This is a genomic window from Aquidulcibacter paucihalophilus (assembly GCF_002105465.1).
Taxonomy (GTDB): domain Bacteria; phylum Pseudomonadota; class Alphaproteobacteria; order Caulobacterales; family Aquidulcibacteraceae; genus Aquidulcibacter; species Aquidulcibacter paucihalophilus.
This window is the reverse complement of record NZ_NCSQ01000160.1, coordinates 1-47,951: the sequence shown is the minus strand read 5'-3', so window position 1 is coordinate 47,951 and position 47,951 is coordinate 1. Positions and strand designations below refer to the sequence as shown.

Below are 47,951 nucleotides of genomic sequence, written 5' to 3'. Positions count from 1 at the left end.
ACACTGGATGAAGCGGTTGGGTGACCAGAATGGGCACCAAAACGCTTCTAGATGAAAAACATTCCAAGCAATGCCATCCTACCTTGGCGTGCGCCACCCAGCGGGGACCCTACGGGACCTTGTGGTACTTTGCGGCACACGGTCTGGGACGGGGCTGACGCCTTCTGGGAGAGCAACCTCAAGGAACTTGGGCTTTTGCCCATTAATCCTTCAAGAAATAGGTGATGGTCGTTACCACGCGGACCTTTTTGTCGATTTGGCGGTCAGGGGGGCTATCGGGGATTTCGACGGCTGGATTGACTTCAATCACGCCCTGATTGGCGTTTTGAATGGCCCCGACTTTGGCACCAGATTCCTTCGCAAATTTGTCGGCGGCTTCCCGGGCGCGTTGGGTCGCCTCGGTCAGCAGTGCCCCCTTCAGTTCATTCAAGCCGGTGAATTGAAAGGAAGGACCCGAGGAGGAGCCATCATTGGCAAAAACCACGCCCTCTTTCAGCAAATCACCACTATTGCGCGAGGCCTCGGCCAATTTGTCGACCTCCGTAGTTTTGACCATCAGGTTTTCAGTGAGAATATAGCGTGGTCCATTTAAGCCACCATTGGAATAGGCATTGGCCAGCTTGTCTTCAACGCGAATATTTTGCACCTGATAGGCGGTGGCAGGAAAGCCGCGGGCGGTCAAAAACGCTTTCACCGCAGTCTCTGACGAAGTCAGCGCCTGACGCGCTTCTTCCAAAGAATCACCCGTCGCGACAAAACTGATCGACCAAAAACCGAGGTCTGCCTTGACGGGGCGCTCTGAAAGACCTTTGACTGTGACCGTTCGAAAGCCCAAACGGGAGTGCACGAGGGATTGGCCGGCCGAGAAGCCGGCAAAGGCGATCCCGCCTGCCACGATCGCCGCTGCAGCCAAAAGATGAGTCCGTTCTGTCATGATAAAGCCCTCCACACCCCTCACTAGGCCACTTAAGTGCCTTGGGTGCAACATCACGTCCCTCAGATCCGCTGTGGGCTTGGTTTATGGCACGTTTAGGGCGGAACCACGGAGGAAACGGGCCAATACCGCCGTTTATGATGGCCCTAATCGTTCTTCTGGCACGGCTTGTTAAATGAACGGGATGTGGGTGCCTTTGGCCTTGGTCGCGGGCCTGTTACAAATTTTGCGCAATGCCGCCCAGCGCGGGCTTTCGGACCAAGCGGGGCCGTGGGGCGCCACTTTGGTGCGCTTTCTGTATGGTCTGCCCTTTGCCGGTTTGTTTTTAGGCCTTGTGTGGTGGCTCGCCCCACCAGCCCATTTCACCATTGGGTCTGAATTTTGGGTCGTCGCCCCGCTCGGGGCAACGGCGCAAGTGTGCGCAACGGCGGCCCTGATCCAAGCTATGCGTGCCTCAAGTTTTGGACTGGGCTCGACGTTTCAACATATGAGCCTACCCTTGGCCGCTTTGGTGGGTGCGCTCTTTCTCGGCGATCACTTGGGTGTTTGGGGCTGGTTGGGTATTTGGGGGGCGACAGCGGGTCTCTTGCTTGCCTCTTGGCCCAGCAAGGGTATTGCCGGGGGAATTGCTGGGTTTAAGGCCGGTTTTTTTGGGCTGGCGTCTGGGGCGTGTTTTGCCGTCTCGGCCAATTGCTACCGGCTGTGTGGACTGGCGATTGATCCGGCCGCGCCCATCTTTTCAGCGACCTTCACGCTCGTCTGTGTGCAAGCCATGCAAAGTGTTGTTTTGGGCGGTATCCTTTTGGTGGTGGATCGGCGGGCTTTGGCGGCCTTAGCGGCAGATGGGAGGGCGTCTTGGTCAGCGGGCTTTACCGGGGCAGCCGCCTCTGCCTGTTGGTTTGCCGCTTTGACATTGGCCCCTGCAGCTTTGGTGCGCGCGCTGAATGCCTTGGTCGAAGCACCCACCGCGACGCTCTTGGGCTGGCTTCGGTTTAAGGAGACAATCGATGTGCGCCGTGGCCTCGGCTCTGCCCTGATTGTGGCGGGTGTCGTCGTCTCAGTCTTGGGTCAATTGCGCGTGGTCTAAGCCGACCGGCGCGCGGCCTCTAAGAAAGCCGAAGCCGCCAGCACCATGCCATTGCGAACAGAGCTAACAAGCTCTTCTGGTGTAAAGGGTTTGGCGAGCGCCACATCCGCACCAGCCTCCAAGGTTTTCAACCAAGCCCGCTTGGCAATTTCACTCTCGCCCTTGTCTGAGACCGCCACAATGGCGACGCCGGGACATGCTTCGCGCATTAAGCGCACAAGTTCTGCTCCATCGTCAGAGGTGACATCGACCTGGGTGACTACCGCATCAAGGTCGAGAACATCAATCTGGTCGAGGGCTTCATCCAAGGTCGCGCCACAGGTCACGCGGAAATCATGTTCCTTAAGCCCCGTCTCACAAATCTTGCGCAAGGTCCGGCTCGGTTCGATCACCAGCACATGCGGGCGGCGGGTGCCCGATTCTAAGCGCTCGGCGACTTCGCTTAGCAGGCTTTGCAGGCGTTCTTGCGAGAAAGGCTTTTGCAACAGAAATTCTGCGCCATCGGCCTTTGCCCGCTCTAACAGGGCAGAGGCTGAATTTCGGCCCCCACCCGCGCTGATAGCCGCAATGGTTACAGTGGGTGCGGCTTCGCGGATTTTGGCGATCGTGCTGCCATCGGTTGAATCTGGCAGCATAAGGTCAGAGATAACAAGCTCAAGCGGTTCTTCTTCCATGATGGCAAGACCAGAGCGAAGATCCAAAGCCACAAGCGCAACCCACCCAGTTCGCAGGATCATTTGTGAGATCACGCGCGCCTGTATCATGCTGTCTTCGATTAACAGGCAGGTGTAGTTCGACAAAAGCCACCCCTTAGCTTGATTGATTTATGTCTAGGCGCGATCCGTTAACGTAGTGCAAATGGTGATATTTACCTGAGAAGTCGCAAATTTGTATGGTTGATTACTTTGAAAGCTTAGAATCTGGCTGTTTGGTTTGATCTGCTGGTGGTGCGACAACCGGTCTATAAGAGGCGGCCATCTGTTTGGCGAGACCAAAACCATCTTTTGCCAAGCGGGCTTCCTGCGTGCTGCGATCGGCCGGGCAGGTGGCAGTACCTTGGCCATAGGCTTGAAAGCCGGCATTGAATGCATCCACCAGCGGGTCGCGCAAGGCACTGGTATCTGGGGCTTCGAGGTCGAGGAGGGTGGCCATGCGTGACCGATAGGTCTGGTCTTCCCGACCTGAACAAGAGACTCGTAGGGCGTGGAGAGAGCCTAAGATGCGCGCCAAGCGGGTCAAATTCGTCTGTTTGATAGGATCAATCGCGCGCGCGCGCCGTTGATTTGCCGCAACTGCGCCTTGGGCCTCTGCGGCGGGATCGCCATAGGCGCTATACTCTGCATTTAGGCCTTCAACATCGCGCAGGACTTTTCGAGCCTTTTGCCGGGCCGGGCGATAGGGCACTTCTGCGGCTGTTTCTGGACTGGCTTCTGGGGTCCATTCCATTGGCGCGTCTTGGGGAATATCGACTGGGCCATCCTCAATCGGCGCGTCTGGACTACGCCGATCCGCCTCCACGGGGGCACCTGAAACCACATAGGTCTCCAGCGTGGGGGTTGGCCCACGATTTTGCGGGTCTTGGCTGATGGGTTGGGCGACACTCAACGCAGCCCCAGAGGCTGTGATGAGCACGACCGCACTGACCATCCATACAGTTGATTTCATACCCCTAAACGCCCCTGTTTCGGGCGCTAGGTCAAGCTGGCGAACTTGCTTGCAAGCGGGCAATCCGGCCAATCGCTTCATGGGCTTCGGCCATGATCGACTCGATGATTTCTTTGCACGACAGGATTTCATGAACCCCGCCAGCGGACTGGCCCATCGCAAAGCAGGATTTGTCGGCTTCCAAGCCTTCAATCTGGCCGCCAATGCCGCCCATAGCACCTGCCTGTAGGCTGATCATGGCTTGCTGGGGGAAGGGCTTGATGTCGGCGGGGCGGCTTTCCCAATCCTGCACCCAAGCATTATCTTTCACGCGCATGGGCTTGCCGGAATAGGACCGCGTGCGGACCGTATCGGTATCCTTGGCTGCGACAACAGCCTCCTTATACATTTGCCCGGCGTGGGCCTCTTTTGAGGCGATAAAGCGCGTGCCCATCCAAACCGCTTGCGCGCCAAGAGCCAGTGCGGCGGCCAGCCCGCGCCCGTCATAGAGCCCACCTGCTGCAACGACGGGAATCGTCACCCGTTCAACCGCTTGGGCAACCAAAGGCAGGGTGCCGACAAGGCCCGTGTGGCCGCCGCCTTCTGAACCTTGGCAGATCACAGCATCACAGCCAGCCGCTTGGGCCTTTTCGGCGTGACTCACGGCCCCACCCACCACCATGGCTTTGAGTCCTGAGGCATGGAGCTTTTCGATAATGGCGGAGGGCACACCAAGGCCCGCGATAAAGGCGGTCGCACCTTCGGCTATGATGATATCGACGGAGGCCTCGAGGCTACCGGGCACAGCGGCCAGAAGGTCAACGCCAAAGGGCCGATCTGTCAAAGCGCGGACCTTGCGCATTTCATCGCGGATTTCAGCGGGTGTGCGCCCGGCCATGCCAAGACAGCCATAGCCGCCCGCTTCCGAAACGGCAGCACAGACTTCGGCATAAGATACCCCACCCATGCCCGCCAGCATGATGGGATGTTCAATCCCCAAAAGATCGCAAATTGGTGTTCTTAAGCTCATGGCGCACTCCCTTGTTTTTGCGCCACGTTAAAGCCTTTGACCTGATGCGCAATCCCTCTGTCTGCCCGTCAATCCAGGCGCGGCCGATAGCGGTGGCAGGAGGTTTCATGATCGATCACAAGGCCTGCTGCCTGCAAATAAGCGTAACAAATGACTGGCCCGCAGAATTTGAAACCACGGGCTTTAAGTTTGCGCGCCAGCTCTTCTGATTCTGCCGACTTTGTCGGTGCATCGCGATAGGAAATGGGGTGGTTTTGGATGGATTGACCGCCCACGACCGACCAGATAAAATCATGAAAGCCGCCCGGCTCTTGTTGAATGGACTGAAAAAGCCGCGCAGACTCAATGGTGGCAATAATTTTGGCGCGCGCCCGAACGATGCCGGGATTGGCCATCAAGCGCTCAATATCATCTGGTCCGAAGGCGGCTACGCGGTCAGGGTCAAAGCCACAAAAGGCTTCTCGAAAAGCGGCCCGTTTGCGCAAAATCGTGATCCACGACAGGCCGACTTGAAAGCCCTCCAGGCATAATAACTCCCACAGCTCACGGGCATCATGGACCGGAACCCCCCATTCTTCGTCATGGTAGGCGACATAGAGCGGGTCTGATTCGAGTACCCAGCCGCATCGTTGCATGGTCAATTCTGCCCTTCGCGCATCATGCAGGGCACTTGCCCCTTGAGGCGTACCATAGTGCCGCGCCACGATAGCGGGTCAAGTCGGGTGAGGGCCTTTGGTTTGGGGCCTGCACAGGATTTCACACCTGTCCTTAAATTGACGCAAACTGTGCCCACATGAAGCAGAACCTGCTCAACCGCCTTTAGCGGCTTCCCGTGCGCGCGGAAGCTGGTTAAAGATGGGTCGGGGAAGGGCATACGGCCCGGAGTTTACATCGTGAAGCACTCGCCATTTCGAATTCTGCTTGTTGTGCCAACCTTGCTTGTAGCCGTCGCTGCTTGCCAATCTATGCCCGGCAGCAACACCAAAAAGGCACCGGCCTATGTCGAGCGTCCGGTGGACCTGTTATACAACAATGCGCGCGATGAGCTTAGCAAGAAGAATTATGCCGAAGCGGTAACAGGCTTTGAAGAAGTGGACCGCCAGCACCCCTATTCGGAATGGGCGCGGCGTGCTTTGCTGATGACGGCCTATGCCAATTATCAACAGAACAAATATGAAGAAGCAATCGCGGGCGCGCAGCGTTTTACCTCGCTCTATCCCGGCAATGAGAGCGCGGTGTATGCTTATTATCTGATCGCTATCTGCTATTTTGAGCAGATTGTAGATGTGGGTCGTGACCAGCGCATGACCGAATTGGCCTTGGCCGCCCTCAATGATGTGGTGCAGCGCTATCCCCAAAGCGAATATGCCCGCGATGCGCGCCTGAAGATTGATATGACCCAAGACCAGTTGGCGGGTAAGGAAATGGAAATCGGGCGCTATTATCTGCGGGATGGCCAACATTTGGCAGCCCTTGGCCGCTTCCGCCGGGTGGTAGACCTTTATCAGACGACGACCCACGTCCCCGAAGCGCTGCACCGCTTGGTTGAGACCAATTTGTCGATGGGCCTCGTTGATGAAGCCACCAAGGTCGGCGCTGTTTTGGGCTATAATTATCCGGGCTCTGAATGGTATGAGGCCAGCTATAAATTGTTGACCGCCCGCGGCTTTACGCCCGAAGGTAAGCCAGAGCGGCGTGGTCTGTTCCAACGGATTGTGCGGCCCAAGCGCGGGTTAGAGCGCGCGCCAGAGCCGCCTGAAGCTTCGGCCACCCAAGCGAGCAAATGAGCGCCATTTTCCCTCGTTCAACGTCCGCCTCGCGTGGGGGGAGGCATGTCCGACGGGGTGGCCGATGCTAATTGGCTTGTCGATCCGCGACGTGGTCCTAATTGAAACCTTGGACTTAGAGATTGAGCCTGGCTTTACTGCGCTGACGGGGGAGACGGGGGCTGGGAAGTCTATCCTACTGGATGCTTTGGGCCTTGCTTTGGGCGAGCGTGCAGATCGCAGTTTGGTTCGCCACGGAGCAGAACGGGCTCAAGCAAGCGCTATTTTTGAGATCGGCACAGGCCATCCCGCTATCGCCCTATTGGAGGAATTAGACCTGCCTGAGGCCGAAGATGGGCGTCTTGTCTTGCGTCGCTCTATCAGTCTGGATGGGAAAAGTCGGGCTTATGTCAATGATGCGCCCGCTTCGGTCAGCGCGCTGCGTCGTCTGGGGGCGTGTTTGCTGGAAATTCATGGCCAGCATGCATCAGTTGGTTTGATGGACCCTTCCACACACCGTGACTTGTTGGATGTGTTTGCCAAGGCAGGCCCTCTCAAAGCCCAAGTGGGAGAGGCTTGGCGAACGCTGGAAACGGCCCGTTCGGACTTAGAAGAAGCCGAAATGCGGGCGCGTCGGGCTTCCACCGATCGCGATTATCTGGCCCATGTGCTGGCCGAACTTAAAAAACTTGGCCCCAAGGCCGGCGAAGAAGCTGCCCTTGATGCCGAGCGGCGCGCCTTAATGGGGTCTGAAAAAGCGGCAACCGCCCTCAAAGATGCCACCGACGCTTTGGCAGACGGCAAGGCCGAGCAGCGCATGGCCGCCGCCGCGCGCGCGTTGTCGCGGGTGGGCAAGCCCGAAGGCGAGGGGGCCGATGCCCTGTCCAAAGCGGTCGATCAGGCCGCAGCTTCGCTCGAGCGGGCTTTGAGCGAATTGGCCGATGCGCAAGGTTGGATGGCGCGCGCTGGTGATGCTTTGGATGGCGATCCAGGCCGCCTTGATCAGTTGGAAGAGCGCTTGTTTGCCCTGCGCGCTGCTGCCCGCAAACATGGCGTGACAGTTGAGGCATTGCCCGACGTTTTGGCTCGGGCTGAGCGAAATCTTGCCAATATTGATCATGCCGATGAGGCCATTCAAGCGGCTAAGGCCGCCTTGGCCAAGGCGCAAGTGGCTTATGATCAGGCTGCCACCACGCTGTCAAAGCGCCGCCATGCGGCTGCCGAGGCACTCGATAAAGCGGTGGAGCTTGAGCTGCCCCCACTGAAACTGGAAAAAGCGCGCTTCAGGAGCCGGGTTGATAGCGATGCGGCACGCCCAACCAAGGATGGCATTGATCGGGTGACCTTTGAAATTGCCGCCAATCCAGGTGCAGGCTTCGGGGCTTTGTCAGAGATTGCTTCGGGGGGCGAACTGTCGCGTTTGTCGCTTGCACTCAAGCTTGTTTTGTCAACCGATGGCGGCACATTGGCCTTGGTGTTTGATGAGGTGGATCAAGGCATTGGTGGCGCAACCGCAGACGCTGTGGGCCGCCGTTTAGCCCGCCTGTCTCAGACCGCCCAGATTCTATGCGTGACCCACAGCCCGCAAGTAGCGGCGCGCGCGCGCCGCCATTGGCGTATCGAAAAGCGGGTGGAAAATGGCGTAACCCGTACCGGTGTCAGCACACTTCCCGACGCTGCGCGCGAAGAGGAATTGGCACGGATGTTGTCAGGCGCGGAGATCACAGCAGAAGCCCGCGCGGCAGCCCGCGCTTTGGTTGCGGCCAATCAAGACTAAAGGCCTGAAACGGGGTGTGGACACCCTTCAACGAAGGCGAGGTGCAGGCTTCACGCGCGCCCCGCTTGGCGTTAGTTTCGCCGACATGGACCTTTCAGCACTTCCCGTCGATTCCCTCACCAAAGAACAAGCCGCACGAGAATTAGAGCGGCTGGCGGGGGAGATCGCCGCCAACCGAAAAGCCTATTATGAGCATGATGCGCCGGTCCTGACCGATGCTGAATATGATGCGTTGGAGCGGCGCAATCTTCTGATCGAACAGCGCTTTCCAGCCTTAGTCCGGGCTGATAGTCCATCGAAAAGCGTCGGCAGTGCAGCCTCTGCCCGTTTTAACAAAATCACCCACCAAATTGCCATGCTCTCGCTGGACAATGCCTTTACCGATGGCGATGTGGCAGACTTTTTGGGCCGCGCCCAGCGCTTTCTGGGCTTTGAGGATCAACGTGCTTTGGCCTGCACAGCCGAGCCCAAGATTGATGGCCTGTCGCTGTCGGTTCGCTATGAGAAAGGCCAGCTCAAACATGCCGTGACGCGCGGCGATGGCAAGGAAGGTGAAGATGTCACCGCCAATGTGCTGACGATTGGCGATATTCCCAAGAACTTAATGGGCACAGACTGGCCGGAAATCCTAGAAGTGCGCGGCGAAGTCTATTTGAGCCATGCCGCGTTTGAAGCCCTCAATCAGGTGCAATTGGAGGCGGGCGCAGCCCTCTATGCCAATCCCCGCAATGCAGCGGCTGGAAGTCTGCGACAATTGGATCCTGCCATCACCGCCCAGCGTCCTTTGAGCTTTTTCGCCTACGCTTGGGGCGAGGTGAGTGGTTCTTTTGCGGCCACACAAATGGAAGCAGTGGCTAGCTTCGCCCGTTGGGGCTTTAAAACCAATGCGGACATGAAGCTATGTGCCGATACCGCTAGTCTTTTGGCGCATTATCGTGATTTGGGCCTGCGCCGGGCCGAGTTGGGCTATGACATTGATGGCGTCGTCTATAAGGTCAATGATCTGGCGTTGCAGGCGCGCTTAGGGATTGTGACGCGCTTTCCGCGCTGGGCCATTGCGCATAAATTCCCACCCGAACAAGCCACAACCATTCTTGACGCGATCGATATCCAAGTAGGCCGCACCGGTGCTTTGACGCCTGTTGCCCGGGTCCGCCCGGTCACCGTTGGCGGTGTCGTTGTTTCTAACGCAACCCTGCATAATGAGGACTTTATTGCGGGCAAAGCACTCGATCGGGTGACGGGCCTGCCCGTGCGCGGCGGCAAGGATTTGCGTCCGGGCGACCATATCGTCATTCAACGCGCCGGCGATGTAATCCCCCAAATCGTGGATGTATGGGTCGATAAGCGCGAGCCCGACAGTACCCCCTTTGCCTTTCCCCATATTTGCCCGTGCCCGTTGCAGACGCCAGCCATTCGAGGCGGGGATGAGCAAGATGGCGGCCTGGATGTCGTTCGAAGGTGTACGGGCGAATTTGCCTGCCCCTTCCAGCGCTTGCGGCATTTGGAGCATTTTGTCAGCCGCAAAGCCTTTGACATAGACGGTCTCGGCCCCCGCCAATTACAGGACTTCTTCGACTGGGGCCTTGTGAAAGAACCAGCGGACATTTTCAAACTGGAAGGACGTCGTTCAGACCTTGAAGGCCGGGAGGGTTATGGCCAAACCTCGCTCAACAATCTGTTTGCGGCCATCAATCAGCGGCGTGATATTGATCTCTCGCGTTTCATCTTTGGGCTTGGCGTGCGCCATATTGGCGAGACGACCAGTGGCGTGCTTGCCCGTGCCTTTGGGTCTTGGGAGGCCCTAAAGGCTGCCATTGAGGTTGCCCAAACCCATCGCGCCAATGAAGCCTATCGGCAGTTGGAAGCCATTCATGGCTTGGGGCCGCGCGCGCTGGAGGCCTTATTGAACTGGGCAGCTAAAGCTGACTCACCTGTGCAAGCAGGCCTGTTTGATGATGTGGCAGAAAATCTGGCTAAGTTGCGCCTATCCGAAGTTGCCATGCCCGCCCGCAAGGCCTTGATTGAGGTTTTTCCCGATTGGCTTGGCCTTGTCTCGACTCTCAAGTCGGCCGCGGCAGGTCGCCCGCATGATGGCTATACGTCTCTTGCTGCGATTGATGGCATGGGCCCGGTGGCAACCGACGCCTTGCTTGATTTCTTTGCGGAGCCACATAATCGCGATGCGGTGGCGCGCTTGCTCGAACAAGTTCGCCCGCGCGATGCCGAAGCGCCAGCCTCAGATAGCCCGGTAACCGGCCTCACCATTGTCTTTACCGGTAGCCTTGAAACCATGACGCGCGATGAAGCCAAGGCCCAAGCCATCCGCCTTGGGGCTAAAGTGGCAGGAAGTGTCTCTGCCAAAACCGATATTGTGGTGGCAGGTCCTGGGGCTGGCTCAAAACTCGCCAAAGCGAGCGAGTTGGGGGTGCGGGTGATGAGCGAGGCAGAATGGGCTGCGTTTGTTGGCTGATTGACTGCGATTTGTCGTAAACCATTCGCATTGTCGCGCTATGTCTCGGGCTAAACTCTTTTTTCAAAGGCTACCGCTCCCCATGCCTCAACGTTCCAATCATTTTGCCGATCTTGCTTGTGAATCGCTGTCGCGGCGTGGGTTTTTGACGGCCACGGCCGCTTTGCCAGCCTTAAGCCTGATGCCTTCTGAAGCCGAAGCCGCCCCGGCTGGTTTCAAATCTGTTGCCGAAAATCGATTGGATACGGTGGTGGTGCCAGAGGGCTATGTTTGGCAGCCCTTGATTTCCTGGGGCGATCCTTTGTTTGAGGGCATGGCACCTTTAGACTTGACCAAGCGGGGTGCGCCTTTTGCCTTTACGCGGGCGGAGCAGGAAAACCGCTTTGGCACCCATAATGATATGTTGGCCCTATTCCCGGCCAATTGGGCCTATCCTTGGCCCGAAGGCCCTGTCACGCGGGCGATTATGTGTGTGAACCATGAGGCGGTTAGCCCCTTTATGGCCGCCCCCGGCGCGAATGGTCAGCCGATTGATACCAGCGAAGTGGCGTTAGACGCGCTCTATGCCTGTATGGGCGTCAGCGTTTTTGATGTGGCTTATGACCCGGCAAGCGGGGCTTGGTCGGTTGTGAAAGGCCCGGCTGTCGGCATTGGTCGTAACCGCCGCCTGACACCTTATAGCGAAGTCGTTTTTGACGGGTCTGCCGCCAACCATCCTTGGATCACTAAGGCTGGTGCCATCGTCAATGACGTTGAAACTGCCCGCTCTGGCCCTGCCACACGCGCCGGTGCGATCAAGGCCGGGACCTTCCAGAATTGTGCCGGTGGTTTTACACCTTGGGGCACGTATCTGACGGCGGAAGAGAATTTCAACAATCAGTTTTTTACCTCGGACAAGGCAAGTCCAGCCTTGATCGAAGCCCAAGCTGATGCCGCCTTTGGCGTGGATCAAGCCATTTTTCGCTATGACAATGTTTGGCGCATGGGCGGGCCTGCTCAATTTGACTTGAGCCGCAATCCGCATGGACCATCCTTGTATGGCTGGATCGTTGAGATTGATCCCTATGATCCCGACTGGCGGCCCCATAAACACACAGCCCTTGGCCGCAAATGTAATGAATGCGCCACCACGGTCTTGTCCAAAGCCAATAAGGCCGTCGTCTATACCGGCGATGATAGCGCCAATCAGTTTGTCTATAAGTTCGTCTCGCGCGATAAATTTGACCCCACCAACCGGATCGCCAATCGTACGCTTTTGACCCATGGGACGCTTTATGCGGCCCGCTTTGAAGCCGATGGGACGGGCCGCTGGATTGCCTTAACGGCTGCGGCCGCCAACCGTGTCCCGCGGGGCCCCGGCGAGACACCCTTTGCTGATGATGGCGATGTGATGGTGCGTTGCCGCGAAGCCGCGCTTCGGCTGGGTGCAACCAAAATGGACCGCCCTGAAGATGTCGAAAGCCCCACCGATGGTTCGTTCCGCGGCACGGGCACCGTTTTTGTGATGTGTACCGGCAATCTTTCTGACTCGGGTCGGGCGGGAAATGCAGCTAATCCGCGTCGCAAAACCATCGCTGGCGACGGCTTAGAGCGCAATTATCAAGGCCATATTGTGCGCATCGAAGAGGCCCGCCAAGACCCGGCGGCTCTAACCTTTACCTGGGACATTTTTGCGGTGGCTGGCGATCCGGCTGGTGAAATAGCTCCCGTTACCAATCAAGAAGGCAAAGTCGTCAATGCGTCTTCCTGGCTGAATGGTAAGCCGACCACCACGGGTGATCGCTTTGCCATGCCCGATAACATTACCTTTGATCACCGCAAATTCTGCTGGATCACAACAGACGGTACGCCCGAGACTTTCCCCTGTAATGATGGGGTCTATGTCCTGCCGATGGTTGGTAAAGGGCCACGTCCGGTGAAGCGCTTTTTGACAGTGCCAATCGGGGCCGAATGCTGCGGGCCACTTCTGGCGTGGGACCAAAAGACCTTCTTCTGTGGCGTCCAGCATGTGGGTGCAGAAAATGTCAAAGGCCAGAATTATCGCGGTGAAGCGGCTGGGCCTTATTCCACCTTCCCCAATGGCGGTTGGCCGCGCGACAGTGTGATTTATGTTCGTCGCCAAGATGGTGGCACAGTTGGCACCTAAGGTGCCGGCAGCCTCTGATGTTTTTGGCAATCTAACCGCAATTTAACGTGCCAGACAGGAAACAATCGTCCACGACATAAGCCATGGTCATGGACTGGGGTGTACCCCCGCAATCGGGACCTGGGGGGATATCAGCGCAGACGCGACTGATGACGCGTTTAGCCGCGATCGCGGTTTGGCTGGTGCTTGGCTTTGCGCTGCTATCAACGCAACCCCACCTGCTGCCCTCGATTGAGCCTGCAGGGGTTGCGGCAGTGCGGCTTGAGCCTTTGACGCGCACTCCCAAGGCGGCTCTGTCAGCCTCTGTTGCACCTGTCGCCGGATCAAAGCCACGCGCAGCCGAAACGATAAAGGGCGTGACGGCCCCACCCCCTTTGCGCACAATGCCAAGACCGGGGCCAAGACCGGGGCGAGACGGGCACGATGCCGCAAGCCCAATTGGCCGCCAGCCTGCAACGACACCTAGTGGCATCGCTCCCGTGCAGCCAGCCCTTGCCGGAACGGGCCCCGCGGCCAGTGGGCCGGCCGTGCACAGCCTCACCCCGCAAAGTCAGGCCATCATCAAAGCACAAGCTTGCGCCCAGCTGGACCCCAAAGACCGCCCACCCGATTGCCCGCCCAATGCCGAACTAAAGCGCCTGTTGCAAGTCGCGCGTGGGCCCAAATATCGCCCGGAAAATGCCGAAGGTTTCTCACGCCATGAACTGCGCTGGCGTGATATTCCCCCACCTTGTTTGGAAGATGGGCAAAAGGTCAAAATGACCGGCATGGGGGCCTGTGTGCGGTTTGGGAATACGCCTTCGCGCGTGCGCTCCCCGCAAGAAATTTGTGAAGCCAAGGGGCTGGGCGGCTGTGCCCCTGTGCCGTCGCAAGCCGCCGTCAATGCGGCGGTGAAACAGGTGAAAGGGCAATGAGGCACTTGCGGTTTTGTGACTCTGATGAGGGTTTGCAGAAGGAACGGGATGAATTAGGCTCAGGCGTATGATCACATCCGCGCCGGTTCTTCAGACCCCAAACCTCACCCTCCGCGGCCACACTGTGGAGGATTTTGACCGCCTCGCTGCCATGTGGTCCGACCCATTGGTCGTGAAACATATCGGGGCGCGGGCATCAACGCCGCAAGAAGCATGGTTTCGCTTGTTGCGCTATATCGGGCACTGGCCCGCCTTAGGCTATGGCTATTGGGCGGTATGCGACAAGCAAACAGGCCTTTATATCGGCGACGTTGGCCTTGCCGATCATAAGCGCGGCATGCATCCAGATTTTGAGGCGACGCCAGAAGCCGGTTGGGTGATTATTCCACCCATGGCGGGCAGGGGGCTTGCCACCGAAGCCATGCAAGCAACCCTCGACTGGTATGAAGCCACGTATGGCCGCGCCCGCACCGTGTGTATGATCGAGTCGGTACACGCACCCTCTATCCGGGTTGCCGAAAAACTGGGTTATAAGCGCTTTGCCGAAACCTCGATGGCAGCGGGGCCTGTTAGTTTGTTTCAGCGCCTTTGATCCAAGCCTCAACCGGGCCCTTTTGCAGGATCGTCAACGGATTGCCCTTGCGGTCAACCTTATTGCCCAAAGCCAAGCGGACCCAGCCTTCGGAAATACAATATTCCTCAACATTGGTCTTTTCCTCGCCCTTAAAGCGGATCCCGACACCTTTGGCGAGGATCTCTTCATCATAGTAGGGGCTGCGGGGATTGACGCTCAAACGGTCGGGCAGGGCGGTGGGGCTGGTTTCATCGGTCATAGGCGCTGCTTAGCCTAATGCGGGCGCGAACCTCAAGGGGGCGGTGTAGTGGGCTAAGATAGGATTGTCGCGACCCGTGCCATGACGTCTGCTAGAACACGCTCAGACAGCCGTTTTTGCGCTTCAAGAATAGCAAGCTGCATGATCCCATCTCCGGACATGGTTAGATAGATCGCACAATCTGACTGGACAAACTAATTGCTTTGGAGGTGGTGTGGGCCGGGGGATCATAATGACGCGAACGCGCAAGTTCCTTCGGCTAGATTCCAAACGGGGACACCCGACCACCCAACGCTGATTGCCGATTGTCTCGCATGCACTTGTATGATATTGTCATGACAATCGGAGGTGCCAATTATGCCCGCTAACGCGCTTATTCAGACGCGGATTGATGAAGATATCAAGGCACGTGCCAGTGCAGTCTTGGAAAAGTCGGGCCTTACGGTTTCCGATGCTGTGCGCATTATGTTGACACGTACCGCCAATGAAGGCGTGTTTCCTATGGACATTGCGCCGCGGGGTTCAAGCACCGAGGATTTTGACGCTTGGTTTCGGGCAAAAGTCCAAGAAGCTTTGGAAGATCCTCGCCCCACGATCCCCCATCAAGATGTAGAGGCACATTTTGCCCTGAAACGACGTGAATTGTTGGCACGAACAGAGGCCAAATGAAGCTAAGCTGGACTCATCAAGCATTTGGTGACCGCGAAGCGATTTTGGATCATATCGCCAGGGACAACGCGATAGCAGCTGTTGAGACAGACGACCTTATTGTTGCTGCCGTCGAAAACCTCCTCGTTTTCCCGATGATGGGGCGCTTGGGCAGGGTCGCGGGGACGCGCGAATTGGTTGTCGCTAAGTCTGACTATATTGTCGCTTACAGATTAGCCGATCAACACCAAGAGGTTGTCATTTTGTGTGTTATCCATGGCGCACAGCAGTGGCCGGAAATGATGGAGTAAGGTGCCTGTTCATGCGCACCTCTCATCCGGCGGCAAGCAATTGGCTTGGCGCGGGTGACGAAATTTAGCGCTTAAAAGCGCCGAATACGCGCGGCGCGAGTTGCTAAAGAAAGGTAATTCTGGTGGGGGCACTCTGATTGATGAAATCAGAGCCGCCATGCCCGCTGCCTTAGCCCAATGCGAACGGCTTCCTCACGGGGGCGGTGTCGTGGGGTGGGGGATGACCGACACAGCAAGTCCGCCACTGGCTTGGCTCATGCGGTCATCATTGGTCCAGAGCGCATCACACCCGTGATATTGCGCGCAAGCCACATGAAGCGCATCGGGCATCTTCAATTGTCCTCGCGCAACCAGGTGTGCCCCCTGTCGAAAGATGGCCTCGTTGAGTTCAAGGACCTTCACGCGGTGGAAGAAACGCTCGTAATCTTGCAGCAAGAAGCTGTTTCCGATGCGCAAGGGCCCCGCCAAGCATTCAGCTATGACGAGATGGGATATGGCAAATTCGTCATTGGGCGCGGCTGCGATCTTCAACAAGACCGTCTCGTGGAGAGCTGATGCGGACTCGAGTGCATAGATGACAATGCAGCTATCGAGATAGATTAATCCCATGCCGCACGTGCATCCTCAATATCGCGTTCAATTTGCGTGTGATCGCGCTGCGCCTTTGTCGGCTTCCGCGACACCAACCATGTGAACAGCCCCGCACCACTATGAGGCGCGGCTTGACAGTCGTCATCCTGCTCAATGGGCACGAGGCGCATCACAGGCTTGCCACGGTTTGCGATGATAACCTCTTCGCCCGCCTGCGCACATTTCACCAGTTCCGACAGGCGGTTTTTGGCCTCAAGAATATTCACCTGCATGGTCGTTGCTCCAACTTGGCTAGAATGATAGCCTATTCTAGCCAGATACGAAAGCCAGTCTTGGGCTTTGTCGTGGTCGGCTAAGTCAGGATTGTTGCAACCCGTGCCACGACATCTGACAGGAAAGCGGCGGGAAGCTACTCGACCTTGCGGCCTCCGCGTGCGGCACTGTCCAACACGCGAGGCTGATCACATTCTATAATCGTACAATCCCGGTGGTTTGAACACCAGGGATCGGAACGGCAAAACCCAATCGCCTCGCAAAGTTCCCGGCATGGGTGATGGGCAAAACGATCGGCAGTTTAGTTGCAAGATTGAAGGCCGTTAGGGAGATGATCACGACGGGCCAGCTGCACCGTTGCTCCTGCCCCTGAGTTAGATTTAATGACTCCAGATAGATGTCGCCTCGGTTCACAGAAGCTCTCCGCCTACCGATGGCAAATCCAGCCAGTCACGGTTTTCTCGTGCATCGGCCTCGATCCTCTGTGTTATGTTTTTGGACAACATAAATGAGGGGCGGAGCCATGAATGCGCGCTAATTGGTTGCCCTCGGGACAAATCGCGATATAAAGTAAGTATGACGTGGTCGCCTACCTTTGATACTGCAATCGGGGTTGCAGGTCTTATGGCCTCAATGGCTGGGATTTGGTTTTCCTACCGTTCATTGAAAGAAGCCGAACTTGCCAAGAAGGCAGCACAAAGTGCGGATACTGCCGCACAAGCAGCACGGGATTCGGTTCGTCGAGAAGATCGAAAGGCCAAGCTTCTGACCAAATTGACGCAACTTCTTTCGATATCCGACACGATGTGGCGAAATCCGGGAAATTTGGTGGAAGAGATGTTTGAGCCGATGCAAATTGAGCTGAGACGGGAACTGTCGAATTGTGCGAATGCCGCTGCTGGAAACTATCCAGATATTCAGAAACGACTCCGGAATGCGACCATCTTTTTGGACGATCTAGCCGAAAGCCAAGTGGGCGATGAAGACGAGGTTCAAGATGCCCGAAAGCGCTTGATTCAATCTATAGGTCACACTATCTCCGATATTCGCGGGGAGCTTGAATTGGGAGCACATGATCATGGATGAGAATGTATCTGCCCTCTATTCCCTCCTGCTCGATAAAACCCGTGGTGGGTCGCTTGCATGGGCTGCAACGGATGGGGGGACCGCTTTCATTGCGCCCGTCGGGAATCAAACCGTCAAGATTGGGGGTATTCGGGCCAAAGCAAAGCAAAGTTCATCCGGCAATGCATTTGCAGGCTTACCCAAGGATTGGGATCGGCAGCCGACTATTGTTGTTTACGACAGCAAGCTGAATGTGGTGGCCTCTGGTGGCGTCGACGGTCAACCAATCCAAAACGCATTGGCTGCGATCAGCCCATTTGGGATTGAGAATATTTCAAGTCCCCGCTTGCTTGAGCTCGCTGATCTGCTGGCGACAAAGTATGGCAAGCCGTCAAGTGTCCAGCAATTAGTTGAGACGCTAAAGGCAAGCTAGCTTGGCGATGGCGGTTTGCGCCCCAACCCCCACTGCACCCAGCCTGTCTGCAGGCCTTTACAAACCAGACTCACCAGACTAGTAACGCCGCTCTTGCTTGGACCGGCTGTGGAGAACCTTGGTGTTCTTCAGACGCGGGACGATAAAAGCGCAGGGTTCATGCCGCCGAAAAGGGCATGTCGCCTCTGATGGCGCGGTCATACGCGTCTTTGCTTCTTCGACCCCGTCAGACGGCTTTTCCAGCTAAAATTAAGTTTGCGCAGCCTGATGCGTCGCCGGTCAAAATGGCGTCGTAGCGGGCTTCGTTCGATGTTTGACATGCGGTCCTATCGATTGGATGACCGCTTCGCGAGGGTAAATATGGCTCAACAGACCATCCGGATCAGGCTCAAAGCCTTCGACCACCGGGCGCTGGATCAGTCCGCCAAGGAGATTGTCTCCACGGCAAAGCGCACTGGCGCAATGGTACGGGGCCCTGTGCCTTTGCCAACGCGCACTGAACGTTTCACCGTCAACCGCTCGCCACACGTCGATAAGAAGTCGCGCGAGCAGTTTGAAATCCGCACGCATAAGCGCGTGCTCGACATCGTAGACCCAACACCACAAACGGTGGACGCGCTGATGAAGCTCGATCTCGCTGCCGGTGTTGACGTCCAAATTAGTCTGTAAGGGCGCCGGCTATGCGTACAGGATTGATCGCAAAGAAAATGGGCATGACCCGCGTGTTTGCTGCCGATGGCGCACACGTGCCGGTCACTGTCCTGGCTCTCGAAGGCTGCCAAGTGGTGGCCCAAAAGACCGACGACAAAGATGGCTATACCGCCTTGCAAGTGGGCGCAGGTGCCCGCAAGGCCAAGAACGTTACCCAGCCTATGCGTGGCCATTATGCCAAGGCCAGCGTTGAGCCTAAGGCGAAACTGCGTGAGTTCCGCGTCTCGGCCGACAATTTGGTCGACGTGGGTATGGAATTGACCGCTGACCATTTTGTGCCCGGCCAAAAGGTTGATGTCTCTGGCATCACCATCGGTCGCGGGTTTTCTGGTGCGATGAAGCGCTGGAACTTCGGTGGTTTGCGTGCCACGCACGGTGTGTCTCTGTCGCACCGTTCGCATGGCTCGACCGGTCAACGCCAAGACCCAGGTAAGGTTTTCAAGGGCAAGAAGATGGCCGGACACTATGGTGTTGAGCGCGTCACCACCCAAAACCTTGTCATCGTCCGTACCGATGTTGAGCGTGGCTTGATCCTGATCCGTGGTGCCGTTCCAGGCGCTGAAGGCTCTTGGGTTGAAATCCGTGACGCGGTGAAGTCTGCAGCTCCCGCGAGCCTGCCAAAGCCAGCCGCTTTCCGTAAGCCCGGCGATCTGAAAATCGTTCAAGCTGACGCGGAAGTCGCGGCTCCTGTCGAAACTCAAGAGGGAGCCGAATAATGAAACTCGACGTCCTGAAATTAGATGGCAGCAAGGCTGGCTCGGTAGAGCTGGACGACGCCATCTTTGGTGTGGCACCCCGTGCCGACATCTTGCACCGCGTGGTGCGTTATCAGTTGGCCAAGCGCCGCGCTGGTACGCATGACACGCAAAACCGTGGCGAAGTTTCGCGCTCGCACTCCAAGTTCGGCAAGCAAAAGGGTTCTGGCGGCGCTCGTCACGGTTCCCGTAACGCGCCGATCTTCCGGGGCGGTGGCGTGGCGCATGGCCCACACCCACGTTCGCATGCACATAGCTTGAACAAAAAAGTTCGCGCTTTGGGTATGAAAATGGCTCTCTCGGCTAAGGCGGCTGAAGGTTCGCTCATCATTCTCGATCAAGCAGCCCTCGACGCACCCAAGACGAAAGTCTTGTTGGAAAACTTCGGCAAGCTCGGCGTGACCAATGCTTTGGTTATCGGCGGCGCTCAAGTCGACGCCAATTTCCAACTTGCTGCCCGTAACGTTCCGAATGTAGACGTTCTGCCAGCTGCTGGCCTCAATGTTTACGACGTCCTGCGTCGCCACAAGCTGGTTTTGTCGCGTGATGCGATTGAAGCCATCTCGGCACGCTTTGCAAGCAAAGGGGAGGCTGCATAATGGCACTTTCCGAACGCCACTACGATACCATCCTGGCCCCTTGGATCACGGAAAAGGGCACTTTGCTCTCCGAAGTGAACCAAGTGATCTTCCAGGTGCCGCTGACGGCAACCAAGCCCGCCATTAAAGAAGCTGTTGAGGCGCTCTTTAAGGTAAAGGTGAAGGCCGTCAATACCATTCGCGTTCAAGGCAAGACCAAGCGCTTCAAGGGCGTGATGGGCAAGCGGAACGACTTCAAGAAAGCAATCATCACGCTGGTCGAAGGCGAGACGATTGATGTGACGACGGGGCTCTAAGGAATGGCACTCAAGACATTCAAGCCGACCTCTGAAGGTCGTCGCCAGCTGGTGATCGTTGACCGTAAGTCCTTGTACAAGGGCAAGCCGGTTAAAGCGTTGACCGAAGGCTTGACCAAGACGGGTGGTCGCAACAACACCGGCCGCGTAACCTCGTTCCGTTCGGGCGGTGGTCACAAGCGCACCTATCGCATCATCGACTTCAAGCGTCGTAAGTGGGATATGCCAGCAACGGTTGAGCGTTTGGAATATGATCCAAACCGCACCGCCTTCATCGCACTGATCAAGTACGAAGATGGTGAGCTGTCCTACATCGTGGCCCCTCAGCGCCTTGCCGTTGGTGACACCATTGTCGCCGGCGAAAAGGTCGATGTGAAGCCAGGCAACGCGATGTTATTGAAGTCGATCCCCGTGGGCACGATCATTCACAACGTCGAAATGAAGCCTTTGAAGGGCGCTCAGATCGCACGTTCGGCTGGTTGCTACGTGCAATTGGTTGGCCGCGACACTGGTTATGCGCAGATCCGCTTGTCCTCGGGCGAGTTGCGCATGGTTCCAGATAGCTGCATCGCCACCATTGGTGCAGTTTCCAACCCAGACAATATGAACGAAAACTCGGGTAAGGCCGGGCGTTCGCGTTGGTTGGGCATTCGTCCTTCGGTTCGTGGTGTCGCCATGAACCCGGTTGACCACCCACATGGCGGCGGCGAAGGCCGTACCTCTGGCGGTCGCCACCCCGTAACCCCTTGGGGTAAGAAAACCCGCGGTCCAAAAACCCGCAGCAACACGACGACTGACCGGTTGATTATCCGTCGTCGTCACGAAAAGAAGGCTTAAGACGATGCCTCGTTCGGTATGGAAAGGTCCGTTTGTGGACGGTTACCTCCTCGCCAAGGCGGAGAAGGCGGCGGAATCTCCCCGTCGTGAAGCGATCAAAACCTGGTCGCGTCGCTCCACCATCATGCCTCAGTTCATTGGCCTGACCTTCCAGGTTCACAATGGTCACAAGTTTGTGCCTGTGAATGTTTCGGAAGAAATGGTTGGCCATAAGCTCGGCGAATTCGCTCCAACCCGTACCTATTTCGGTCACGGGGCGGACAAGAAGTCGAAGCGGAGGTAGGCGCATGTCAAAAGCAAAAACCCCTCGCGCCTTGTCTGACAAGGAAGCTTTGGCCCAAGCCCGCAACCTGCGGACCAGCGGTCAAAAGCTGAACTTGGTGGCACAAAGCATTCGTGGCTTGAAAGTGGACAAGGCCTTGGCTGAACTTCAGTTTTCGCCAAAGCGCATTGCCATCGACGTTCGCAAGTGCCTGCAATCGGCCATCGCAAACGCCGAAAACAACCATGGCCTCGATATCGATGCTTTGGTCGTTGCCCAAGCCTATGTCGGCAAAGGTCTGGTTATGAAGCGTATGAACACCCGGGCTCGCGGTCGCGGCGCTCGTATTGAAAAGCCCTTCTCGCACATCACCATCGTTGTGCGTGAGATGGAAGGAGCGGCCTGATGGGTCAGAAGGTCAATCCAATCAGCATGCGTCTGGGCATTAACCGGACGTGGGACAGCCGCTGGTATGCTAACACGGGCGAATATGCGAAGCTTCTGCATGAAGACATCGCAGTTCGCGCCTTCTTGAAAAAGAAGCTGAAGCAAGCTGGTGTGTCGCGCATCGTGATCGAGCGCCCACACAAGAAGTGCCGCGTGACGGTTTATACGGCGCGTCCAGGTATTGTTATCGGCAAAAAAGGCGAAGATATTCAAAAGCTTCGTAAGGATCTTACCGGTATCGTCAAGGACGCGGAAGTGTTCTTGAACTTGGTCGAAATCCGTAAGCCAGAGCTGGATGCAACCTTGGTTGCTGAAAGCGTTGCTCAACAGCTCGAGCGTCGCGTGGCTTTCCGCCGTGCGATGAAGCGCGCGATGCAATCTTCCATGCGCATGGGCGCTGGCGGGATCCGCATCACGGTTGCGGGTCGTTTGGGCGGTGCTGAAATCGCCCGGACCGAATGGTATCGTGAAGGCCGCGTGCCTTTGCACACCTTGCGGGCGGATGTGGATTATGGCGTTGCAGAAGCCACCACCGCTTATGGCATCATCGGCATCAAATGCTGGGTCTTCAAAGGCGAAATTTTTGAGCGCGACCCATTGGCTCAAGACAAGCGTGCTGCTGAAGTGGGTGACGCACGTCCCCGCCGCGACAATGATCGTGAAGATCGTCGTCCACGCAATGATCGCAACGATCGTGACAACCGCGGCCGTGGTCGTGGTCGTGGCGACGCGGCTCAAGCTGGCGCGTAAGGGAGGAACTGAAACATGTTGTCACCTAAACGTACCCGCTTCCGTAAGCAGTTCAAAGGCCGCATCCATGGTGCTGCAACCGGCGGGGCAACCCTGTCGTTTGGCATGTATGGTTTGAAGGCTTTGGCACCTGAGCGCGTCACCGCGCGTCAAATCGAAGCTTGCCGCCGCGCCATCACGCGTCAAATGAAGCGTCAAGGCAAAGTTTGGATTCGGATTTATCCAGACGTGCCAGTGTCCAAGAAGCCAAACGAAGTTCGGATGGGTAAGGGCAAAGGTTCACCTGAATTTTGGGCCGCACGGGTAAAGCCCGGTCGGATCATGTTCGAAATCGACGGTGTTGCACAAGAGATTGCAGAAGAAGCATTGCGCCTCGGCGCTGCGAAACTGCCTATCGCGTGCAAGATCATTTCACGTGCCGACTTCGGTCTGGCTTAAGGGAGCGTCCACTATGAAAGCCGCTAACGCGCGGGCTTTGACGCCCGACCAATTGCAAGAAGAGCTGCTCAAGCTGAAAAAAGAGCAATTCAACTTGCGTTTCCAACGTGCGACAGGTCAACTTGAAAAGACCCATCGCATCAACCAGGTCCGCAAGGACATCGCGCTCGTCAAGACGATGATGCGCGAGAAGACCACAGCAACGGCTGTTTAAGGAGTAATCGATGCCAAAGCGTATGATGCAGGGCGTCGTGGTGAGCGACAAAGGCGATAAATCCATCGTCGTGAAGGTAGAACGTACCTTCCTCCACCCAGTCCTTAAAAAGACGGTGCGCCGCTCGAAGCGCTACCATGCCCATGATGACGCAAATGCGTACAAAACGGGTGAGGTCGTGCAGATCCAGGAATGCCCGCCTAAGTCCAAACTGAAGCGGTGGGAAGTGATTGGTCGCGTCGGCAGCTAGGGCTGTCCGATACGGGCTAATAGAAGAGGATCGATTATGATTCAGATGCAAACAAATCTGGATGTCGCGGACAATTCCGGTGCTCGTCGCGTCATGTGCATTAAAGTACTTGGCGGGTCGAAGCGTCGTTATGCGTCCGTCGGCGACGTGATTGTTGTCTCCATTAAAGAGGCAATTCCACGTGGCCGCGTGAAGAAGGGTGACGTCCGTAAGGCCGTTGTCGTTCGCGTCGCAAAGGACATCAAGCGTAAAGACGGCTCCACCATCCGGTTTGACCGGAGTGCGGCTGTACTCGTGAATAACTCGCATGAGCCTATTGGCACCCGGATCTTTGGACCGGTTCCGCGCGAACTCCGCGCAAAGAACCATATGAAGATCATTTCGTTGGCTCCGGAGGTACTCTAGGATGGCTGCGAAACTTAAAAAAGGTGACAAGGTCGTTGTCTTGACCGGTAAGGACAAGGGCAAGACGGGTGAAGTGGTCAAAGTTCTGCCGAAGGAAAACCGTTTGGTGGTCCAGGGCGTGAACATGGTCAAAAAGCACCAGAAGCAGACCCAAGCCCAAGAAGCTGGTATTCGTGCGTTTGAAGCTCCGCTTCAAATCAGCAACGTTGCTTACATGGACCCTACGGATGGCAAGCCAACCCGGGTCGGTTTCAAAACCTTGGACGACGGTCGTAAAGTCCGTTTTGCCAAGCGTTCTGGGGAGGTGATCGGCGATGTCTGAGACCCAAACTTATCAAGCCCGCTTGAAGACCGAGTATAACGAGCGCATCCGCGCCGCTATGCAAGAGAAATTCAACTATACCAACGCCATGCAGATTCCACGTCTCGATAAGATCGTGATCAACATGGGCGTCGGTGAATCCGTTGCAGACAGCAAGAAGATGCAGTCGGCTTTGGCTGCTTTGAGTGCGATTGCTGGTCAAAAGCCAGTCACCACCAAAGCCCGCAAGTCGATCGCAGGTTTCAAGCTGCGTGAAGGCATGGCAGTCGGCGCGAAGGTAACTTTGCGCGCAGAACGCATGTATGAATTCCTCGACCGTCTGATCACGATCGCGCTGCCGCGCGTGAAGGATTTCCGCGGTCTCAACGGCAAGTCGTTTGACGGCCGTGGGAATTACGCCATGGGCCTCAAGGAGCACCTCGTGTTCCCTGAAATCAACTATGATCAGGTCGACCAGATCTGGGGCATGGACATCATCGTCTGTACGACGGCTCGCACGAATGAAGAAGCGAAAGCCCTTCTTTCTGAGTTCAACTTCCCATTCCGGAACTGATATCATGGCGAAGAAAAGTGCTATCAACCGCAATGACAACCGTAAGGCCCTGGTGAAGAAATTCTCGGCTAAGCGCGCACGCCTCAAGGCCATCGCGACCGATGAAAATCTGCCACTGGAAGAGCGCTTTGCGGCTCGTTTGAAGCTGGCGGAGCTTCCGCGTAACTCGGCCGAAAACCGCGTTCGCAATCGCTGCGAGGTGACAGGTCGTCCCCGCGCTTTCTATCGTAAGCTCCGCATGTCGCGGATTGCGTTGCGGGACCTCGCGTCCTCCGGCATGATCCCCGGCATGACAAAAGCTAGCTGGTAAGGGAGGGTTGTCATGCAAGTGAACGATCCCGTCGGCGACATGCTCACTCGGATCCGCAATGCTCAAATGCGGAACCGTTCGACTGTCACCACTCCAAAGTCCACCCTGCGTGCCCGCGTCCTCGATGTTCTCGTCGGCGAAGGTTACATCCGTGGCTATGGGGATATCGAAGTGAACGGCAAGATTGAGTTGGAGATCCAGCTCAAATATTTCGACGGTGCGCCCGTGATCGATACGATCAAGCGCATTTCGAAGCCTGGCCGTCGTGTTTATTCCTCTGTGAAGGACCTTCCGCTCGTGCGTAACGGTCTGGGTATTGCGATCCTCTCCACGCCTAAGGGTGTGATGTCGGACGCGGCTGCTCGGGCTAACAACGTCGGCGGCGAGATCCTCGCGCACGTCTACTAAGGGAGCCGAGAATGTCACGTATCGGCAAACAACCTGTCGCTTTGGCTGGTGCTACCGTCACGATTGACGGCGACATCATCAAGGCAAAAGGCCCACAAGGCGAATTGTCCTTCAAGCTGCACGAGCAAGTCTCGGTCACGATTGAGGGCGGTGTCATTGTGGTTTCCCCTAAGAATGACTCGAAGCTGGCTCGCTCCTTGTGGGGCATGTCGCGCTCGATGATCGCAAACATGGTTGAAGGCGTCACCAAGGGCTTTGAGCGTACGCTCGAGCTGGTCGGCGTCGGCTATCGTGCAGCGATGGCGGGCAAGGATCTTGAATTGTCGCTCGGCTATTCGCACCCAATCATCTACAAAGCACCAACTGGTGTGACGTTTGCGGTGCCTAAGCCAACCGAAATCAAAATCACCGGCAAAGACAAGCAAGAGCTGGGTCAAATTTGCTCGGAAATTCGCAAATATCGTCCGCCCGAGCCCTATAAGGGCAAAGGCGTCCGCTATGCTGGCGAAACCGTCCGTCGCAAGGAAGGCAAGAAGAAATAATGCCATCTTCATTAGCATTAAAGACCAAGCGCACGCTTCGCACGCGCTCCCGTCTTCGGGCTTTGGCCAACGGCCGTTTGCGGCTTTCGGTGCATCGCTCGTCAAAAAATATTTCCGCACAAATCATCGACGACTCCAAAGGGGTTACGCTGGTTTCGGCTTCGTCTTTGGAGGCAGCTTTGCGCGCGTCTGAAGGTCCAAAGCTGGACGATGCAATTGCCGTCGGTAAATTGCTGGCAGAGCGCGCCATTGAAAAGGGCGTGAAGCAAGTGGTTTTCGACCGTGGTGGTTATTTGTATCATGGGCGCGTTAAAGCGCTCGCCGACGCCGCGCGTGAAGCCGGCCTTGAGTTCTAAGGAGTAGATCTGATGGCTCGCAGGCCGGAACGTGAACAAAAGAACGAAGAGCGTGATAGCGAATTCGTAGATCGTCTCGTCGCGATTAACCGCGTCGCGAAGGTTGTGAAGGGTGGTAAGAACTTTGGTTTTGCCGCTCTGGTCGTCGTCGGTGACGAAAAGGGTCGTGCAGGGTTCGGCAAGGGCAAGGCCCGCGAAGTCCCTGAAGCAATCCGTAAGGCAACCGAAGAAGCAAAGCGCCGCATGCAGCGTATTCCGCTGCGCGAAGGCCGCACCTTGCATCACAATGCCGCTGGGCGTTGGGGTGCGGGTAAAGTGATCGTCCGCTCGGCCCCTCCAGGGACCGGCTTGATCGCGGGTGGTCCGATGCGGGCTGTGTTTGAAGTGTTGGGCATTAAGGACGTGGTTTCCAAGTCCTTGGGCTCGTCCAACCCTTACAACATGGTGCGCGCAACATTTGACGCTTTGGGCGAGCAAATCTCGCCCCGTCAGGTCGCCAACAAGCGTAACTTGAAGGTCGCTGACGTTCTGGTTCGTCGTAAAGACGGTGCCAGCGGCGTCGAAGGCTCGGAGGGCTAATCGTGGCTGTTGTTGTTGTTAAACAAACGGGTTCGCCCATTCGTCGTCGCTACGACCAGCGTGAAACGCTGGTCGGGCTTGGCCTGAACAAATTGAATCGGGTTCGTGAACTTGAAGATACACCTGCTATCCGCGGGATGATCGCCAAGGTTTCGCATTTGGTTCAAGTCGTGGAGGAGCGCGCGTAAGCGTGCTTTAGGAACACCATGAAACTGAATGAATTGTCCGACAACGAAGGCGCTACCAAAGCCCGCATGCGGGTTGGTCGCGGTGTTGGTTCGGGTAAAGGCAAGACTTCCGGTCGCGGTGTCAAAGGTCAAAAGTCGCGTCGCGGCGTTTCGATCAATGGCTTCGAAGGCGGTCAAATGCCAATCCACATGCGCGTGCCAAAGCGTGGCTTCAACGCCCGCTGCACCAAGGACCATGCTTGGGTGAACTTAGGCCTTCTGGCCAAGGCCATCGCTGCTGGCCGTTTGGATGCTGGCAAGCCAATCGACGAGGCCGCTTTGGTTGCCTCTGGTTTGGTTCGTCGCGTTCGCGATGGCGTCCGGATCCTGAACAAGGGTGAGATCGGCGGTAAAGTTGAACTCATCGTGACTGGCGCTTCGGAGGCTGCAATCGCAGCAATTGAAGCCGCTGGTGGCAAAATCACCCTAACCGGCAAGGCCAAAGCTGAGAAGCAAGCAGCCTGAGCCCTTGAGGTCTGATGCGCAATCCCCGATATGGGGGGTGCGCACCTCTTTTTGGCGCGCCAGGCGGATATCCGCTTCGGCGCGCTTTTCAATTTTGGAAGGCACCACGTTCCATGGCTTCAGCAGCCGAGCAACTTGCCCGTAATTTGAACTTCGCATCCTTTGCGAAGGCCAAGGATCTGCACGCGCGGATCATTTTCACCGTGATCGCTTTGATCTGTTACCGCCTCGGGACCTTCATCCCGATCCCGGGTATTGATATTGAAGCCTTTGCCCGCGCCTTTTCGCAAGCGCAGCAGGGCATTTTGGGCATGGCTAACATGTTCTCCGGTGGTGCGGTGGAACGTTTGGCGGTCTTTGCCCTCAACGTGATGCCTTATATTTCGGCTTCCATTATCATCCAATTGCTTTCGTCCTTCCCTGGGCGGTTAGAGCAATTGAAGAAGGAAGGTGAATCGGGGCGGGCTCAGCTCAATCAATATACGCGCTATTTGACGGTTGTTTTGGCTGTCGCCCAGTCCTTGACTATTGCTAACGGTTTGGCCAGCTCGCCCGGCGTTGTGATTGATCCGGGCCCCATGTTTATTGCGTCCACCGTCATCACCTTGACCGGCGGTACAATGCTTTTGATGTGGATTGGTGAGCAGATTACCGCTCGTGGTATCGGTAATGGCGTTTCCTTGATCATTTTTGCGGGTATTGTGGCCGAAGTACCCAAGTCTATCTTCCGCGCCTTAACCTTGGCGCAAGAAGGCTCGATCTCTGGCGTGGCCATTGTTGCGCTTGTCTTGATCTTGACCTTGGCAATCATCCTGATCGTGTTTGTCGAGCGCTCGCAGCGCCGCATTGTGGTTCAATATCCAAAGCGCCAAGTGGGCAATAAAATGACGATGGGGGAGCAATCCTTCCTGCCGCTCAAGATTAACACCGCAGGCGTTATTCCGCCGATCTTTGCATCGTCCCTGCTTCTGTTGCCGGCGACTATGGCGGGCTTCTTGGCCAGCGGTCAGTTGCCGGAGAATGCCCCCGATTGGCAGGTGGTCATGCAAGAGGGAATTCGCACAACAGCGGGCCTTTTGTCGCATGGTCAGCCTTTATTCATTGCCTTATTCGGCGTGCTGATCATGTTCTTCAGCTTCTTCTATACGTCGGTTGTGTTTAATACCGAAGAGACTGCCGACAATTTGCGTAAGCAAGGCGGCTTCTTGCCCGGCATTCGTCCAGGCGCGAAGACGGCGGACTATTTGGATATGGTGATGAGCCGCTTGACGATGATCGGGGCAATTTACCTGGTTATTGTGTGTCTTGTCCCCGAGGCGATCAGCGCCAATTTGGGTATGCAATTTTATCTGGGTGGGACATCTTTGCTCATTGTCGTCTCGGTAACAATTGATACGGTGGCGCAAATCCAGTCTCATATGCTGGCGCACCAGTATGAGGGCATGATCAAGAAGTCGAAGCTAAAAGGGCGGGGACGCTAAGTCCTAAAGTCCAAGCGCGGCTCTGAAGGGGGAAACTAGGATGATGAATTTGATCATGTTCGGCCCCCCCGGGGCAGGCAAGGGCACGCAAGCCAAGCGCTTGGTTGAGGGGCGGGGCTTTGTCCAGCTTTCAACCGGGGACATGCTGCGCGCCGCCCGTGCGTCGGGTTCCGACCTTGGCCAGCGTGTGGCGGCCGTGATGGATTCAGGCTCGCTCGTTTCAGATGAAATTGTCATTGAACTGATCGACGACCAAATCACCCGCAATCCCGGCGTCGCAGGCTTTATCTATGACGGTTTCCCCCGTACCACGGCCCAAGCGATCGCTTTGGATGGCCTTTTGGCGTCACGCGGTCAACGGATTGATTTGGTTATCCGCTTGGTGGTTGACGATCAGGAGCTTCTGGCCCGCATCACCAAGCGCTTTGAAGACCAGGGCCGGTCGGACGATAATCCAGAGACTTTTGTAAAGCGTTTGGCAGCCTATAATAGTCAAACCGCACCACTCCTGCCTTTTTATGGCGACCGGGGCTTGCTGCGGGAAGTCGACGGCATGGCCAGCATGGATGCAGTAGCTGTCGCAATTGATAAGGCCTTGGCAGGCTAAGCACCTTTTTCCGCCGCTTCCACGACAAACCCACTTTGGTTGGCGGGTTCAGCAGACGGCTAGAGCCCCCCAGAGCCCCAAGGACTTCAAAATCGTCAAAGTGGATTTCAGCGCCAAGCGTTGACTTACGTGTGGCATCGCATTAACAAGCGCTCTTCCGTTAAAGGACGCATGCCAACCGACCGGACTGCCGGATGGTTGGTTATGCGTTGTTTTGCGCATCTCATGGTTTGTTCCTTAAAAAACAAGCCTTAAAACAACAGATTGACCGCACGGCGCAGATCCTCCGAAAGGGGGTGGGGCTGTGAATGGAGAGACAAAGTGGCCCGGATAGCTGGCGTCAACATACCGACAAACAAGCGCGTTTTGATCGCGCTGCAATATATTCATGGCGTTGGCCCTGCCAAAGCCAAAGAGATCTGTGAAAAAGTGGGAATCACGGCTGAGCGTCGCGTGAACCAATTGACGGACGCTGAAGTCCTCCAGATCCGTGAAACCATTGACCGTGAATATGTTGTCGAAGGCGACCTGCGTCGCGAAGTGTCGATGAACGTGAAGCGCTTGATGGACCTTGGTTGCTACCGTGGTCTCCGTCACCGTCGTGGCTTGCCCGTTCGTGGCCAACGTACCCACACCAACGCCCGCACCCGCAAGGGCCCTGCTAAGCCGATCGCCGGCAAGAAGCAGGTTAAGCGCTAATTTATTTTTCCCCAACGGGCGTGAGCCCGCTGGCTTTCGTCTGGAACCGACACAATGGCAAAAGATACCACCCGCGTCCGTCGTAAAGAGCGCAAGAACATCGCAAACGCGGTGGCTCATGTGAACTCTAGCTTTAACAACACGATGATCACCATCGCAGACCCTCAGGGTAATGCGATTTCATGGTCGTCCTCTGGCATGATGGGCTTTAAGGGCTCACGCAAGTCCACGCCTTATGCGGCTCAGGTCGCAGCTGAAGATGCAGGCCGCAAAGCGGCTGAGCACGGTGTGCGTAACCTCGAAGTCAATGTGTCCGGCCCAGGTTCTGGTCGCGAGAGCGCGCTGCGCGCCTTGCAGTCGGTTGGTTTCATCATCAGCTCGATTCGCGATGTGACCCCGATTCCGCACAACGGCTGCCGTCCTCCGAAGCGCCGCCGCGTCTAATCGCGCGGTTTCAGCGGGCCCATGCGGCCCGCTTTCGGTTGACTATTGACTTGGCGAACCAAGTTTCGCCCCCGACTAGATAGAGGATTACATGGTGCTCGAAAAAAATTGGAAGCTGTTGATCCGCCCAGATAAGACGGTCATTGAACATGGTTTTGATCCTGCGCGGAAAGCCAAGCTGATCGCAGAGCCATTAGAGCGTGGTTTCGGGATGACTTTGGGCAACGCGCTGCGTCGCGTGCTTTTGTCATCGCTGCGCGGTTCGGCCATCACCTCGGTGCAGATTGATGGCGTCGTCCATGAGTTCTCCTCGATCGCCGGTGTACGTGAAGACGTGACTGACATCGTGTTGAACATCAAAGGCGTGGCTTTGGTCATGCACGCAGACGGCCCAAAGCGCATGACTTTGCGCGCGCAAGGCCCTGGCGAAGTTACCGCTGGCGAAATCCAAGCCGGTAGCGACATTGAAATCTTGAACCCAGAGCAGGTGCTCTGCACGCTCGATGACGGCGCTGAAATCCGCATGGAATTCACCGTTGAAAACGGCAAGGGCTATGTGACGGCCGATGCCAACCGTCCTGAAGATGCGCCTATCGGTCTGATCGCGGTTGACGCGCTCTACAGCCCAGTGAAGCGGGTGGCCTATAAGGTGGAAAACACCCGTGAAGGCCAAGTGCTCGACTATGATCGTTTGGTCATGGAAGTTGAAACCAATGGCGCCATGACGCCGGAAGATGCGATTGCTTATGCCGCGCGCATCATTCAGGACCAATTGGACGTCTTCATCAACTTCGAAGAAGCCAAGACCAAGAAAGTCGAAGAAACCCGCCCAGAATTGCCATTCAACCCAGCTTTGTTGAAGCGTGTGGAAGAATTGGAATTGTCGGTGCGTTCGGCAAACTGCTTGAAGAACGACAACATCATCTACATCGGCGATCTGATCCAGAAGACCGAAGCGGAAATGTTGCGCACGCCAAACTTCGGCCGCAAGTCCTTGAACGAAATCAAGGAAGTCCTCGCGCAAATGGGTCTCCATTTGGGTATGGAAGCGCCAAACTGGCCCCCTGAAAACATCGACGAACTCGCCAAGAAGTTCGAAGACCAAATGTAATCAAGACGCAACGTCGCGAGACGTCGCCAGATGGAGAAATAGAAATGCGCCACGGTCACGGACACCGGAAACTAAACCGGACACATGAACACCGCACTGCCATGTTCGCCAACATGGCCGCCAGCTTGGTGAAGCACGAGCAAATCGTGACCACCTTGCCAAAGGCAAAGGAATTGCGCCCTGTATTGGAGCGTTTGGTCACTTTGGCAAAAAAGGGTGACTTGGCTTCGCGTCGTTTGGTTGCATCGCGCATGCGCGATGAGACCCAAACCAAGAAGCTGTTTGACGTCATCGGTCCACGTTATGCCGGTCGCGCAGGTGGATATTTGCGCATCATGAAAGCGGGCTTCCGCCATGGTGACAATGCCGCCGTTGCCGTGATTGAGTTTGTTGACCGCGACGTCAGCGCCAAGGGCAAAGATTCTGGCCCCGTGGCTGGCGACGAATAAGCCCTCGTGCATTTATTGATTTAAAAAGCCGCCCTGTCTGGGGCGGCTTTTTTGTTTTTGTGTTGGGCTTAGGACCGCGCAGCACGAACTGCGCACTTTAGCCCCTGCTTTGACAAGCGCAGCCCTTGCTCACCCCCTTTTGCCCATCTCGGAAACCCACCCTATAACCCCCCAATGCCCCGCCTCATCCTGTTCAACAAACCCTATGACGTCCTCTGCCAGTTTTCTGGCGGGGAGGGGCGGCAGACTTTGGCGGACTTTGTGGACGTGCCACGTGTCTATCCCGCCGGCCGCCTTGACCGCGATAGTGAGGGCCTGCTGCTGTTGACAGATGATGGCAAGCTGCAGGCGAGGATAGCCGACCCCCAGTTTAAACTGCCCAAGACCTATTTCGTGCAGGTTGAAGGCATCCCGTCAGAGGAAGCTTTGGCGAGCCTCGCCCAAGGGGTTATGTTGAACGACGGGCTAACCCGGCCTGCCGATGTCGCCCGGCTCGATGAGCCAAGGCTGTGGCCGCGCGATCCGCCAATCCGTGTGCGCAAGACCATCCCCGATTGCTGGATCAGCTTGACGATCCGCGAGGGCCGTAATCGCCAAGTGCGGCGTATGACGGCAGCGATTGGTCATCCCACGCTACGGCTTGTGCGGATGCAGATTGGCAACTGGGCATTAGGCGATCTGGCACCGGGGCAATGGCGCGATATGCCATTGTAACCTCTGTGTGGCCCTTGCCTTGTCTGACTGATTTGTCACAATTGAGCCACTTGCGGTTCATAGTAAGGGTGCCTTCATAACAGCCATGAACAAACAGACATCCAATGGAGGCCGGGTCGGCATGTTAAAATTAATCGCCGCTTCAGCTTTGGGCGCTGGCTTGGCTACGGGCGTGCCCTTGATCGCCCAAGTCGCGGGCAGCCAAAGCCCGGCCCCGGCTGCTGCACAAACCGTCGCCAGTGCACCCGCACAGCCGCGCATTGTCCCTGCGACTCGGGCCGATGCCATTGCCTCATACGCACCGATTGTGCGGCGGTCTTCTTCCGCGGTCGTCAACGTCTATGCGCGCTCTATTCAAAGGGGCCGTGTGGCCGTTGACTTCTTTGGTGGGGCTTTCCGCATGCCAGACCGGGCAAGCCAGAGCCAGGGTTCAGGCGTTGTCGTGCGCGATGACGGGATTATCGTTACCAATAATCACGTGGTCGAAGGGGCAACAGAATTGGTTGTTGTACTGGGCGATCGGCGCGAGTTTCCGGCCCAAATCGTTCTCACAGATCCCCGTACCGACCTTGCAGTGCTGCGCATCGATACCAAGGGCGAACGACTGACCGCGCTGCGTTTTGCCGATACCAGCACCGCCCAAGTCGGCGATCAGGTCTTGGCCATTGGCAACCCATTTGGCGTTGGCCAGACGGTGACAGGCGGCATCATCTCGGCCCTTGCCCGCACGGATGTGGGCATTACCGACTATAGTTTCTTCATCCAAACCGATGCTTCGATCAATCCGGGAAATTCGGGCGGTGCGCTGGTGGATATGAATGGCGATTTGGTTGGCGTGAATACGGCGATTTTTTCCCGCTCGGGCACGTCAGCAGGCGTGGGCTTTGCCATTCCTGCTGAGATGGTCAAGCGCGTTGTGGATGGTGCTGTGACGGACGGAAAGGTCATTCGCGCATGGACGGGCATTAAGGGGCAGAATGTCGATGCTGAAGTGGCCAGATCGCTGGGGCTTAGCCGCCCGGGTGGCATTTTGGTGACCGACGTCTATCCAGGCTCTGCCGGGGCTGAAGCGGGCCTGCGCCGCGGCGATGTGATTACAGCCTTTGCGGGCACCCAAGTGGCCGATGATTCCGGCCTCAAATATCAAGCTGCGACCCGCAAGCCCGGCGAGATGGTTGAGTTTACCTTCCAACGTCAAGGCCAAGTCCGCACCAGCCGTGGCAAGCTGTCTGCGCCTCCAGGCGATGCCCAAACCCCGCGTCTTCTTTCAGGGCGGCATAGCTTTGATGGCGTGAGCGTGGCAACTCTCACCCCGGCCTTGGCCGAGGAACAAGGGATTGATCCTTTTACCAAGGGCGCGATTGTCACCTCGGTTGATGGGGCGAGGGAAGGGGCGCGGGCTGGTCTTCGCCCCGGCGATCTCATCCTGCAAATCAATGAGGATCCGATCCAATCGTCGCAAGACCTCGCAAGCCGCCTGCGTGGAGGGCAGCAGGGCAGGGTCACGATCCAGCGCGGCGATAAGCAAATCACGGCGGTTCTGTTCTTGTGAGTGATTTGTTTGCGGCCTCGGGACTGGAAGCCGGCTTAAACCGGCCATTGGCCGATGTGCTGCGCCCGACAAGCCTTGCCGATATTGTCGGCCAAGATCATTTGTTGGCCCCCGATGGCGCGATTGGCCGTATGGTGGCGCAAAAGCGGCTGTCCAGCATGATCCTCTGGGGGCCACCCGGTGTTGGCAAAACCAGCCTTGCGCGGCTATTGGCCGATGCCTCTGATCTGGCCTTCACCTCGATCTCTGCGGTCTTTTCTGGCGTTGCGGATTTGCGAAAAGCGTTTGAGGCTGCCGCTCAATTACGGGCTACCGGGCGCGGCACCTTGTTATTCGTTGACGAAATCCACCGCTTTAACCGCGCCCAGCAAGACGGCTTTTTGCCCTATGTAGAGGCCGGCACCGTGACTTTGGTAGGGGCTACGACCGAAAACCCCAGCTTTGAGATCAATGGCGCGCTTTTGTCTCGCGCCCGGGTCTTTGTGCTCAAGCGGTTGGAAGATGCAGACCTTGAAACCCTGCTCGCCCGCGCAGAGGCCCATTATGGCCGTCCAGCCCCGTTGGATGCACCAGCCCGTCAGACGCTGATGGATTTTGCCGATGGCGATGGCCGTCATTTTCTGACGCTGTTGGAAGAAGTGTTTCAGGCGGCCTTTGAGCAGCCCTTTGACCGCGTAGGTCTTAGCCAATTCTTACAGCGCCGCGCACCGGCCTATGACAAGAATAAGGACGAGCATTATAATCTAATCTCGGCCTTGCATAAGTCAGTCCGCGCCAGTGATCCCGATGCGGCGCTTTATTGGTTGGCGCGCATGCTGCATGGGGGCGAGAACCCGCTCTTCATCGCCCGCCGCTTAGTCCGCATGGCCAGTGAAGATATTGGCCTTGCCGATCCAACCGCCCTGCGCGTCACCATTGCAGCCCGTGACGCGTTTGAGTTTTTGGGCTCACCCGAGGGGGAGTTGGCGCTGGCCCAAGCCACCTTGCATCTGGCTTGTGCACCGAAATCCAATGCTGCCTATGTCGCCTTTAAGAAGGCGCAAGCCTTGGCGGCCCAAACAGGCTCTGAACCCCCACCAGCCCGCTTTTTGAATGCCCCCACCGCGCTGATGAAGCAACAGGGCTATGGGGTCGGCTATGTCTATGATCCAGATGCGCCAGGTGGCATTTCAGGCCTATCGGGCTTCCCCGACCGCATGGGTCCGCAAGACCTTTACCAGCCGACCGATCATGGCGCGGAGGCGCGCATTGTAGAGAAGCTTGAGGGCTGGCGCGCGCTGCGCCTACAAACCCTCATCCGCCCAGAAGACGGTTGAATAGTCAAAGGGTGGCGGGATTACATGGGCAAGTAGGTTGGCAACCCCTTCATGGGCTAACAGCCGCAACTGCTCAATCTGCCGGGGCGACCGTTTGCTCTCGGTCGGAAACGTGCAGCCAGAGGGCACCAGCCGATGCCATGGCACCATTTCCCGCTCTGCTTCACTCAATTGCGACACCATATAGGCGACATGGCGCGGGGGTATATTCATCGCAACAGCCATTTGGTCGAGCATGACGATCTTGCCACGTGGAATGGCCGATAGCTGCTCGAACAAGGCACGTTTCATGGCTTGAAAAGCGGGGGAGGGGTTGGACATGGGGCGGGCTCTGGACGGTGTTTAAGATGTGCCTATTCCATCTTTGGAAGTCGGTTCGGTCAAGGGAAGCGCGCGTAGGTCTTGGCTTAAAGAAGATAATCTGGAAAGGCTTCAGTCCAAGCATGGCTTGCCGTGAAGTCGATTAGCAATTCTTCTTGTGCATAAACTGACAGATCGGCCCTCCTTCGCTTTTTTGAAAGCGGGGCTTTGGCGCGACACATCGCCCATCACCTGCACTTGCGAACTTCCCCCAGGGGCGCAATTGTCCTAACTGGACAGCATGACTGAGCAAAATCCCTCCCCCGAACAGTTGATCCATAGCCTTACCACGTTGCTGGATGTTGAGACGCTCGACACCGACCTGTATCGCGGCGCCCGCAAGGAAGGCGGCCGGGGTCGTGTGTTTGGTGGCCAAGTCATTGCCCAAGCTTTGATGGCGGCGTGTAAATCGACCGATACTGACCGCTTGCCTCATTCTTTGCACGCCTATTTCATGCGGCCGGGGAATGAGGATTTCCCCGTGGTTTACCGTGTTGTGCGCGACTATGATGGTGGCAGTTTCTCGACCCGCCGTGTGATCGCCCAACAGCAGGGCGTGCCAATCTTGAACATGGCGGCGTCGTTCCACAAGCTGGAGCCCGGTCTCAGCCATCAAGACACAATGCCCGACATGCCAGACCCGGAGTCTCTACCGTCTGAAATGGAATGGCGGCAGAAGTCGATTGATTTAGTGCCTGAGAAATTCCGCCCCTTTTTTATGACGCCCCGCCCGATTGAGTTTCGCTCGCTCGACCCTGCCGCTTGGCTTAGGGCGGAAAAACTGCCGCCGGTACAAAACTCGTGGTTCCGCGCTGTCGCGCCTTTGGGGGATGATCCACAGATTCACCGCGCGGTACTGGCCTATGCGACCGATATGCAGCTTCTGGGCACCTGCGCCCGCCCACACGGGCTGAGCTGGATGCGGGGCGAGTTGATGACGGCAAGCCTGGATCATGCCGTTTGGATTCACGATGATTTCCGTGCTGATGACTGGCTGCTTTACTGCACCGACAGCCCATGGGCTGGGCGTGGGCGTGGCATGAACCGCGGCAAAATCTTCACACGTGATGGGCGCTTGGTGGCCAGCGTCGCGCAAGAAGGCTTGATCCGGGTGATGAAAGCCAAAAGTGGCGCGTGACGCGACGACCCAAGCTCGGCTAAACAATGGGCATCATGCGTCCTGAAAGCCTGTTTGCCCTCTTTGCCCCTTTAACGACCCTACCTGGCGTAGGGCCGAAGATTGCGCCTTTGGCGGCCAAAGCGGCTGGGGGGGAGTTGGTCCGTGATCTAGCGTTTCATCTGCCGACTGGGTTGGTCGACCGGCGCTATCGGCCAAAGATACACGAAGCTGAATTAGGGCGGCTGTGCACGTTGGAAGTGATGGTAGAGCGTCATCAACCCGGTGCCATGGGCCGACCCTACAAGGTCCACGTATCTGATGATACGGGCTTCTTGTCGCTCCTCTTTTTCAAGCCTCATGCGCGCTATTTGGCAGAGCGCTTGCCCGAAGGAGCGATGCGGGTGGTGTCGGGCGAAGTTACGGAGCGCTATGGCGAGCGGCAGATGATCCATCCATCGCGTATTCTGAATTTGGATGATCCTGATTTGGGCGTGGTGTTTGAGCCCGTTTATCGCAGCGTTGCGGGCCTCTCACATCGCACATTAGCGCGCATTTGTGGCGCTGCGGCCCAAAAGGCCGAGGGCCTGGCCGAATGGGCCGATCCAGCGCTGGTGGCGCGCGAAGGCTGGCAAAGCTTTGGCGCAGCCTTGATGCGCGCCCATGCCCCCGATGGCGAGGATGAAATTCTGCCCAGTACACCGGCGCGCCGCAGGCTGGCCTATGACGAATTATTCGCCCGCCAAATTGCCCTCCAGCTGTCGGGGGCAGCCAGACGACGTACACCGGGCCGCGCGATTGTTGGTACCGGAGCCTATACAGACGCGCTTGTAGCTGCCTTGCCGTATCAGCCAACACATGCGCAGAGCCGCGCCTTTGCGGAAATCGGGACTGATATGGCCGCAGCAACACCGATGTTGCGCTTGCTGCAAGGCGATGTCGGTGCGGGCAAGACTTTGGTCGCTGCGTGGTCGATGGCGCGCGCGGCAGAGGCCCAGATGCAATCGGCCTTGATGGCCCCGACCGAAATCCTTGCACGCCAACATTATACGGGCCTTGCCCCGCTGATGGCCAAAATCGGCCTACGCCTCGAAGTTCTGACGGGTAAGGATAAGGCGAGCCATAAGCGTATGGTATTAGACGGCCTCGCCACGGGGGCGGTTCATGCTGTGTGCGGCACGCATGCCTTGTTTCAACAAGGGGTTGTGTTTCAGCAATTGGGCCTTGTTATCGTCGATGAGCAACACCGCTTTGGCGTGGCCGACCGCAGGCGTTTGATCGACAAGGGCTTTGCGCCCCATGTGCTGGCCATGAGCGCGACGCCCATCCCGCGTACCTTGGCTATGGCCGTCTATGGCGACCTAGATGTCAGCCGTTTGGACGAAAAGCCGCCGGGCCGCGCGCCAATTAAGACGATTGCGATGTCGCTCGACCGTCTGGATGAAGTGGCAGAAGCTGCCCAGCGTGCGATTGAAAAAGATGATCGCGTCTTCTGGGTCTGCCCCCTGGTGGAGGAGAGCGACAAGGTCGATGTGTCGGCGGCGAGCGAGCGGTTCCAAGACTTGCAAGCCATGTTTGGCGACAGCGTGCGCCTGATCCATGGTCGGATGACGTCGAAGGAAAAAGATGAGGCCATGGAGGATTTTCGAACCGGCATGGCGAAGATTCTGGTGGCCACCACCGTGATCGAGGTCGGCGTTGATGTGCCTGAGGCGAGTGTCATGGTGATCGAACATGCCGAGCGCTTTGGTTTGGCCCAATTGCACCAGCTTCGGGGCCGTGTCGGGCGGGGCGGGAAGCCCGGCCATTGCCTGTTGCTCTATGCCAACCCCTTGAGCGAAATGGGCGCACGGCGGATTTCGAAATTGCGTGAGACCGAGGACGGCTTTGCCATAGCCGAAGAAGATTTTAAGCTGCGCGGTGGGGGTGATCTCTTGGGCCTTCGCCAATCGGGTATCCCCGCCTTCAAATTGGCTGATGCGGCGCTGCACGCAGACTTGTTGGCTGTGGCACAGCGCGATGCGCGAGTCCTCGTCGAAGCTGATCCCACATTGTCGAGCCCGCGCGGCCTCGCCGCCCGCTTGGCCCTGCATCTTTTCGACCAAGTTGATCCTGAGACATTTTTGGGGACGGGGTGAGGCGTTAGGGCTATAACGCTGAGACGAGCCTTTCAGCGGCAATCAAATCGACGCGGCGCGCATTGGCGATTTTTTCTTCATCCGGGTCGCGGCCCCAGCGTTCAGCCTGCCAATCCTCCTCCACCCGGATCGCGCGGAAGGCGGTTTCCCCGTCAATATGACGGTGGATGAGGGCAAGGGCGACAATGGCAGAACCTGCGAGCCCGTTGGCAAAGGCCAGCGCGGTGAGGCGCAGGTCATCTAAGGCTTGCGCCGCTTCTTCAACGCGGGCAAGCGCCTCTCTGGGTTGTTCTATGGCAAGGGCTTGTGTGGTGGTGACAAGTTGAACGCCCAAGTGCGCCTCTGCCCAGTGAAGGAGTGGGTCCCAAGCTGCCTCTTGGGCGGCAACAAGGCTGGCAGGGGTTGTGGCGCGATAACAAACGAGGTCTGTACCCGCATATTTGACGACTTCACCTACCATGGCGTGTCGGGTTTCGGCGGCCCGGTCCAAAGCGACATTGACCAGCCGTGTTACGGGCATGGCAAAGGGGTCAATCGTTTCGCTCTGCGCATCCCATTCGGCAGCTACCAAGCGGGCCGCAGCCTCCGTCGGCAAGACCAATGGCTTTTTTGCCGGCGTTTTGGGCGTAGCTTGGTCGAGACGGACAGCAAAGCCAGTCTCCACTGGGGCAATGTCAACGGACTTATAAAAGCGGCGGGAGAGGTTTGGGGTCTTCATGGCCGGTCCCATACTGTGTTTGACGCAGACTGACTAGCAAGCAGCGGCAGAGTTCGACCTGACCCGTCAGCTAGATCACAAATTCCTGAACGCCCCACGCCTTGACCGCAGCGGCTCCTTCACGCCAATGCGAGCGCTCAAGGAACCTCCCCATGATTGCTAAGCTTCAGTCCATTCTTGAGTCCCGTTTGTTTGAATGGGTGATCACAGCCCTTATTCTGATCAATGCGGTCATTTTGGGTCTGGAGACATCCCCCGCAATCATGGCGAGTTGGGGCCCGGTTCTGATCGGGCTGGATCAGGCTTTGTTGAGCGTTTTTGTGGCAGAGCTTGGTCTGAAGCTCATGGTTTATCGCGGCGGGTTTTTCAAATCAGGATGGAACCTCTTTGATTTCATCATCATCGCGATTGCCCTTGTGCCTGCGTCTGGACCTTTGAGCGTACTGCGCGCGCTGCGTGTCCTGCGGGTTTTGCGTCTCATCACCATTATCCCAAGCTTAAAGCGTGTGGTTGGGGCGATGCTATCGGCCTTGCCCGGCATGGGCTCGATCATCGTGCTTTTGGTGCTGGTTTTTTATGTCAGTGGTGTGATGGCTACAAAGTTGTTTTCGGCAACCGAGCCTGAAGCTTTTGGCGATCTAGGCCGCAGCCTTTACACTTTGTTCCAGCTGATGACGCTAGACGGCTGGTCGGGCGAGATCGTGAAGCCCGTCTTGGAGAATCATCCCTATGCGATGTTGTTCTTTTTGCCCTTCATTCTGTTTAGCGCCTTTGTCGTATTGAACCTGTTTATCGGGGTCGTCGTCGGGGCCATGCAGGATGAAGCCCAAGATGTGGTGGCCTCTGCGGCGCTGACCGCGCAAGCTCGTGAAGAGGCATTACTGAATGAAATGAGGGCGTTACGAGGCGAAGTTGAAGCCCTGCGTGAGATAATCAAGCGCTCCTAGGCCAAGAGTTGATGCCCTTTTAGGGCCTCTTCCAACTCCTCCATCGTATGGGCTACACATAGGGCTCCGGCAGCGCGCATTTCCTCCGTTGTGCCAAAGCCCCATGAGACGCCAATCGCAGGGGTACCTGCTGCGACGGCCATGGCCATGTCATGCTCGCTGTCGCCAATCACCAAGGTCTGTCCAGGCTTGGCTCCAACAACGCGCATGTTTTCCAGTACCATATGGGGGTGCGGTTTGCCCGGACCGTCATCGGCACAGAAATGGGCTTGGAACAGATCGGCCCATGCGTGCTGTTCCAGCATCGCATCCAACCCGCGCCGCGATTTGCCTGTAGCAATGCCTAAGACCCAGTTATCCGCCAGCAAGCTGCGTAATAGCGCATCGGCCCCCTCATAGGCGGGAGAATGGAAAGCCGGGTCCTGCCGCATCTGAAAAAAGGCGGTGCGATAGCTTTCGAGGATCAGAGTGCGCAGCCCATCATCGGCCTGAGGTGCCAGTTGTTCCAGACCGACAGCCAAAGACAACCCAATCACCCGCCGGGTCCGTTCAAACCCCGGTGGGGCGAGGCCAGCGCCGATAAAGGCCCTGTCCATACAAGCGGTTATGATGGCACGGCTGTCGACCAGAGTGCCATCAATATCAAAGACCGCGAAGCGAAAGGTCACGCGTCTACCCGGAAGTGTTCAAACGGATCGCGACCTTCAAATTGTTGGAAGCCAAGGGCATCAAAGGCCTTTAGCATATGGGGGGGTAAGTCTGCCGTCACGCTCAAAATCCCGCCTTTTGGATGTGGGATGCGGATGGCGCGGGCATGAAGATGCAATTGCTCGCTTAAGCCACCAATGGGTTCACGGTCACACACATATTTTGGGTCACCCGCAATGGCATAGCCCATTTCGGCCATGTGAAAGCGTAATTGGTGGGTACGGCCGGTCACGGGCTTTAAGGCAACCCAAGAGGCTTTCGTGCCAGCATTTGAGATAACGTGATAATCGGTGATGGCGAACACCGCATTTGGCTCACCATGGGCCGCGCGGCGCATCAACTCATTATCCGGGTTCTTGGCGCTGCCAGCTTTAATCATCCAGCCGCGTACTTCCCCTGACAACGGGTGGGGTGTGCCAAGGCAGATGGCCCAATAGACTTTGGTGGTTTTACGCCCTGCGAAGGCCTTTGATAATTGGGCCGTGGCAGCGGGATTGCGGCCGAAAATCAAAACGCCCGACGTATCCTTATCCAAACGATGGCAGAGCTTTGGCTTGCCATGCTCATCCACAGCGAAGATTTCCATCATTTTGTCGAGATGTTTGGTCATGCCGGTCCCGCCTTGGACGGCAATGCCCGGTGGCTTGTTCAAGACAATGACGTCTTCATCCTCATGAATAACCATGTCGCGCAGCCATCGTTCATCCTCAGGGCTAAGGCGAACGCGGATAACGCCATCATCCTTTTTCTCTGGAATGACGATTTCCTGGGGCGCGGTGACATCCATACCCGGGCTTAGGCGATCGCCTGCCTTTTTGGCGCGCACGCCATCAATGCGGATCTGACCCTTGCGGATCATTTGTTCAATCCGCCCTTGGGTGAGGGTGGTAAACTTGCGGCGCAGGAACCGATCGAGGCGAACTTCGCCGTCGGTTTCGCGAACGGGGAGGGTGATGGGAGACGACATGGCGCTCTCTTACCCGTTAAGCCGCCCAAGTGCCATGCCTGCAAACAGGGCGGCAATCGAGATCACAACAGAGGTTAAGCCATAAAGGCCCGCTTGGCCCCACTGGCCGCTTTCGATCATGCGGGCGCTTTCAAGAGAGAAGGCCGAAAATGTCGTAAAGCCGCCCAAAATGCCGGTGGCCAGAAATAGCCGCCAATTCTCTGCCCCCGCACTTATGGTGCCACCCCGTATGAGATGGGCCATCACAAGGCCCATGGCAAAACTGCCAAGAATATTGACGCCCAAAGTGCCCCAAGGCCACGCAGTGCCCAGCCAGCGCGCGGCGGCCAGTCCAACTAGCCAGCGGCCAACAGCGCCCAGACCCCCACCGAGAAAAACCAATAAAGCTTGCATCATCCCCCTTTATGCTTCTGGTGCGGAGCAAAAAACAAGCTTTGGATTATTGTTTTGGAATGCCGGGGCCATCATCACGCGGTAAGCATGACAAGCCATACTGGGCTTGAGGCGTACCGGGCTTACACAGCGGCAGCGGATTAGTCCCCAGTGGATAGCGGCCAGGTGCTGCATCTTTCGGCACAGGCACAGGCATGGGTTTTGCCTCTCGTGGCGAGCGACCTTCAATCGGGTCCCAATCTGGGCACTTGCCGTCGCGCTGGCGATTGATTTGCGCGCATTCGCCAGTACGGGCCATTTTGGCAAGCAAACTGCCGCCGACGCCGGTCGGGAATTCGGTTTTTACCCCGGCTCCGCCGGGCCTGCGTGGCAAGACACCGCTTGGCCCGCCCGGCCCGCTTGCGGCTTGGGATCCAGCCTGGCCACCGCCGCCACTGGCAGGCATACCACTCCCACCAGCAAACGAGCCGCCCAGCGACGTCACCCCGCCCGAACTTCCTGCCCCTGCCTGCGCGCTGGCCTGTGTCGCACCACCACCACCGGCCGCGCTACCGGCTGCTGCCGCATTGCCACCCGCAGAAGCTGCAACCGCTTGTTCTTCCGGCACCCGCAGGTCAGACATATTAATCTGCGGCACTTGAACCTTTGGCAGCGCCACAGCCGATTTTGGTAAAGCCAAGGGGGCAGCTTGGGTTGGCGAGGCTGTAATCGGGCGGTTCGGTAAGGGACGTAAATTGGGCGCAGTGGCCGGCGCGAGGCTTGGAATTGGGGCAGGCTGGAAGGGCGGCGGCTCCTCCTCTTCCACGGCATCCGGTACCCGCAGATTTTCGGGCGCTTGCACAGCGGGCACAGTGGTCGCCTTCAACCTTTGTCCTTTCAGCTGCAACGCCTCTGCCGACGGCTGGGTCAATACTGGTGCCGCTGGCCTTAAGGTCACCGGCTTTGGAAGTGGCGCAGGGATTGGCTTAAACGGAATTGGCGCGGCCTCTTCTGCGGGCACGGGCGCGATATCTGGCTTCGGATTATTGGCTTGTGACAGAACTGCCGGTGCCTTGGGCACTTCGGGCGCGACTTGCTTAGCTTGGGCTGGCGGCGGGGGTGCGGGCGGGGTCGGAACCGGTGGTGCGGCTGCCTGTTCGACGGCTGGCGGGGTAGGGGGAGCCTCTACCGGCGTCTCGATCCGTTGTTGAGGCTGGTCAGGCAGTGGCACCACTGGGGCAGGGTTGGCCTCTAGGGGCGTTGGCGTTTCTGGTGCAACTGAGCTCGTTTGCGGCAGTGTGACGATCTCAACATTTTCCAGCAAATTGGGTTCAAGGATTGGCCCTGTTGCGGTCAGAAGCAGGGCCGAAAGCACCAAGTGAACTGTCCCAACTGTCGCGATTGTCCAGAAATGGGGACGCGAGGGCCCCAAATCTGAAATCACAATTGGTCCGAGATCGTTGGTACGCAAGCTGTTCCCTCGATTTGGCTTCCCACAATTGCCTGAGATTTTTGGCAAAGGCGATTGGTCTGTCACAGGCCATTTAGCGTCAAATCGTTCACGTATCATGAGCGAAATCACAGCTCGTGGCCGCTAACTTGTCCCTTACGGACAAAACAGGACCGATTAAAGGCAAAGGCGGGTTGGATCATGCGCGAATGCTGCAAAGCTGGGTGCCAGAAGCGGGCTACGATCTTGACCAAATCGGTCTTACTGCCTAGCCCAGACAAGCGACGGGCAGGGGGAAAAGATGCGTGTATTGCTGGTAGGTTCTGGAGGGCGGGAACATGCTCTCGCTTTGGCCCTAAGTAACAGCCCTTCGGTGACTTTTTTGCTGGTTGCGCCCGGCAATCCCGGTATTGCGGAAATCACCCGCATGACCCCAATTGGCGCTGAAGATGTTCCCGCGCTGGTAAATCTTGCCGTGAACGAACGGATCGATCTGGTGGTGGTGGGTCCAGAAGCGGCCCTTGCCGCGGGGATCGCCGATGCGCTGGCTCAAAAGAATATTGCCTGCTTTGGTCCATCCAAAGCCGCGGCGCAATTGGAAAGCTCTAAGGCCTTCACCAAGACCCTCTGCGAAGCAAAAGGTATTCCCACGGCTGCCTTTGCGACTTTCGAGTCCGCTGAAACCGCTATGGCCTATCTCGACACCATAGAAGCTCCCTATGTGATCAAAGCTGATGGTTTGGCCGCCGGCAAAGGGGTTGTCATTGCCCCCGACGGGCTCAGCGCCAAGGAGGCCATCCACGAGATGTTTGACGGCCGGTTTGGCAGTGCTGGTACGCGTGTGGTTATTGAAGAATTCATGACCGGCGAAGAAGTCTCTTTCTTTGCCCTCTGTGATGGGAAGAACGCGATTTATCTGGGTTCTGCCCAAGACCATAAGCGCGCCTTTGATGGCGAGCGCGGACCCAATACTGGCGGGATGGGTGCCTATTCGCCGACCCGTCATGCGACGCCGGCCTTCGTGCAAGACATTATGGCCCGTTTCATTGAGCCGACCCTTGTAGCCATGACCAAGCTCGGCATGCCGTTTTGCGGTGTGCTATATGCCGGGCTGATGTTGACACCAACGGGGCCAAAGCTTGTGGAATATAATGCGCGCTTTGGCGATCCAGAGTGTCAGGTTCTGATGGCCCGTTTTGAAGGCGATTTGGCGCGCCTTTTGATGGCCTGCGCACAGGGCAAGCTCGAGTCAGCCCCGTCCTTCCGCCTAGCAGACCAGACCGCGGCTTTGGTGGTGATGGCGGCACAAGGCTATCCAGATGACCCGATCAAGGGCTCTGAAATCCGCGGCGAAATGGGCGCAAAGGCGGTTGCGAACGGGGTCTTGCTGCATGCAGGAACGCGGCGCGATGAGGATGGCAAATTGCGCGCCGCAGGCGGGCGGGTTCTCAATGCCATCGGACTTGGCCCCACGCTGCAGCAGGCCGTCGATAGCGCTTATCAGGTCGTAGACGCGATCGATTGGCCGATGGGGTTTCATCGCCGCGATATTGGCTGGCGCGAACTCAATCGTGATCGGTAGGGGCAGAAGCATATGCAGAAGGGTTTGGGGCTGGAAAAAAGCCTTCCCCTGTGTAGCAAGCAGGTTAAAGTTCGTCAGAACAACAAAAATGACTTAGGGAGCCATCATCATGAGCGACGCTGAATCAGAAATCTTCAGTGGCACCAAGCCCGTTGATCCGCGCTATAAATTGGATGAGGCGACGCTTCACGCTTGGATGCAAGCCCATGTCGACGGCTTTTCTGGACCGATGGAAATTCGCCAATTCAAGGGCGGTCAATCGAACCCTACCTATCAGATCGTCACGCCTAAGCAGAATTATGTGTTGCGGCGGAAGCCACCGGGCAAACTCTTGCCGTCTGCTCATGCGGTGGACCGTGAGTTTCGGGTGATTTCAGCGCTTTATCCCACGGGCTTTCCTGTCGCCAAGCCATTTGGTTTGTGCATGGATGAAAGCGTGATTGGCACGATTTTCTACATTATGGATTCAGTCGATGGCCGCATTTTGTGGGACGGCTCTTTGCCCGATAGCAGCCCAAAGGAGCGGACGGCGATTTATGAGGCTAAGATTGCTACCTTAGCGGCCCTGCACGCGACCGATTACAAGGCCGTGGGCTTAGAAGACTTTGGCAAAGCAGGGTCTTATTTTGCCCGCCAGATCAGCCGCTGGACCAAGCAATATCAGCTGTCGGAAACCGTCAAAATCCCCGAAATGGACCGTTTGATTGAGTGGTTGCCGACCAGTGTGCCCGATGGTGAGACCACCAGCATTGTGCATGGCGATTTTCGTCTTGATAATATGATCCTGCATCCGACTGAACCGCGGGTTTTGGCGGTGTTGGATTGGGAATTGTCGACTTTGGGTGATCCCTTGGGCGACTTCACATATCATTTGATGAATTGGGTTATGCCATCCGGCCAGCGTTCAGGGCTTGCCGGACTTGACCTTGAAGCGCTGGGTATCCCTTCGATGGAGCGCTATATTGAGCTTTATTGTCAGGGAACTGGCCGCAAGGGCATCGAGAATATCGACTGGTATTTTGCCTATAATATGTTCCGTCTTGCGGGGATCATTCAGGGCATTGTCGGTCGGGTTCGTGACGGGACAGCCGCGAGTGCCCATGCCCAAGATAATGCAGATCGCGTAAGGCCTTTGGCCTTGGCCGCTTATGACTTTGCGCTCAAGGCGGGCATGACGCCCTAAGATTTCGGCATTCAGATTGCGGTAAGTCTACTTGCCAGTATCTGTTATATTTGACCATTGAATGGCAAGAATTTCAAGTTTTCGTCATCTGGTTAAACCTTATTTTATTGAATGGGATTTAGCCTTCCGCCCAATGTAATTTGGGTGTGTGATGTCGTCTGTCCGAAAATTGACTGAATCAAGGGCGCAGGACTTTGCCAACAAGCGTATCTTGTTGGTGGATGACCATACCCATGTCCGATCCATTTTCACAAGCATTCTCAATGGACTGGGCATGTTCCGGCTATCGACTGCGGATCGCTCGGACCGTGCGCTATCGACGCTACAAACCGAACCGATTGACTTGGACACCCGCAATAACTGTGATTTCGGCGATGCGCTGATC

Annotated in this window: 61 protein-coding genes and 1 pseudogene; 47 read left to right on the top strand and 15 right to left on the bottom strand. The window is 57.0% G+C overall.

Annotated features, from left to right (window positions below):
- Positions 1-202 precede the first annotated feature (202 nt).
- Positions 203-934: an SIMPL domain-containing protein gene (locus B7364_RS12275; RefSeq protein WP_157893677.1), complete on the bottom strand. Its 732-nt coding sequence runs from the start codon at positions 932-934 to the stop codon at positions 203-205.
- 175 nt (positions 935-1,109) lie between these two features.
- Here B7364_RS12275 and B7364_RS12270 point away from each other — a divergent pair, with 175 nt between their 5' ends.
- Complete coding sequence (locus B7364_RS12270; RefSeq protein ID WP_232780899.1) at positions 1,110-2,021, top strand: DMT family transporter; 912 nt, start codon at positions 1,110-1,112, stop codon at positions 2,019-2,021.
- Here the strand turns inward: B7364_RS12270 and B7364_RS12265 are convergent.
- The 4 genes from B7364_RS12265 to B7364_RS12250 form a co-directional block, all read right to left on the bottom strand.
- Positions 2,018-2,821, bottom strand: coding sequence for a response regulator (locus B7364_RS12265; RefSeq protein ID WP_157893676.1), 804 nt, complete (start codon positions 2,819-2,821; stop codon positions 2,018-2,020). The two genes, B7364_RS12270 and B7364_RS12265, sit on opposite strands and share 4 nt — an antisense overlap.
- A gap of 100 nt (positions 2,822-2,921) precedes the next feature.
- A complete protein-coding gene (locus B7364_RS12260; protein WP_157893675.1) occupies positions 2,922-3,686 on the bottom strand; it encodes a TIGR02301 family protein in 765 nt (254 codons plus the stop codon).
- A gap of 31 nt (positions 3,687-3,717) precedes the next feature.
- Positions 3,718-4,695: an NAD(P)H-dependent flavin oxidoreductase gene (locus B7364_RS12255; protein ID WP_085340323.1), complete on the bottom strand. Its 978-nt coding sequence runs from the start codon at positions 4,693-4,695 to the stop codon at positions 3,718-3,720.
- Between the two features lie 68 nt (positions 4,696-4,763).
- Complete coding sequence (locus B7364_RS12250; RefSeq protein ID WP_332835086.1) at positions 4,764-5,399, bottom strand: DNA-3-methyladenine glycosylase I; 636 nt, start codon at positions 5,397-5,399, stop codon at positions 4,764-4,766.
- Between the two features lie 189 nt (positions 5,400-5,588).
- On the opposite strand from B7364_RS12250, the gene B7364_RS12245 reads away from it, so the two are divergent.
- From B7364_RS12245 to B7364_RS12220, 6 genes are all read left to right on the top strand, one after another.
- Complete coding sequence (locus B7364_RS12245; protein WP_106407630.1) at positions 5,589-6,482, top strand: outer membrane protein assembly factor BamD; 894 nt, start codon at positions 5,589-5,591, stop codon at positions 6,480-6,482.
- Between the two features lie 64 nt (positions 6,483-6,546).
- Complete coding sequence (gene recN, locus B7364_RS12240) at positions 6,547-8,238, top strand: DNA repair protein RecN (protein ID WP_085340321.1); 1,692 nt, start codon at positions 6,547-6,549, stop codon at positions 8,236-8,238.
- 85 nt (positions 8,239-8,323) lie between these two features.
- Positions 8,324-10,711 carry an NAD-dependent DNA ligase LigA gene (ligA, locus tag B7364_RS12235; protein ID WP_085340320.1) on the top strand — a complete coding sequence of 796 codons (2,388 nt, stop codon included), beginning with the start codon at positions 8,324-8,326 and terminating at the stop codon, positions 10,709-10,711.
- Between the two features lie 82 nt (positions 10,712-10,793).
- The gene (locus tag B7364_RS12230) at positions 10,794-12,857 is read left to right on the top strand and encodes a PhoX family protein (RefSeq protein WP_157893674.1); all 2,064 of its coding nucleotides are present in this window, start codon (positions 10,794-10,796) and stop codon (positions 12,855-12,857) included.
- 149 nt (positions 12,858-13,006) lie between these two features.
- Positions 13,007-13,771, top strand: a complete 765-nt coding sequence (locus B7364_RS12225; protein WP_085340318.1) for a hypothetical protein — start codon at positions 13,007-13,009, stop codon at positions 13,769-13,771.
- A gap of 67 nt (positions 13,772-13,838) precedes the next feature.
- On the top strand, positions 13,839-14,363 hold the full coding sequence (locus B7364_RS12220; protein WP_085340317.1) for a GNAT family N-acetyltransferase: 525 nt from the start codon (positions 13,839-13,841) through the stop codon (positions 14,361-14,363).
- Here B7364_RS12220 and B7364_RS12215 read toward each other — a convergent pair.
- Entirely contained in the window at positions 14,341-14,604 is a 264-nt protein-coding gene (locus B7364_RS12215; RefSeq protein ID WP_085340316.1) for a DUF3297 family protein, read from the bottom strand. The genes B7364_RS12220 and B7364_RS12215 overlap by 23 nt on opposite strands.
- 357 nt (positions 14,605-14,961) lie before the next feature.
- Between B7364_RS12215 and B7364_RS12210 the strand changes: the two genes are divergently transcribed.
- Positions 14,962-15,273, top strand: coding sequence for a type II toxin-antitoxin system RelB/DinJ family antitoxin (locus B7364_RS12210; RefSeq protein WP_085340315.1), 312 nt, complete (start codon positions 14,962-14,964; stop codon positions 15,271-15,273).
- Entirely contained in the window at positions 15,270-15,563 is a 294-nt protein-coding gene (locus B7364_RS12205) for a type II toxin-antitoxin system RelE/ParE family toxin (RefSeq protein ID WP_085340314.1), read from the top strand. Before B7364_RS12210 ends, B7364_RS12205 begins: the two co-directional genes overlap by 4 nt.
- A 192-nt stretch (positions 15,564-15,755) precedes the next feature.
- On the opposite strand, the gene B7364_RS12200 is transcribed toward B7364_RS12205, so the two are convergent.
- The 3 genes from B7364_RS12200 to B7364_RS12190 form a co-directional block, all read right to left on the bottom strand.
- Positions 15,756-16,172, bottom strand: a complete 417-nt coding sequence (locus B7364_RS12200) for a type II toxin-antitoxin system VapC family toxin (protein ID WP_085340313.1) — start codon at positions 16,170-16,172, stop codon at positions 15,756-15,758.
- Complete coding sequence (locus B7364_RS12195; protein ID WP_085340312.1) at positions 16,163-16,426, bottom strand: type II toxin-antitoxin system Phd/YefM family antitoxin; 264 nt, start codon at positions 16,424-16,426, stop codon at positions 16,163-16,165. Before B7364_RS12195 ends, B7364_RS12200 begins: the two co-directional genes overlap by 10 nt.
- A gap of 196 nt (positions 16,427-16,622) precedes the next feature.
- Entirely contained in the window at positions 16,623-16,841 is a 219-nt protein-coding gene (locus B7364_RS12190) for a type II toxin-antitoxin system PemK/MazF family toxin (protein WP_232780898.1), read from the bottom strand.
- Between the two features lie 162 nt (positions 16,842-17,003).
- On the opposite strand from B7364_RS12190, the gene B7364_RS12185 reads away from it, so the two are divergent.
- The 32 genes from B7364_RS12185 to B7364_RS12030 all read left to right on the top strand — a co-directional run bounded on the left by B7364_RS12185 (position 17,004) and on the right by B7364_RS12030 (position 36,024).
- A complete protein-coding gene (locus B7364_RS12185; RefSeq protein WP_085340311.1) occupies positions 17,004-17,513 on the top strand; it encodes a hypothetical protein in 510 nt (169 codons plus the stop codon).
- The gene (locus B7364_RS12180; RefSeq protein ID WP_085340310.1) at positions 17,506-17,925 is read left to right on the top strand and encodes a hypothetical protein; all 420 of its coding nucleotides are present in this window, start codon (positions 17,506-17,508) and stop codon (positions 17,923-17,925) included. Before B7364_RS12185 ends, B7364_RS12180 begins: the two co-directional genes overlap by 8 nt.
- A gap of 360 nt (positions 17,926-18,285) precedes the next feature.
- The gene (gene rpsJ / locus B7364_RS12175; protein ID WP_085340332.1) at positions 18,286-18,594 is read left to right on the top strand and encodes a 30S ribosomal protein S10; all 309 of its coding nucleotides are present in this window, start codon (positions 18,286-18,288) and stop codon (positions 18,592-18,594) included.
- An 11-nt stretch (positions 18,595-18,605) separates the two neighbouring features.
- Positions 18,606-19,352, top strand: coding sequence for a 50S ribosomal protein L3 (rplC, locus tag B7364_RS12170; protein ID WP_085340309.1), 747 nt, complete (start codon positions 18,606-18,608; stop codon positions 19,350-19,352).
- Positions 19,352-19,990: a 50S ribosomal protein L4 gene (gene rplD, locus B7364_RS12165; protein WP_085340308.1), complete on the top strand. Its 639-nt coding sequence runs from the start codon at positions 19,352-19,354 to the stop codon at positions 19,988-19,990. Before rplC ends, rplD begins: the two co-directional genes overlap by 1 nt.
- Positions 19,990-20,286: a 50S ribosomal protein L23 gene (locus tag B7364_RS12160; protein ID WP_085340307.1), complete on the top strand. Its 297-nt coding sequence runs from the start codon at positions 19,990-19,992 to the stop codon at positions 20,284-20,286. The genes rplD and B7364_RS12160 overlap by 1 nt, the downstream gene beginning before the upstream one ends.
- A gap of 3 nt (positions 20,287-20,289) precedes the next feature.
- Positions 20,290-21,123, top strand: a complete 834-nt coding sequence (gene rplB / locus B7364_RS12155) for a 50S ribosomal protein L2 (RefSeq protein ID WP_085340306.1) — start codon at positions 20,290-20,292, stop codon at positions 21,121-21,123.
- 4 nt (positions 21,124-21,127) lie between these two features.
- Complete coding sequence (gene rpsS, locus B7364_RS12150) at positions 21,128-21,406, top strand: 30S ribosomal protein S19 (RefSeq protein ID WP_085340305.1); 279 nt, start codon at positions 21,128-21,130, stop codon at positions 21,404-21,406.
- Between the two features lie 4 nt (positions 21,407-21,410).
- Complete coding sequence (gene rplV, locus B7364_RS12145) at positions 21,411-21,791, top strand: 50S ribosomal protein L22 (protein WP_085340304.1); 381 nt, start codon at positions 21,411-21,413, stop codon at positions 21,789-21,791.
- Positions 21,791-22,582 carry a 30S ribosomal protein S3 gene (rpsC, locus tag B7364_RS12140; protein WP_085340303.1) on the top strand — a complete coding sequence of 264 codons (792 nt, stop codon included), beginning with the start codon at positions 21,791-21,793 and terminating at the stop codon, positions 22,580-22,582. The genes rplV and rpsC overlap by 1 nt, the downstream gene beginning before the upstream one ends.
- A gap of 15 nt (positions 22,583-22,597) precedes the next feature.
- A complete protein-coding gene (gene rplP / locus B7364_RS12135; protein WP_085340302.1) occupies positions 22,598-23,020 on the top strand; it encodes a 50S ribosomal protein L16 in 423 nt (140 codons plus the stop codon).
- Between the two features lie 13 nt (positions 23,021-23,033).
- Positions 23,034-23,234: a 50S ribosomal protein L29 gene (gene rpmC, locus B7364_RS12130; RefSeq protein ID WP_085340301.1), complete on the top strand. Its 201-nt coding sequence runs from the start codon at positions 23,034-23,036 to the stop codon at positions 23,232-23,234.
- Positions 23,235-23,244: 10 nt separating this feature from the next.
- Complete coding sequence (rpsQ, locus tag B7364_RS12125; RefSeq protein WP_085340300.1) at positions 23,245-23,484, top strand: 30S ribosomal protein S17; 240 nt, start codon at positions 23,245-23,247, stop codon at positions 23,482-23,484.
- 36 nt (positions 23,485-23,520) lie between these two features.
- Positions 23,521-23,889, top strand: a complete 369-nt coding sequence (gene rplN / locus B7364_RS12120; protein ID WP_085340299.1) for a 50S ribosomal protein L14 — start codon at positions 23,521-23,523, stop codon at positions 23,887-23,889.
- Position 23,890: 1 nt separating this feature from the next.
- Complete coding sequence (gene rplX / locus B7364_RS12115; protein WP_085340298.1) at positions 23,891-24,211, top strand: 50S ribosomal protein L24; 321 nt, start codon at positions 23,891-23,893, stop codon at positions 24,209-24,211.
- On the top strand, positions 24,204-24,764 hold the full coding sequence (rplE, locus tag B7364_RS12110) for a 50S ribosomal protein L5 (protein ID WP_085340297.1): 561 nt from the start codon (positions 24,204-24,206) through the stop codon (positions 24,762-24,764). The genes rplX and rplE overlap by 8 nt, the downstream gene beginning before the upstream one ends.
- A gap of 4 nt (positions 24,765-24,768) precedes the next feature.
- The gene (rpsN, locus tag B7364_RS12105; RefSeq protein ID WP_085340296.1) at positions 24,769-25,074 is read left to right on the top strand and encodes a 30S ribosomal protein S14; all 306 of its coding nucleotides are present in this window, start codon (positions 24,769-24,771) and stop codon (positions 25,072-25,074) included.
- Between the two features lie 12 nt (positions 25,075-25,086).
- Complete coding sequence (gene rpsH, locus B7364_RS12100; protein ID WP_085340295.1) at positions 25,087-25,482, top strand: 30S ribosomal protein S8; 396 nt, start codon at positions 25,087-25,089, stop codon at positions 25,480-25,482.
- Positions 25,483-25,493: 11 nt separating this feature from the next.
- A complete protein-coding gene (gene rplF / locus B7364_RS12095; RefSeq protein ID WP_085340294.1) occupies positions 25,494-26,024 on the top strand; it encodes a 50S ribosomal protein L6 in 531 nt (176 codons plus the stop codon).
- The gene (rplR, locus tag B7364_RS12090; protein ID WP_085340293.1) at positions 26,024-26,380 is read left to right on the top strand and encodes a 50S ribosomal protein L18; all 357 of its coding nucleotides are present in this window, start codon (positions 26,024-26,026) and stop codon (positions 26,378-26,380) included. Before rplF ends, rplR begins: the two co-directional genes overlap by 1 nt.
- Before the next feature lie 12 nt (positions 26,381-26,392).
- Positions 26,393-26,959 carry a 30S ribosomal protein S5 gene (gene rpsE / locus B7364_RS12085; RefSeq protein ID WP_085340292.1) on the top strand — a complete coding sequence of 189 codons (567 nt, stop codon included), beginning with the start codon at positions 26,393-26,395 and terminating at the stop codon, positions 26,957-26,959.
- A gap of 2 nt (positions 26,960-26,961) precedes the next feature.
- The gene (gene rpmD / locus B7364_RS12080) at positions 26,962-27,147 is read left to right on the top strand and encodes a 50S ribosomal protein L30 (RefSeq protein ID WP_085340291.1); all 186 of its coding nucleotides are present in this window, start codon (positions 26,962-26,964) and stop codon (positions 27,145-27,147) included.
- An 18-nt stretch (positions 27,148-27,165) separates the two neighbouring features.
- Positions 27,166-27,651, top strand: coding sequence for a 50S ribosomal protein L15 (gene rplO / locus B7364_RS12075; protein ID WP_085340290.1), 486 nt, complete (start codon positions 27,166-27,168; stop codon positions 27,649-27,651).
- Between the two features lie 113 nt (positions 27,652-27,764).
- Entirely contained in the window at positions 27,765-29,132 is a 1,368-nt protein-coding gene (secY, locus tag B7364_RS12070; protein WP_085340289.1) for a preprotein translocase subunit SecY, read from the top strand.
- Positions 29,133-29,175: 43 nt separating this feature from the next.
- Positions 29,176-29,739, top strand: coding sequence for an adenylate kinase (locus B7364_RS12065; protein WP_085340331.1), 564 nt, complete (start codon positions 29,176-29,178; stop codon positions 29,737-29,739).
- A 321-nt stretch (positions 29,740-30,060) separates the two neighbouring features.
- Complete coding sequence (rpsM, locus tag B7364_RS12060; RefSeq protein WP_085340288.1) at positions 30,061-30,438, top strand: 30S ribosomal protein S13; 378 nt, start codon at positions 30,061-30,063, stop codon at positions 30,436-30,438.
- 54 nt (positions 30,439-30,492) lie between these two features.
- Entirely contained in the window at positions 30,493-30,882 is a 390-nt protein-coding gene (rpsK, locus tag B7364_RS12055; RefSeq protein ID WP_085340287.1) for a 30S ribosomal protein S11, read from the top strand.
- Between the two features lie 94 nt (positions 30,883-30,976).
- The gene (locus B7364_RS12050; protein WP_085340330.1) at positions 30,977-31,993 is read left to right on the top strand and encodes a DNA-directed RNA polymerase subunit alpha; all 1,017 of its coding nucleotides are present in this window, start codon (positions 30,977-30,979) and stop codon (positions 31,991-31,993) included.
- Between the two features lie 44 nt (positions 31,994-32,037).
- A complete protein-coding gene (rplQ, locus tag B7364_RS12045) occupies positions 32,038-32,442 on the top strand; it encodes a 50S ribosomal protein L17 (protein WP_085340286.1) in 405 nt (134 codons plus the stop codon).
- Between the two features lie 174 nt (positions 32,443-32,616).
- Positions 32,617-33,156 (top strand): pseudouridine synthase, encoded by a 540-nt coding sequence (locus tag B7364_RS12040; protein WP_085340285.1) that lies wholly within the window; start codon positions 32,617-32,619, stop codon positions 33,154-33,156.
- 121 nt (positions 33,157-33,277) lie between these two features.
- Positions 33,278-34,708, top strand: coding sequence for a Do family serine endopeptidase (locus B7364_RS12035; RefSeq protein ID WP_085340329.1), 1,431 nt, complete (start codon positions 33,278-33,280; stop codon positions 34,706-34,708).
- Positions 34,705-36,024, top strand: a complete 1,320-nt coding sequence (locus tag B7364_RS12030; protein WP_085340284.1) for a replication-associated recombination protein A — start codon at positions 34,705-34,707, stop codon at positions 36,022-36,024. The genes B7364_RS12035 and B7364_RS12030 overlap by 4 nt, the downstream gene beginning before the upstream one ends.
- On the opposite strand, the gene B7364_RS12025 is transcribed toward B7364_RS12030, so the two are convergent.
- Positions 35,992-36,345 (bottom strand): MGMT family protein, encoded by a 354-nt coding sequence (locus tag B7364_RS12025; RefSeq protein ID WP_085340283.1) that lies wholly within the window; start codon positions 36,343-36,345, stop codon positions 35,992-35,994. The two genes, B7364_RS12030 and B7364_RS12025, sit on opposite strands and share 33 nt — an antisense overlap.
- 280 nt (positions 36,346-36,625) lie before the next feature.
- On the opposite strand from B7364_RS12025, the gene B7364_RS12020 reads away from it, so the two are divergent.
- Positions 36,626-37,522: an acyl-CoA thioesterase gene (locus tag B7364_RS12020; protein ID WP_085340282.1), complete on the top strand. Its 897-nt coding sequence runs from the start codon at positions 36,626-36,628 to the stop codon at positions 37,520-37,522.
- 26 nt (positions 37,523-37,548) lie between these two features.
- A complete protein-coding gene (gene recG / locus B7364_RS12015; RefSeq protein ID WP_232780897.1) occupies positions 37,549-39,639 on the top strand; it encodes an ATP-dependent DNA helicase RecG in 2,091 nt (696 codons plus the stop codon).
- Positions 39,640-39,649: 10 nt separating this feature from the next.
- Here recG and B7364_RS12010 read toward each other — a convergent pair whose 3' ends face one another.
- Positions 39,650-40,357, bottom strand: coding sequence for an ATP12 family chaperone protein (locus tag B7364_RS12010; protein ID WP_157893673.1), 708 nt, complete (start codon positions 40,355-40,357; stop codon positions 39,650-39,652).
- Positions 40,358-40,509: 152 nt separating this feature from the next.
- Here B7364_RS12010 and B7364_RS12005 point away from each other — a divergent pair, with 152 nt between their 5' ends.
- On the top strand, positions 40,510-41,304 hold the full coding sequence (locus B7364_RS12005) for an ion transporter (protein WP_085340280.1): 795 nt from the start codon (positions 40,510-40,512) through the stop codon (positions 41,302-41,304).
- Here B7364_RS12005 and B7364_RS12000 read toward each other — a convergent pair.
- Genes B7364_RS12000 through B7364_RS18275 form a run of 4 tightly spaced genes read right to left on the bottom strand, consistent with a single transcriptional unit; the run spans position 41,301 to position 44,822 of the window.
- The gene (locus B7364_RS12000; protein WP_085340279.1) at positions 41,301-41,972 is read right to left on the bottom strand and encodes an HAD-IA family hydrolase; all 672 of its coding nucleotides are present in this window, start codon (positions 41,970-41,972) and stop codon (positions 41,301-41,303) included. The two genes, B7364_RS12005 and B7364_RS12000, sit on opposite strands and share 4 nt — an antisense overlap.
- Positions 41,969-42,979, bottom strand: a complete 1,011-nt coding sequence (locus B7364_RS11995) for an RluA family pseudouridine synthase (RefSeq protein ID WP_085340278.1) — start codon at positions 42,977-42,979, stop codon at positions 41,969-41,971. Before B7364_RS11995 ends, B7364_RS12000 begins: the two co-directional genes overlap by 4 nt.
- Positions 42,980-42,988: 9 nt before the next feature.
- The gene (gene crcB, locus B7364_RS11990) at positions 42,989-43,375 is read right to left on the bottom strand and encodes a fluoride efflux transporter CrcB (RefSeq protein WP_085340277.1); all 387 of its coding nucleotides are present in this window, start codon (positions 43,373-43,375) and stop codon (positions 42,989-42,991) included.
- Between the two features lie 43 nt (positions 43,376-43,418).
- Positions 43,419-44,822 carry a hypothetical protein gene (locus B7364_RS18275; protein WP_157893672.1) on the bottom strand — a complete coding sequence of 468 codons (1,404 nt, stop codon included), beginning with the start codon at positions 44,820-44,822 and terminating at the stop codon, positions 43,419-43,421.
- A gap of 280 nt (positions 44,823-45,102) precedes the next feature.
- Between B7364_RS18275 and purD the strand changes: the two genes are divergently transcribed.
- From purD to B7364_RS18025, 3 genes and pseudogenes are all read left to right on the top strand, one after another.
- Positions 45,103-46,383, top strand: coding sequence for a phosphoribosylamine--glycine ligase (gene purD, locus B7364_RS11980; RefSeq protein ID WP_085340275.1), 1,281 nt, complete (start codon positions 45,103-45,105; stop codon positions 46,381-46,383).
- Positions 46,384-46,492: 109 nt separating this feature from the next.
- Positions 46,493-47,566, top strand: coding sequence for a phosphotransferase family protein (locus tag B7364_RS11975; protein WP_085340274.1), 1,074 nt, complete (start codon positions 46,493-46,495; stop codon positions 47,564-47,566).
- 151 nt (positions 47,567-47,717) lie between these two features.
- Positions 47,718-47,951, top strand: a pseudogene (locus B7364_RS18025) (hypothetical protein); the annotation flags it as partial.

Bases quoted from the DNA above. Each gene is read 5' to 3' on its own strand.
- rplR (WP_085340293.1), top strand. From the start codon at position 26,024: ATGCCATCTTCATTAGCATTAAAGACCAAGCGCACGCTTCGCACGCGC.
- rplX (WP_085340298.1), top strand. From the start codon at position 23,891: ATGGCTGCGAAACTTAAAAAAGGTGACAAGGTCGTTGTCTTGACCGGT.
- purD (WP_085340275.1), top strand. From the start codon at position 45,103: ATGCGTGTATTGCTGGTAGGTTCTGGAGGGCGGGAACATGCTCTCGCT.
- rpmC (WP_085340301.1), top strand. From the start codon at position 23,034: ATGAAAGCCGCTAACGCGCGGGCTTTGACGCCCGACCAATTGCAAGAA.
- B7364_RS12220 (WP_085340317.1), top strand. From the start codon at position 13,839: ATGATCACATCCGCGCCGGTTCTTCAGACCCCAAACCTCACCCTCCGC.
- B7364_RS12020 (WP_085340282.1), top strand. From the start codon at position 36,626: ATGACTGAGCAAAATCCCTCCCCCGAACAGTTGATCCATAGCCTTACC.
- B7364_RS12275 (WP_157893677.1), bottom strand. From the start codon at position 934: ATGACAGAACGGACTCATCTTTTGGCTGCAGCGGCGATCGTGGCAGGC.
- recG (WP_232780897.1), top strand. From the start codon at position 37,549: ATGGGCATCATGCGTCCTGAAAGCCTGTTTGCCCTCTTTGCCCCTTTA.
- secY (WP_085340289.1), top strand. From the start codon at position 27,765: ATGGCTTCAGCAGCCGAGCAACTTGCCCGTAATTTGAACTTCGCATCC.
- B7364_RS12230 (WP_157893674.1), top strand. From the start codon at position 10,794: ATGCCTCAACGTTCCAATCATTTTGCCGATCTTGCTTGTGAATCGCTG.
- B7364_RS12010 (WP_157893673.1), bottom strand. From the start codon at position 40,357: ATGAAGACCCCAAACCTCTCCCGCCGCTTTTATAAGTCCGTTGACATT.
- rpsJ (WP_085340332.1), top strand. From the start codon at position 18,286: ATGGCTCAACAGACCATCCGGATCAGGCTCAAAGCCTTCGACCACCGG.
- B7364_RS12040 (WP_085340285.1), top strand. From the start codon at position 32,617: ATGCCCCGCCTCATCCTGTTCAACAAACCCTATGACGTCCTCTGCCAG.
- rplE (WP_085340297.1), top strand. From the start codon at position 24,204: ATGTCTGAGACCCAAACTTATCAAGCCCGCTTGAAGACCGAGTATAAC.
- B7364_RS12185 (WP_085340311.1), top strand. From the start codon at position 17,004: ATGACGTGGTCGCCTACCTTTGATACTGCAATCGGGGTTGCAGGTCTT.
- rpsE (WP_085340292.1), top strand. From the start codon at position 26,393: ATGGCTCGCAGGCCGGAACGTGAACAAAAGAACGAAGAGCGTGATAGC.
- rpsN (WP_085340296.1), top strand. From the start codon at position 24,769: ATGGCGAAGAAAAGTGCTATCAACCGCAATGACAACCGTAAGGCCCTG.
- B7364_RS11995 (WP_085340278.1), bottom strand. From the start codon at position 42,979: ATGTCGTCTCCCATCACCCTCCCCGTTCGCGAAACCGACGGCGAAGTT.
- rplQ (WP_085340286.1), top strand. From the start codon at position 32,038: ATGCGCCACGGTCACGGACACCGGAAACTAAACCGGACACATGAACAC.
- rpsQ (WP_085340300.1), top strand. From the start codon at position 23,245: ATGCCAAAGCGTATGATGCAGGGCGTCGTGGTGAGCGACAAAGGCGAT.
- B7364_RS12160 (WP_085340307.1), top strand. From the start codon at position 19,990: ATGGCACTTTCCGAACGCCACTACGATACCATCCTGGCCCCTTGGATC.
- ligA (WP_085340320.1), top strand. From the start codon at position 8,324: ATGGACCTTTCAGCACTTCCCGTCGATTCCCTCACCAAAGAACAAGCC.
- B7364_RS12065 (WP_085340331.1), top strand. From the start codon at position 29,176: ATGAATTTGATCATGTTCGGCCCCCCCGGGGCAGGCAAGGGCACGCAA.
- B7364_RS12210 (WP_085340315.1), top strand. From the start codon at position 14,962: ATGCCCGCTAACGCGCTTATTCAGACGCGGATTGATGAAGATATCAAG.
- B7364_RS12205 (WP_085340314.1), top strand. From the start codon at position 15,270: ATGAAGCTAAGCTGGACTCATCAAGCATTTGGTGACCGCGAAGCGATT.
- B7364_RS12195 (WP_085340312.1), bottom strand. From the start codon at position 16,426: ATGCAGGTGAATATTCTTGAGGCCAAAAACCGCCTGTCGGAACTGGTG.
- rplV (WP_085340304.1), top strand. From the start codon at position 21,411: ATGTCAAAAGCAAAAACCCCTCGCGCCTTGTCTGACAAGGAAGCTTTG.
- rpsC (WP_085340303.1), top strand. From the start codon at position 21,791: ATGGGTCAGAAGGTCAATCCAATCAGCATGCGTCTGGGCATTAACCGG.
- B7364_RS12180 (WP_085340310.1), top strand. From the start codon at position 17,506: ATGGATGAGAATGTATCTGCCCTCTATTCCCTCCTGCTCGATAAAACC.
- B7364_RS12035 (WP_085340329.1), top strand. From the start codon at position 33,278: ATGTTAAAATTAATCGCCGCTTCAGCTTTGGGCGCTGGCTTGGCTACG.
- B7364_RS12200 (WP_085340313.1), bottom strand. From the start codon at position 16,172: ATGGGATTAATCTATCTCGATAGCTGCATTGTCATCTATGCACTCGAG.
- rplN (WP_085340299.1), top strand. From the start codon at position 23,521: ATGATTCAGATGCAAACAAATCTGGATGTCGCGGACAATTCCGGTGCT.
- B7364_RS12260 (WP_157893675.1), bottom strand. From the start codon at position 3,686: ATGAAATCAACTGTATGGATGGTCAGTGCGGTCGTGCTCATCACAGCC.
- B7364_RS12270 (WP_232780899.1), top strand. From the start codon at position 1,110: ATGAACGGGATGTGGGTGCCTTTGGCCTTGGTCGCGGGCCTGTTACAA.
- B7364_RS12025 (WP_085340283.1), bottom strand. From the start codon at position 36,345: ATGTCCAACCCCTCCCCCGCTTTTCAAGCCATGAAACGTGCCTTGTTC.
- rplD (WP_085340308.1), top strand. From the start codon at position 19,352: ATGAAACTCGACGTCCTGAAATTAGATGGCAGCAAGGCTGGCTCGGTA.
- rpsK (WP_085340287.1), top strand. From the start codon at position 30,493: ATGGCAAAAGATACCACCCGCGTCCGTCGTAAAGAGCGCAAGAACATC.
- B7364_RS12215 (WP_085340316.1), bottom strand. From the start codon at position 14,604: ATGACCGATGAAACCAGCCCCACCGCCCTGCCCGACCGTTTGAGCGTC.
- B7364_RS12225 (WP_085340318.1), top strand. From the start codon at position 13,007: ATGACGCGTTTAGCCGCGATCGCGGTTTGGCTGGTGCTTGGCTTTGCG.
- rpsH (WP_085340295.1), top strand. From the start codon at position 25,087: ATGCAAGTGAACGATCCCGTCGGCGACATGCTCACTCGGATCCGCAAT.
- B7364_RS12255 (WP_085340323.1), bottom strand. From the start codon at position 4,695: ATGAGCTTAAGAACACCAATTTGCGATCTTTTGGGGATTGAACATCCC.
- rplO (WP_085340290.1), top strand. From the start codon at position 27,166: ATGAAACTGAATGAATTGTCCGACAACGAAGGCGCTACCAAAGCCCGC.
- B7364_RS12005 (WP_085340280.1), top strand. From the start codon at position 40,510: ATGATTGCTAAGCTTCAGTCCATTCTTGAGTCCCGTTTGTTTGAATGG.
- recN (WP_085340321.1), top strand. From the start codon at position 6,547: ATGCTAATTGGCTTGTCGATCCGCGACGTGGTCCTAATTGAAACCTTG.
- rplF (WP_085340294.1), top strand. From the start codon at position 25,494: ATGTCACGTATCGGCAAACAACCTGTCGCTTTGGCTGGTGCTACCGTC.
- B7364_RS11975 (WP_085340274.1), top strand. From the start codon at position 46,493: ATGAGCGACGCTGAATCAGAAATCTTCAGTGGCACCAAGCCCGTTGAT.
- rpsS (WP_085340305.1), top strand. From the start codon at position 21,128: ATGCCTCGTTCGGTATGGAAAGGTCCGTTTGTGGACGGTTACCTCCTC.
- rplB (WP_085340306.1), top strand. From the start codon at position 20,290: ATGGCACTCAAGACATTCAAGCCGACCTCTGAAGGTCGTCGCCAGCTG.
- crcB (WP_085340277.1), bottom strand. From the start codon at position 43,375: ATGATGCAAGCTTTATTGGTTTTTCTCGGTGGGGGTCTGGGCGCTGTT.
- rplP (WP_085340302.1), top strand. From the start codon at position 22,598: ATGTTGTCACCTAAACGTACCCGCTTCCGTAAGCAGTTCAAAGGCCGC.
- rplC (WP_085340309.1), top strand. From the start codon at position 18,606: ATGCGTACAGGATTGATCGCAAAGAAAATGGGCATGACCCGCGTGTTT.